This window comes from Desulfosarcina cetonica JCM 12296, from assembly GCF_001311845.1.
GTDB lineage: Bacteria > Desulfobacterota > Desulfobacteria > Desulfobacterales > Desulfosarcinaceae > Desulfosarcina > Desulfosarcina cetonica.
Genome location: NZ_BBCC01000011.1, coordinates 1 through 57,108, shown reverse-complemented (window position 1 = coordinate 57,108; position 57,108 = coordinate 1). Strand labels below are relative to the sequence as shown.

Below are 57,108 nucleotides of genomic sequence, written 5' to 3'. Positions count from 1 at the left end.
CGATTTTGTGTTTGACACGGATTATTATCAGGCGTGGTGCCGACGGTTTCCCTCGGCAGAGCACCATCTGTTCGATCATGCCGGACACTATCTGAATGAAGACTTACCCGAAATGGTGATTGAACGGGTACAGGATTTTTTGAAACGAAACCCGCGATAGGGGATGTTTGAGATGGATTTAACGCCGCAAGCCGCATCAACCGGATCCATCGTCAATGTGGCCACCTATCTCCACCAGATGGCACGGACCCAGCCCTACAAACGCGCGGTCGTTTGTCCGTGTGGCAGGGACCGCCAGGGACGCGTGGCCTATACGCATCTGACCTTCCGGCAGCTGGATATCGAATCGGACTGCATCGCCTGGGGATTGGACAAGATCGGAATCAGCCGGGGAATCCGTACGATTTTAATGGTCAAGCCCAGTCTCGATTTTTTGCCCTGGTATTCGCCCTGTTCAAAGTGGGGGCCGTACCGGTCATCGTCGATCCTGGCATGGGCATCGCCCGCATGCTGAACTGTCTGGCGGAAAGCAAGGCCCAGGCATTGGTCGGCATTCCTCAAGCGCATGTGCTGCGGGTTCTGGCGCCCCGCTTTTTCAAAAGCGTCAGCGTGGTGGTCACCGTGGGAAGCCGTTGGTTCTGGGGCGGCACGACCCTGCGCCAGGTGCGCCAAACGCAATGGGAGCCCTATCCCATGGCCGACACGCGAGCGGATGAGATCGCCGCGGTTCTTTTCACCACCGGTAGCACCGGACCGGCCAAGGGGGTGATCTACACCCATGGGATCTTCGATGCCCAAGTCCGAAATATTCAGGCCGAATTCGACATCAGCAGCGACGACATCGATCTGCCGACCTTTCCACTTTTTGCTCTCTTCGATCCGGCATTGGGCATGACCGCGATCATTCCGGACATGGACCCGACCCAACCGGCACGGGTCAACCCGGAAAAAATCATCGAGGCCATCGGCAACCATGGGGTCACTAACATGTTCGCCTCCCCGGCCCTGCTCAACCGGGTGGGACGCTATGGTCAGGAAAAAGGCATCAAACTGCCGACCCTGAAGCGGGTCATCACCGCCGGGGCGCGGCAAACCCGGCGATCGTCGAACGGTTTAGCAGCATGTTGACCGATGAAGCCCAGATCCATACCGGCTATGGTGCCACCGAGGCCATGCCGGTGAGTGCCTTTGGCAGCCATGAAATCCTCAATGAAACCCGCAAGCTCAGTGAGCAGGGATTCGGGATGTGTGTGGGGCGACCGATCAGCGGTGTGGACGTCCGGATCATCCGCATCAGTGATGGTCCGATCGCGTCCTGGACCGATGATTTGGCCGTGCCCGACGGGGAAACCGGCGAGATCGCGGTGCGCGGCGCCCAAGTCACCCGCGGGTACTATGAACGGCCCAAGGATAACACCCTATCGAAGATCAACGATGATGATACCGGTTTCTGGCACCGCATGGGCGATCTGGGCTGGATGGACAAAAAAGGACGCATCTGGTTCTGCGGACGTAAAAACCAACGCGTCGTGACCGAAAAACGTACCCTTTTCACCATTCCTTGCGAGGCCATTTTCAACAACCACCCCCGGGTGTTCCGCAGTGCCCTGGTCGGTGTGGGAACAGACGGCCGGCAGCATCCCGTGATCTGCATCGAGCTGGAGCCCAGGGACAACGGCAAAAACAAGACCCAGCTGAAAAATGAGCTTCTGGAATTGGCCAAAGGCAGCCCGATCACCGAAGACATCCAAACGATCTTGTTTCACCGCGCCTTTCCGGTGGACATCCGCCACAACTCGAAAATCTTCAGGGAAAAGCTGGCCGTGTGGGCCGCCAAGCAACTTCGAACCGAAACGGCTTCACCATGACCCGTATGCGAGCATTTCGTACACCCGGTACCGGTTCATCCAAAAACATCCTGGTGACCGGTGGCGGTGGTTTCCTCGGTAGCGCCATCATCCGTCAACTGGTTGCCCAAGGGCACCGCGTGACCAGTTTTTCGCGTCGCTCGCATCCGCATTTGGATGCCCTGGGCGTGCGCCAGTTGCGCGGTGATATCGTAAATGCCGGGGCGGTTAAAGACGCCGTGCGCGAAAAGGATGCGGTCTTCCATGTGGCCGCCAAGGCCGGCGTTTGGGGCCCGGCCGACGCCTATTACCCGGTGAACGTCACCGGCACGCGCCATGTGATCACCGCCTGCCGTTCCTGCCGGGTCCCCATGTTGATTTACACCAGCAGTCCCAGCGTGGTTTTCAATGGCAAGGACATGGCGGGGATTGACGAGTCGGTCCCCTACCCGACCCGCTACCATGCCCACTACCCACGGACCAAGGCCATGGCCGAACAGCTGGTGCGCGCTGCCGCCGATGACCAACTGCGCACGATCACGCTCAGGCCGCATCTGATCTGGGGTCCGGGAGACAATCATCTGGCACCGCGCATCATCGCCCGATCCCACCGTCTGCGACAGGTGGGCGACGGCCGCAACCGGGTGGATACCATTTATATCGACAACGCCGCCCACGCCCACCTGCTGGCCATGGAAGCCTTGCAGCATCATCCGGAATTGTCCGGCCGGGTTTATTTCATCAGTGACGATGCGCCCATTGCCTTGTGGGAGATGGTCAACCGGATTTTGGCCGCCGGCGGCAAAGGGCCGGTGACACGCACCCTTTCGCCCGCTATGGCCTATGCTATCGGAACGCTGCTGGAAGGGACCTATCATCTTTTCGGCATCCGTCATGAACCGATCATGACCCGCTTTGTGGCCCGCGAACTGGCCACGGCCCATTGGTTTGACATTTCGGCGGCCAAACGGGATCTGGGCTATACCGCCGGCATCTCCATCGATACCGGCATGCAGCGTCTCAAGGCCTGGCTGGCGGAAAGCCCTTTTCCCTCGTAGGGGATCAATGCTAACAAAGAAAGCCGTCCTGTCCGACGCCGAGCGACATCAACCCCAAGGAGTGACACCGTGGAACTGACCGATCTGCTGCCCCTCGAAAAATGGGTCGAACTGGAAAAGGAAATTCATGCCCGTTCGGGCCTGGAATCCAATGTATTCAACACCGACGGCATCCGCATTACCGACAACAAGGTATGGGTCAACCGCCTCTGCCCGGCCATCAAGGCCACGGACAAGGGGCAGGCCTTCATCTGCGCCGTGGCGCACATGAACTTGGCCCATCAAGCCAAGGAAGAAGGCAAACCGGTCATCGAGGCCTGCGATGCCGGCCTGATGAAAATCGTGGTTCCGATTATCATGGATGGCGAGTTTATCGGTGCCGTGGGGGCATGCGGTCTTCTGCCCGCGGATGGCGAGGTGGATGCCTTCCTGGTGAATAAAATAACAGAGATTGAAGAAGACACCGTAGAAGCCCTTTGCGAGGATCTGGCCGTGATCGAAACCACCTCGGCCGAAGAAGTGGCCCAGTTCATCTGGGAGAAAATCGAATCGGTTGTTGCCGCGGCTTGACGCCCGGCAACGGTTGAATATCGCGCGTTAATGCCAAATCCCGGTGACGATTGACATCATCGGACACCGGGATCTGGCATCTCCATCCACCAATCTGCGGATTCCCCACCTCAAGAACAATCCCCTTTCCGCCGATACTGACTCAAGGTTCACAACCGAATAATTTAACGAGCAGGCAAATGGGAACGCGCAAACGGATCTTTTTTGCGGTTGGGATTTTTTTCACCATTTTGTTGGGTGGGACGTTTGGCTACATGCTGCTGGAAAAATATACTTTTTTCCAGGGGCTCTACATGTCGGCGATCACCATCTCCACGGTCGGCTACGGTGAAGTGATACCGCTTTCGCCCAAAGGGCAGGCATTCTCGATTGCCTGATCTTCTGTAGTATCCTGGGGCTTGCGCTTGCCGGCCGGGCATTGGGGGAATCCCTGCTCGAAAATACCTGGAGTGGACGTGCGGAGAAAAGAAAAATGCAGCGTCAAATTCAATCGCTGAAAGGGCACCAGATCATCTGCGGCTTTGGCCGCGTGGGCCGCGCGGCAGCCGACCAATTCAACGCCGCACGGGCACCCTTCGTGGTCGTGGATCAGGTGCCTGCGGCCGATCTGGGAAAGGATCAGAAATATCTTTACCTGGAAGGAGACGCCACGCGGGAGCAGATCCTCCTGGATGCCGGCATCAAACAGGCCCGGGGGCTTCTGGCGCTGCTGGGTTCCGATCCTGAAAACGTCTTTCTGGTGCTCACCGCCCGCGAAATGAACCCCACCCTGCGTATTATCGCACGCGCCAATGATCCCCAGGTGGAAAGCAAACTCCATAAAGCCGGTGCGGACACGGTGATCTCACCTTTTACCACCGCAGGCACCCAGATTGCCCGGGAAATGCTTCTGGCCACCGGTCACCGGAATGACGTCTGCCTGACAACGAACCCGGTCAACGCGCCTCGCTGGATCCCGCTGAATGCGGGCAGTGCCTTGATCGGCGCCACGGTCGCCCAAGCCGCCGAACAGCTCTCGGGGCCGGTCCTGGGATTGCGCCGGCGAAACCACGACCGTCTCATGCCCGAAGCCCAGGAGATGCTCAAGTCCGGCGATGCGTTGCTGGTGATTCGTGCCACGGCTGACGCGGCGGATGCCGCCGAACAACCATCCGACGCCAACCGGCAGGTGGTCATCGTCGACGACAACCCGGTGATTGTCAAATTATATACCCGTTTGTTCCAGAAAGCGGGGTTTATTCCCCACACGGCTGCCGATGGCACCTCGGGGCTGGAACTGATCCACCGCCTCCGCCCGACAGTCGCCGTGATTGACTTTATGCTGCCGGTTCTCTCGGGGATCGACATCTGCACGCGGGTGCGCGAGAACCCTGAACTGAAGAATACACGACTGATTTTGTTTACCGCCGATGACAACAACGCCACCCGCCAGCGGGCGCTTTCCGCCGGCGCCGATGCCGTGGTGGTGAAAAGCCCGGATGCCCATGAGGTGATCAATACGGTCATCCGCATCATTTCGGAAGAGCCATCATGAAAGCCCATCTCCTCACCTTTTTGCTCAGTTTGGCAATCATCCTGACAACGTGGTCTTTGCGGGGCGCATCCTACTTCAGAACGACCGCCCATGGACGCTATTACTTCACCACCACCCTCTTAATCAGTACGATGCTTGCCCTGATCACGCTGTGGCGGTTGATTCGACGGCCTTGGTCCCGGACGGCCGATGGTGTCCATCGCCATGGGGACCTTGCCGCTGAAAACCGTCAGGCCTACCGAATCCACTATGAAACGCCCCCCACCCCTGTCTTCGTTCAGAAAATTGGCGATCCGCAGTCGGCGCCGGTGTTCACCTGCCCGGTGCTGGATGTGTCCGAGGATGGTATCTGCCTGGCCAGTTCCGGTGTTTATGGAAAGGGACAGTCCGTACTGGGAGAAATCATTTTCGACAGTGGCCGTAGTGCACCGATCAACGGCGTCGTCGTCCGGGAGACGACCGACGTGACGGTCCTTAAGCTCCATTGCGCCCTTTCCCCCTCCCTGCTGATGGCTGAGCAACGGGATTACATCGCCCTGCAAAAAATCAAGGGCCTCGACCGGCGATCAGTCCGATGCTGAAGGAAGAGATCGCCGGTTCATCACCGGGACACCCGATCAAGGGAAAATGCCGACTGAATCGGCCGTGACGCTTTTTCAGGTTTTTTACGAATCCGTCAAAATTAAATCCGACTTCGAACCTTGCTTTGAGTCCGCAGATGGCTATATTGCCCATTTAATCTTAAAGGATGAAACGAACCCGCATGTCTTTTTCAACCAACGACAAACTTCGCAATATTGCCATCATTGCCCATGTTGACCATGGCAAAACCACCCTGGTCGATGCCATGTTCCGCCAAAGCGGCCTTTTCCGCCAAGGCCAGCAAATGGATGAACGGGTCATGGACCGCATGGATCTGGAGCGCGAACGGGGCATCACCATTGCCGCGAAAAACTGTTCCGTGGTCTATCAAGGGGTAAAAATCAACATCGTCGACACTCCGGGTCACGCCGACTTCGGTGGGGAAGTGGAGCGCGCCCTCTCCATGGTCGATGGTGCCATCCTGCTGGTCGACGCCTCCGAGGGGCCGCTGCCGCAAACACGCTTCGTGCTGCAAAAGGCCCTTCAATCCAAGCTTAAAATCATCGTCGTGATCAACAAGATCGACCGCAAGGACGCCCGTGCAGCAGCGGTCCTGGACCAGGTGTATGATCTTTTGATCGATCTGGATGCCAACGAGGATCAGCTCGAGTTTCCGCTGTTCTATGCCATTGGCCGGGACGGGGTGGCGGGCCCGGCGCCGGATCGTTTGGCCGACGACCTGCATCATGTTTTTGACGCCATTTTGCGCGAAATCCCCCCTCCGCGCTTTGCCGCGGATGCGCCCTTTCAGATGCTGGTCTCCGATCTGGGGTACTCGGATTACCTGGGCCGCCTGGCGGTGGGCCGGGTCGTGGGCGGCGTGGCCGAATCCAGGCATCGCCTGATCTGCATCGATGCCGACGGCAACCACCGGCCGTTGAAGGTGACCCGCCTGCAGGTTTACGAAGGCATGGACATTACCCCCGTGGACCGGGTGGGCGCGGGTGAGATCGCCATTCTCTCGGGCATCGACGAGGTGACCATCGGGGATACCATCTGTACGGAAGACGCCCCACATGCCCTGGAGCGCATTACCGTCGATCCGCCCACCGTTTCCATGCTCTTCACCATCAACGACGGCCCCTTATCCGGCCGGGAAGGCCGCTATATCCAATCGGCCAAAATCCGTGAGCGCCTGAAAAAGGAGACGCTGCTCAACGTGGCCATCCAGGTGGACGCCACCGGTGACCGGGATTCGGTGGTGGTCAAGGGCCGCGGCGAATTTCAGCTGGCCATCCTTATCGAGACCATGCGTCGGGAGGGATTCGAGTTCTGCGTGGGTCGTCCGGAGGTGATTCTCAAGACCGAGGACGGGGTGGTCAAGGAGCCCATCGAGCGGCTTTTTGTGGATTGCGACGAGGCCTTCATGGGGGTGGTCACCGAGAAGCTCTCCGTACGCAAGGGAAAAATGATGAACCTCATCAATACCGGCACCGGCCGAGTACGGATCGAGTTTTCCATTCCCTCCCGGGCCTTGATCGGCTACCGCGACGAATTTCTCACCGATACCCGGGGGACCGGAATCATGAATTCCTACTTCCTGGGATACGAGGCCTATCGCGGTGATTTTCCCAGCCGCTTCACCGGTTCCATCGTGTCCGACCGCCAGGGCAGTGCCGTACCCTACGCCCTTTACAATCTGGAACCGCGGGGCCGGTTGTTCATCCTTCCCGGGGAGCCGGTCTACGAAGGCATGGTCATCGGCGAGCACAACCGTGAATCGGACATCAACGTCAATCCCACCAAAGAGAAAAAGCTGACCAATATGCGCGCCTCGGGAAAGGACGAGAACGTGGTCCTGGCACCGATCCGTCCCATGACCCTGGAGCAGGCCATCAATTTTATCCGCGATGACGAGCGCGTGGAAATAACCCCGAAATCGATCCGCTTGCGTAAAGTGACCTTGGGGGTCAAAGCCCGTTATGTGCAACGCGGCACCAAGAAATAAGCCGTTTCAGGTGCGCTTCCTCTCCTCCCCGGCGATGGGTTGCCGTCCCGTCGGGGAGGATATCTTGCCCTACTGGGGATTTTCAAAAAAGATGTAGTTGGTGGCGTAATCGGAGAACTCGAAGTAAACTTTCCGTTCGTTCGCATCCCGGACCATGTTCAGGTTGGCATCCAGGTACCCGTACCCATAACGGTAAGGCCGCGCGGTGTTATCCGAAGTGCCATAGGCCGTGGAAAGCTTGTCGATACCGATGAACCGGCGCACCAGCTTATCACCGGCATAGATTTCCAATACACCATTGGTTCCGGTCCAGTTCTGAATGGACCGGCCGATCTTGTTCTGCGATTCCTGCGTACACCCGGTCAGCAAGCAGAAAACAATCCCCACCCCGATCACCACGGCGCGCTTCACCGTTAGGCCCTCCCTGTTATGTGTGCATCTTCTCATTCGGATTCGCGACGGTCGCTTTAGAAAGGCTCCTGGCCACCGGAAACATTAAAAATGGCCTTCACCTGTCGGCAAAGGATATCGAACTGCTCCGGATAGAGACTTTGTGCGCCGTCACTCAAGGCTTTCTCAGGCTGGTGATGAACCTCCACCATCAGCCCATGGGCATTGGCCGCCACCGCCGCCCGGGACAGGGGCAGCACCTGGTCCCGTCGACCCGCCGCATGGCTGGGATCGACGATGATGGGTAGATGGCTCTCCTTTCTTACCACCGGAACGGCGGACAGATCCAGGGTGTTCCGGCTGTGATGCACGAACGTCCGCACACCGCGCTCGCACAAAACCACCTGATGGTTGCCCTGGGCCATGATGTATTCGGCGGCCATGAGCCATTCTTCGATGGTGGCGGCCAAGCCGCGTTTGAGCAGAATCGGTCGGAAAGATTCGCCGGCTCTTTTGAGCAGGCTGAAGTTCTGCATGTTGCGGGTTCCGATTTGGAGCATGTCGGCATAGTGCTCCACCAGATCAAAGGCCTGGGTGTCCATCACCTCCGTCACCACCGGCATGCCGGTGGTTTCGCGGACCTTGGCCAGGATCTTGAGCCCTGCCTCGCCAAGTCCCTGAAAGGTATACGGTGAGGTGCGCGGTTTGAAGGCCCCCCCGCGAAACATGTGGGCGCCGGATTTTTTAACATGACCGGCGATGGTCAGGGCCTGGTCTTCGCTTTCAATGGCACAGGGTCCGGCCATGAGGGTCAGGTTCCCATTACCGATGACGACGTCGCGACCTGAATCAAGGTGTCGTCCGCCTTGGTCTCCCGGCTGACCAGCTTGTACGGCTTGGTGATCGGCACCGCGTCCTTGACCCCGGGCAACCCAATAAACAGGGATGCGTCCAGGGACCCGCGTTGTTCAACACCCCGATGGATACCCGGTCACCGCCGGGAATCGGGCGGGCCGTGCAGCCCTTTGCCTCGATGACATTGACCACCTGCTCGATCTGTTCGGGCGTTGCGGAAACATCCATGACTACCAGCATCGTCTTCCTCCTTATGAAAATGGGAACCTTTCATGGCCTCGTCAGCGATACGATCATCAACGCCCCTGATCACTCACGGTCCTTCCAAACGAAAACGGACCGCCGGGGGCTTGCCCGAAGGTCCGTTAATGTGTTGTTGAAACCAAGCCGGTTTCATGCAAAGGGAACCCAACAGGCATGCCCATCGTGGGGATACCACCACCACCGCCAGTAGGTTGTAATGACTGAAATACGCATCGGTTTTACAAATTCCCGTTTTACTTGAATGACCCGGTTGTTCATGCATATCCCATCCATGCTCTGCCTTGTCAACTGCTTTTTGAATTTTCCAAAAGAATCCCGGATAATTGTGAGCCGCCGGAGAATCCCGGAATTTTAGGGACAAAAAACTTGACTTATTGATGGTGGCGGTTATTCTTTCGTCCACAAATCAAAGGAGCGTAAAAATGCCGATTTTTGAGTACCAATGCAAGGCTTGTTGTCACGTGTTTGAACGCCTGGTGTTCTCCTCGGAGGATGAACCGTTGGAATGTCCGGCGTGTCATTGCAAGGATGTTGAGAAACTCATGTCGGCCGGCGCCTTCCGGCCCAATGGGATTCCCACCGGCAAAGGCGGGTTTGCACCACCGGCCTGCAAGCCATCGGCAGGCGGTTGAAGCATTTGACGGATCTGTCCGGTCCGGATGGAAAATCAAACCACACGACGATGACGTTCAGGCCGCCGTTCCTATAGGGATGGGTTCCTATCCGGCGGCCAAGTCGATACCCATGGTTTTTAGTTCGCCTTCCACCAGCGATTCCCAATCGTGGTTGGCTTTGGGGTTGGCGGGGCTGGGATGGGTGATCCGGCCAATGGCGATCCCCATTCCGCTAAGCGCTGAGCAGGCTCGCTGCTCGGCGAATTTACCGATCCCCACGACCCATTTTGGCTGCAATAATAGGATTGATTGTCTCAGGGCGTGATCACAGATGCGGAACAGTGTTTTCTTCTCACCCGACGCCAGTTTATCCGGCGTTCGATTTCGCCCGCCCGCCTCCATGAAAACCAATGGACAGTAATTGAGCACGAAAAAACGGCTGAAAAAGGTTTCCGCCGTTCCAAAACGCCGATTCGCCCATCCCCACAAACGCCGACCGCTGACCTCTCCGCGCTGGCAGGCGAAGCCTGAAATCGGCCGTTTGGGGTGCGGTGTATCCGGTTGACCGATAACCGCTTGAATCTTCATCCATTGGGTCACCCTGTCGACATCGCCGAAGGGGACGCCGGTTTGCGCCATGCCGAAGGGACCGGGATTCATCCCCACCAACACGATCTCCTTGGTCGTTCCTGCAAAACGTTGCAAATAGCAATCGTAGCCCTTACGGGCATAGATCAACGGGTTGTAAATATGGGTCACCGGTGCGGAAAACCGCAATGGCCGTAAATGCGTGACCAATGCGTCGGTTACGCCGGCAAGGCCCGCTTTTTGATCCTGCTGGGATATCGTCAACGTTAATCTCTCTTCCGGACCGTTCTTTTTCTCACCTGCACGCGGGGTTTCAGCGGGCTTTTTTGATTCGGTTTCTTGCCAGCCCGCGCAATCCCCCTTACTTTAGGCCAACCGAAAAATCATTTCAACCAAGGAGGCGGGTCATGTCTCAAATCATATTGAACGTTCCCAACATTTCCTGCGGTCACTGCGTGTCGTCCATCGAATCCGAGCTTTCCGAAGTGGACGGCGTCACCTCGGTCAAGGGTGATGCCGAGTCAAAAACCGTGATGGTTCAATGGGAGGCTCCGGCATCCATTGAAAGCATCCGGGCCACCTTGCAGGAAATTAACTATCCGGCCGAGCCATAATGGAAAAGACACTGATCCTGCCCATCACCGGGATGACCTGCGCCAACTGCGCCATGAACATTTCCCGCAGGTTAAAAAAACTGCCCGGCGTCAGCGATGCCAATGTCAACTTTGCCGCCGAACGGGCGGCGGTGACCGTTGATCCCAAAACAGTCACCGTGGATGACGTGATTGGGCAGGTGGAGAAGCTGGGATTCAAGGTAACCACTGCCCGGGCCGACTTTGCCATCACGGGAATGACCTGCGCCAATTGTGCCATGAATGTGGAGCGTGCCTTGGGCAAGAAAACGCCGGGGGTTGTTTCCGCGGCAGTCAATTTTGCCGCCGAACGGGCGTCTGTCGAATACCTGCCGGCCATGCTCGGCACCGACGATCTGATCGCCGCCGTGGAAAAAGCCGGTTTCGGTGCCATCTCCCAACAGGCGGGCGAGCCCTCCGATGCCGAAGCCGAGGCACGTCAGCGGGAAATTGCCGATCAGACCCGCAAATTCCTGGTGGGCGCGGCTTTTACGCTGCCTTTGTTTCTGCTCAGTATGGCCAGGGATTTCGGCATCACCGGTCCATGGAGCCACCAGGCGTGGGTGAATTGGCTTTTTCTGGTTCTGGCGACACCGGTCCAGTTCTATACGGGTTGGGATTACTACGTTAGCGGGCTGAAAAGCCTGCGCAACAAAAGCGCCAACATGGACGTGCTGGTGGCCTTGGGCTCATCGACGGCCTATATTTACTCCCTGGCCGTTCTGCTGCTACCGGCGGTTGGCGACCATGTCTATTTCGAGACCTCGGCGGTCATCATCACCCTGATCAAAATGGGAAAACTGCTCGAAGCGCGGTCCAAGGGCAAGACGGGCATGGCTATCCGCAAACTGATGGGGCTGCGTCCCAAAACCGCCACCGTCATCCGGGACGACCGGGAAATGGAAGTCGCCATCGAACAGGTGCGCAAGGCGGATCAGGTCCGGGTCCGACCCGGCGAGCGGATTCCCGTCGATGGTGTTGTTGAGCGCGGCGAATCGACGGTGGATGAATCCATGCTTACTGGAGAATCCCTCCCCGTTGACAAACAGCCCGGCGACACGGTGACGGCCGGAACGATCAATGGCCAGGGGACGCTGGTTTTCACGGCCACCCGGGTGGGTCGCGAGACCGCCTTGGCCCAGATCATCCGGTTGGTCCAAGAGGCCCAGGGCAGCAAGGCCCCCATCCAGGCCCTGGCCGATCGGGTGGCCGCCGTATTCGTGCCGACCATCATTGTCATTGCACTGGTGGTATTCGCCATCTGGTGGTGGATCAGCGGCGATTTCGTCACGGCCATGATCCGCATGGTGGCCGTGCTGGTGATTGCCTGCCCGTGTGCCTTGGGGTTGGCCACGCCCACCGCCATCATGGCTGGCACCGGCAAGGGTGCCGAGCAGGGCATCCTGTTCAAAACCAGCCGAGCGCTTGAGACCGCCACGCATTTGTCAACCATCGTGCTGGATAAAACCGGAACCATTACCGAGGGCAAACCGGTGGTCACGGATCTTTTCCCCAATGAATCCGAGGGCGTGACCGAAGAGGAACTGCTCGGTCTGGCGGCATCGGTGGAAAAGGGCTCCGAACATCCCCTGGGACGGGCGATCGTCAACAAGGCCGAGGCCGCTGCCTTGGCGCTTCGGCCGGCCGACGCCTTCATGGCCCAAGGCGGCAACGGCGTAAGGGCAACCGTTGACGGTCGGGTCGTCAGGGTCGGCAAGCCGGGCTGGTTCGCCGATCAATCGGATTTGCTGCCCAAACAAATAAAAGCGGAAATCGATCGTTTTCAGGCCCAGGGAAAAACCGTCATGGTGGCCATTCAGGAAAAGCGGCTGCTGGGCTTGATTGGCGTTGCCGACCGGATCAAGACCGACTCTCCGGCGGCGATCCAAAAACTCAAGGCCATGGGCCTGAAGACGGTGATGCTCACCGGAGACAACCGTCAATCCGCCGAAACCATCGGACGGCAGGCCGGTGTGGACCGGGTCGAAGCCGAGGTGCGGCCGGAGGACAAGGCCGCCCAAGTCAAGGTCCTTCAGGCGGAAAAACGCGTGGCCATGGTGGGTGACGGCATCAACGATGCACCGGCCCTGGCCCAGGCCGATGTGGGATTTGCCATCGGCAGCGGCACCGACGTGGCCATTGAAACGGCCGATGTGATCCTGGCGGCCGGATCCCTGGCCGGGGTTCCGCGGGCCATCCGCCTGAGCCGCGCCACCATGGCGACGATTCGTCAGAACCTCTTCTGGGCTTTTTTCTACAACGCGGTGCTGATCCCCGTGGCCGCCGGAGCCCTCTATCCGGTGGAAAGCCTGCCCATGCTGCTGCGTCAGTTGCATCCCATGCTGGCGGCCCTGGCCATGGCCCTGTCCAGCATCACCGTGGTTTCCAACAGCCTGCGCCTGTATCGGGCAAAAATAACCACTGAATAACCGAATTCCCACGACCGGGTCCTATGCCTAAAAAATGCGTTCATTCCCGTGTGGAGAATGCATTTTTTGGACAGGGGGCGTGTTTTCTTATGCGCCTGTCATGGCCATGATCTCCTCGGCCAGTGCCTTGTAGTCCTTGGCGCCATAGCTGCTGCGGCGGTAAAAGACCACGGGCTTGCCGGCATCGACGCTCTCGGCAATGGTGGCGTTGCTGCGGATGGCGGTATTGAACAAAAGGTCGCGGTAACGGGCATCGCCTTTGAGCTGCCCCAGGATCACCTTGGCCACCCGGGTGCGCAAATCCACGATGGTCGGAACGATACCGCACATGGCGAGGTCCGGGTTGATTTCCTCACGCACGGCATCGATGGTATCGAACAGTTCGGCCAGTGCCCCGTAGGCATAGGGATGGGTCTGGCAGGGGACCAACACTTCCGTGGCACAGGTAAACACATTGACCGTCAGCAGGGAAAGACTGGGGGGCGTGTCCAGAAGGATGAAATCGTACGCGTCAAACAGGGGTGCCAAAGCCTCCTTCAATCGGTTCTCGCGTCCCTCGGCATCCACCAGCTCCACCTCGGCACCGGACAAATCAACATGCGCGGGAATCAGATGCAGCCGATCCCAGGCCGTGGGGACAACGGCACCGGCAGCCGGCGGCGAACCGTTGTCGACGATCAGATCGTATACTGATAAGGCATTATCATCGAGCGCGACTCCGAGGCCTTTGGTGGCGTTGGCCTGGGGGTCCATATCCACCACCAGTACCGATTGATCCGCCTGGCTGAACGCGGCTGCGAGATTGATGACCGTGGCTGTCTTACCGACGCCGCCCTTTTCGTTGGCAACGGCAATGGCTCTGGCCTTGTGCTGGACCATTTTGCCTCCCTTCCGTTGGATAATGAGTCGTCGATCACGCGCTCAATCGTTGAATTTCCGCCTTGAGTCGAGCAATCCGTGTCGTCAGTTCCCGGGCCACGGTTTCCATCTGTCCCAGAGAAGCGGTCACCTTCTCCTTGTCGAGGCGTTGTTCGGCGATGCGCTGCACCAACTGCGACAAATCGGCACCGTGGTGCTGAAAACGTTCCAACATCTGCCGCTGAAGGGCGCTTGTGACCGCATCGGCTAGTTTGAACAGGTATTGGTACTTGATATTCTCCTTGTGATCCATCAGGTGGAAACGGATCGACCGCTCCGTCTCCCGTTTCATCCGTTTGACCGCCGCGGTGAGCGCCAGGTAGGGCTCCGTCGTCTTCTCCGCCGGGCGTTTGAAAACCTGTCGAATCAAATTGACCAGTTTATGGAATCCCAGGTGCATGACTGCCTCGGTTTTCATCTGGGCCGAGTAGTGCATGGTTGCCGTGGCAGTAGGCGGAGACAAAGCGGCCTGCTTGCGGATGGCGGAAAGTTCGCTGCCGATGTGGATGGCCGGCGCTTGACCCCAGTGGGCCATCTTGACCCCTTCAATGGCACCGGCATACTGAGCCAGAGCATCGTCGATAATACTGCCATAAGGCCCGGCAATCTCATCCATGTAATCCACGAGATATTTTTCCTGCTCCCGCAGAAATCGGATCACCTTGGGATTGACCGATTCCGCCATATGCGTATCCACTGCCTGTTTGAATTCCTGGAACACCCGGTACAGGGTCCGGGCGAAACCGGCGGTACGCAGGCTTTCGGCATAATGCGGTGTTTCCACCTGATAGGTGTGCACGAACTGGATCAGAGCGGCAACGACACCGTCGCCATAAGCATCGAAAAAATGATCCACAGCCCGCCGCATATCGTTTTTCACCTGATTGAGCGCACCCTCCAAGGTGTTCTTGACCGTAAGCTTCAGGCGGTCCAGCCGTCCGCGCTGATGGTGCAGCCGATCGGCCAGCGCCTGGGCGCCACCGGTGTCCTGGGTCAACAGGGCTTGGTGAAAACCGATCCAGTTGGTGATGCCGGCCGAAACGATTTCCATTCGTTCCAGGTGGTTTTTTAGAAGCAGGGCACTGCGCTCACGATTGATTTTACGATCAGAAATTCCTGGAATTCGGTCCATTGACGGTCAAAGAAGTCGACCATGGCGGTTTCACGGCGCCATTGCGCCAAGCGATCGCGATCTCGTGAAGAAAGCTGGTCCGCCATCCGGTCCAGCAGCAGATACAGCGCTGAAAATGAAAAGATCAGGGGATCGGAGCATATCAACCGTAAATCCGCCGCAATTCGGCCAAGCCCCTCCTGAAGGGCGTCCAGGGATTCATGCTCGCCCAAATCGCAATTCACCACGAATACCACCGTTTCCAGAATGCCCATATTGCGGATCATCGACAGGAAACGGATATCGGCCTGACGGACGCCGGTACGGCTGCTGATCACATAGACGGTCAGGTGGGCCATGCTCAAATAATCCTGGATCATGGCCAGATGCAATGGATTGGGGGAGTCGCTGCCCTGGCAGTCGGCGATTTCCACACCGTCGCCGAACCCCTCGCCATCGATCTCGAGAAGCACGTCGTTCAGATAAACGGCCATTCGGTCATCACCAACAAACGCGCGGTGATCGGGGAACCGTTCCGCCTCAAAGACAGCCGTGGCGTGACCCTCGTCAATATAGGGCCGAACGCGGTCGTAGCCCTGAAGGTAAGAGGAAAGCAGCACGCTGCCGGGACTGCGGGTATCATTGCTGATCAATTGGTCGGTGGCCAGTTCACCCAGCGCCCGTTCGAGAATTCGCCGATCCCCTTCCTCACGAAGGTCGAAGCCGGCCTCATCCCCCGACCGGTTCTGCGCAGGTAAAAGCATGGCCGCCTGGGCGATTTCACCGTTGATCGCCGCCCAATTCTTGAAAAAAAGCTCGGCCCGCAACCGGGTGCCGGCCCTGACGCGGGTTACGATGGAGGTCACCACCCCGGCGCCGCGCTTCAGGTAATCACCTCCGAACAAGGTATTGACGAACGTGCTCTTGCCGGACTTGATGGTACCGACCACGGCGATGCGCATGGTCTCTTCGCCGATCTGTGCGCCAAGCGTTTCGCAGGTCGTCTTCCAATGCGAAAGCTCTTCATCGTGTTTCTCGGCAATCGTGGCGGCATCATCAAGCAAGATCGCCGTATCTTGGCCCAGCTGGACGAGCTGGTCTCTCAGCGTTTCATTTAAAGCCATGTCGGTCGCTTTTCATCCCACGCAGCAGCTGTCGAGTCCGCAAGGTTCATCGATCAAGATTGACGGATTCGTAAAAAGTCCCCGAACGCCGGGATGGGGTTACACGCCCGGGAGCGGGCGGTTGGTGTTTGTGGGGAGGCTATTACCTTTAAATGGATCGATTGTCAAAGGCTTCGCGGCCATCGCAAATGGCCTCGAATGGTGACGGGTATGAACACAATGGCTTGTAAATCTTATGATTTAGTGTTATAGGTCAAGGCGGAAGCAATAGAACCTGGGGCGACTCGTCGGCGCTAAATCACCCAGAAGGAATAGCAGAGCCATGTCAGATAAGCATCCGGAATGCCCGTTGTACAACCCGCTGAACTGCAAGGAGTACTACAACCCCAAGCTCTGTGCCTTCGTCAGAAAAGACAAGGTTTGCCTAAAAAAAAAGAAACCCAAGCAAAAGCCCAAACCGGAGAATGACAACGCATAACGCGTTGCCCCACCCTTCCCGACGCTTCCACGCAATCCTACCTACCCCTCTTTTTCTTCAGCATGAAGTTCGCGTTAACGAATGTCGCATCCCCAACGGATTTGTAACAAGCCCGAGATAAAGGTCGTCGTTCCCCGTCAGGCATGACCGGCAGTATCGGAAAGCAGGGCCAGATCGATACCGATATTCTTCATGGCCGCCTCCCAGCGCTGCTCCATGGCCAGCCGAAAGGTGATCTCCGGGGAAAAGGGGCCGGTAATCCAGGCATTGCCACGGATTTCACTCTCCAGTTGTCCGGGCCCCCAGCCGGCGCAGCCCAGGGCAATGAGATAATCCCGGGGTGGACGCCCGGCCGCGACGGCTTCAAGGATGTCACGGGAATTGCTCAGTCCCACCGCCGAGGTGATCATCATGCTGCCCTCCCAGGTAAAAGGCGCCGCATGCAGCACGAAAATTTCGTTCGCGTGTACCGGCCCGCCCACATGAATGGGAATTTGCTCGGCATCAATCATGGCCGGGATTTTTAATTCGTCGAAAATCATCTTGGCGTTGATCTCCGGATGGACACGATTGATCACGATTCCCATGGCCCCCTTGGCATTGTGCTCGGCCATGCAGGTCACGGACTGGTAAAAGTTCGGATCGTTCAAGCTGGGCATGGCCATGAGAAATTGCCCTTTTAACGATTGCCAGGTATCATCCATTTGCGCTGTTTCTCCTTCTTCCCGCCTAGGGTGAGCTTCCGATCATCCAAGCTTACCGGCCTCCCCGTCTAAAGGCAAGAAAAAGCTTGACTTAACAGAAACAGGCTGTTAGGGGTGAACAAAATTAACGAATAGCTGAAATTCATGCAAAGCCTACGCGTCCTCATTAGCCTTATTGGTCTTATTCTTATCCTCGTAGTGGAGGTCCTCCTTCACGACGAGGAGACAGGGGCGATAATGGCCTAAGCACAGCCGGCACAGCAAAGCGCAAAATCCGTTATCAGCCCCAAGGCGATAACGGATTTTTTTTGGGATTATTTCAGAAAGGAAACCACGGGAATGAAAAGCAACGCCGCCAAACAGGGGATCGAACGGGCGCCACACAGGGCACTATTCAAAGCCATTGGCTATACGGACACGGAAATCAAGCGTCCACTGATCGGCATCGCCAATGCGGTCAACACGGCCATCCCCGGACATGTCCACCTGAACACCATTGCCGAGGCCGTCAAGGCCGGCATCTACATGGCTGGCGGTACACCGGTGGAATTTGGCACGATCGGTGTCTGCGACGGCATCGCCATGAATCACACCGGCATGAAATATTCCCTGGCCAGTCGGGAACTGATCGCCGATTCCGTCGAGGTGATGGCCACGGGCCATGCGCTGGATGCCCTGGTGATGATTCCCAACTGCGACAAAATCGTTCCCGGCATGCTGATGGCCGCGGCCCGCCTGGACCTGCCGACCCTTTTCGTCAGTGGGGGTCCCATGCTGGCCGGGGAACATCCGGAGGCTCCGGGCAAGCGGATTGACCTGATCTCGGTTTTCGAGGCCGTGGGAGCGGTCAAGGCCGGCAGGATGGATGCGGATCAGCTCACCGCCTTCGAAGATGCCGCCTGCCCCACCTGCGGATCCTGTTCGGGCATGTTTACGGCCAACTCCATGAACTGCCTGACCGAGGTGATCGGCATGGGGCTGCCGGGAAACGGCACCATCCCGGCGGTTTTTTCAGCGCGGGTGCGCCTGGCCAAACAGGCCGGCATGCAGATCCTCGATCTGTGGCAGCGACAGATCACGCCCAGCCAAATCATGACCCCGGCGGCTTTCCAGAATGCCCTGACCGTGGACATGGCCCTGGGGTGCTCGACCAACACGGTCCTGCACCTGCCGGCCATCGCCAACGAGGCCGGCGTCCCCCTGGATTTGGGAATGATCAATCAAATTAGTGAAAAAACACCGCATATCTGCTCCTTGAGTCCCGGTGGCGTCCACCATATCCAGGACCTGAACCGGGCCGGCGGCATTCCTGCCGTGATCAAGGAACTGGCTGATGCGGGGTTGATCCATACCGATTGCCTGACCGTCACCGGCAAGACCGTTGCCGAAAACATCACCGGGACGACAACCCGCGATCCCGAGGTGATCCGGCCCTTGGACCGCCCTTACCACCGGCAGGGTGGCCTGGCCGTGCTCTACGGCAACCTCGCGCCAGAAGGCTGCGTGGTCAAGCAATCGGCCGTGCTCGACGAAATGATGCAGCATGAAGGCCCGGCACGGGTTTTCGATTCCGAGGAGGCGGCCACGGCCGCCATCATGGACGCCCGCATCAATTCAGGGGATGTCATCGTCGTGCGCTATGAAGGCCCCATGGGGGGACCCGGCATGCGTGAAATGCTCACGCCCACCTCGGCCATCGCCGGCATGGGCCTGGACGCCACGGTGGCCCTGATCACCGATGGTCGCTTCTCGGGCGGATCACGGGGGGCGGCCATTGGCCACGTCTCTCCCGAGGCGGCCCAGGGCGGCCCCATCGCCATCATCAACGAGGGTGACCGGATCGCCATCGACATTCCCGGAAAAACCATCACCCTGAAAATCCCGGATGCGGAAATCGAGCAACGTCTCGCCCAGTGGCAGGCCCCGGAGCCGAAAATCCGAACCGGTTACATGGCCCGGTATGCCCGTCAGGTATCCTCGGCCAGCCAAGGGGCGGTGGTCAAGTAAACGTTCATTTAAAAAAGGAGCACAACCCATGAAACTCACTGGAGCGCAGATTTTGATGGAAGTCCTCAAGGAAGAAGGCGTGGACTCCATTTTCGGGTTTCCCGGCGGCGCCACCATCGATATTCACGATAATGTTGTCAAAACAGGAATCCGCCATTACCTGGTACGCCATGAACAGGGTGCTGTGCATGCGGCCGACGGCTATGCCCGCGTCAGCGGCAAGGTCGGCGTCTGCATCGTCACGTCGGGCCCCGGGGCCACCAATGCCGTCACGGGCATCGCCACGGCCTACATGGACTCGATTCCCCTGGTGATCATCTGCGGTCAGGTCCCGACGCACCTGATCGGCAACGACGCCTTCCAGGAAGTGGACATCGTCGGGATCACCCGGCCCTGCACCAAACACAATTATCTCGTCCCGTCGGTGGAGGAGCTGCCCCGGATTCTCAAGGAAGCCTTTTACATTGCCCGTTCCGGTCGTCCGGGGCCGGTTCTGGTGGATATCCCCAAGAATGTCCAGCAGGCCGTCACCACCTTCAAACCGAACCAGAAGGTACGGCTCAAGTCCTACAACCCGACCTATAAGCCCAATGCCAAGCAGCTTCACAAGGTGGTGGAGTTGATCAAGGCGGCCGAGCGGCCGGTCATCTTTGCCGGTGGCGGCGTGATTCTCTCCCACAGCGCGGAAGATCTGACCCGCCTGGCGCGTAGCGCCCAGATTCCGGTGACCATGTCCCTCATGGGATTGGGTGCTTTTCCCGGAACCGATCCGCTCTCCCTGGGCATGATCGGCATGCACGGTACCTACCGGGCCAATATGAGCACCGCCGAGTGCGACCTGCTCATCGGCATCGGCGTCCGCTTCGATGACCGCGTGACCGGCAAGACCGACTGCTTCGCCGCCCAAGCCAAGATCGTGCATATCGACATCGACCCCACCTCCATCCGCAAGAACGTGCCGGTCAGCGTTCCGGTGGTGGGGGATTGCAAGAGTTGCCTGGAAATTCTCAACACCCTGCTGGCCGAAGAGGATCTGGAGGCGATCAAGGCCAGCCGCGGCCCCTGGCTGGAACAGGTCGACCAATGGAAGCAGCAGTACAAGCTGGCCTATGCCCAGGAGGAGGAGATCAAGCCGCAGTTCGTGGTCGAGAAACTCTACGAATTGACTCGCGGCGAGGCCATCATCACCACGGAAGTGGGGCAGAACCAGATGTGGACGGCACAGTACTACCACTTCGATCGCCCGGGGCACTTCGTCACCTCCGGTGGTTTGGGGACCATGGGATTCGGTCTGCCGGCGGCCATCGGCGCGCAAGTGGCCTTCCCCGACGCCTGGTGGTGGATGTGGCCGGCGATGGCAGCATTCAGATGAACATTCAGGAAATGGCAACGGCCATGCAATACAAGCTGCCGGTCAAGGTGGTCATCCTGAACAACTGTTACCTGGGCATGGTCCGCCAATGGCAGGAGCTGTTCTACGACAAGCGCTATGCTTGTACCTGCCTGGAACATGGGCCCGATTTCGTCAAACTGGCCGAGGCCTACGGTGCCACCGGTTTCAGGGCGACTCGCCCGGATGAAGTGGAGGACACCTTGCGCCAGGGGCTGGCAACGCCAGGTCCGGTGATCATGGATTTTCGGGTATGCCAGGAGGAGGGTGTCTATCCCATGGTTCCGGCCGGTGCCCCCATCACCGAGATGCTGCTGGTGTGACTCTTATCCCCCTATCAAAAGGACGGATCATGACTGAAGAGAAACATATTCTAACCATGCTGGTGGATAACGAACCCGGGGTGCTGTCGCGCATCGTGGGGTTGTTCAGCGGGCGTGGATTCAATATTGAAAGCCTTTGCGTGGCTGAAACCATCGATCCCAAGGTTTCCCGGATCACCATTGTCACCAAAGCCAACGAACCACTGGTTGAACAGATCGAGAAGCAGCTTCGAAAACTCATCAACGTCATCAAGCTCAGGGACCTTACCGGGTCCGGATCGGTTCAGCGGGAAATGGCACTGATCTGTGTACGCGCCAAACCGGAAAACCGCGATGAAATCCTGCGGATCGTGGACATTTTCAGATGCAAAGTCGTCGATGTCGGGGTGGAGTATTACATCATCGAGGCCACCGGATCGGAAGAGAAGATGAGGCCCTGGTGAACCTGCTCAAACCCATGGGGATCAAAAAAATTGCCCGCACGGGAACCATCGCCCTGTTCCGGGAACCCCATTGAAAGGCCGCTGCCATGCCATTGGGGCATGGTCTGCCGGCATCTCATCCAATCCAGCCTTAGTTAACGATTAACAGGCTGATATTTTAAGAATTTTATTCAAGGAGTCATAGATGGCGAATATTGATTTTGGCGGAACCGTCGAGGAAGTGGTCACATCCGAGGAGTTCACCCTGCAGCAGGCCCGTGAAGTGCTGGAAAAAGAGGTCGTTGCCGTTCTGGGATACGGGGTGCAGGGGCCGGGCCAGGCACTGAACATGCGCGACAACGGCATCGAGGTGATCGTCGGCCAGCGTGAGGGCACCGCCTCCTGGGACAAGGCCGTGGCCGACGGATTCGTTCCGGGAAAGACCCTTTTGCCCATCGAGGAGGCCGCCCGCAAGGCCACGGTGATCCAGTACCTGCTCTCCGATGCCGGTCAGGTGGCCATGTGGCCGACCATCAAGGCATGCCTGAACGAAGGCGATGCGCTCTATTTTTCCCACGGCTTCGGCATCGTCTACCGCGATCAGACCAGCATCGTTCCACCGGAAAACGTGGATGTGATTCTGGTGGCACCCAAGGGATCCGGAACCACGGTACGGACCAACTTCCTGGACGGCAGCGGCATCAACTCCAGCTTCGCCATTCACCAGGATTACACGGGCCGAGCCCGAACGCGGACCATCGCCCTGGGCATCGTCATCGGCTCCGGCTATCTTTTCCCCACCACCTTCGAGAAAGAGGTCTACAGCGATCTTACCGGTGAACGCGGCGTGCTCATGGGTTGCCTGGCCGGGGTCATGGAAGCGCAGTACGCCGTCTTGCGCAAAAACGGCCACAGCCCCAGCGAGGCATTCAACGAAACCGTCGAGGAGTTGACCCAAAGCCTGATCCGCCTGGTGGCCCAGAACGGCATGGACTGGATGTACGCCAACTGCAGCACCACCGCCCAACGGGGCGCACTGGACTGGGCACCGCGTTTCCGTGATGCCGTGGCCCCGGTTTTCGAGAAGCTTTATGACAGCGTGATTACCGGTGAGGAGACCCGCCGCACGCTGACATGTAACAGTGCACCGGATTACCGTGAAAAGCTGAACGAGGAATTGGCGGTAATCCATAACTCGGAAATGTGGCAGGCCGGTGCCGCGGTACGCGCGCTTCGGCCGGAAAACCGACGCAAATAAGGGCTCGGGGGGACGTATCCGTCCGGCGGATCGTCCCCCGCCCCGATCGTTGCGCCAGGGAGAAGCAATCATGCAACCAATCCTGATTTACGACACCACATTACGAGACGGCACCCAGGGGGAAAACATCACCTTCACGGCCGATGAGAAGCTCAAGATCGCCAAACGCCTGGATGAAATCGGCATTCAATATATCGAGGGCGGATGGCCCGGCTCCAACCCCAAGGACATGCGCTTTTTCGAGCTGGCCAAAAGGGAATGCTTCACCACGGCCCGGATCACGGCCTTCGGCTCGACACGCAAGCCCGGCATCGCCGCCGCCGATGACCCCAACCTCAAGGCCATCCTGGACAGCGATACACCGGCAACGGCCATCTTCGGCAAATCCTGGCCCCTGCACGTCACCGCCGTCATGGAAAACACCCTGGCGGAAAACCTGGCCATGATCGCCGACAGCGTCGCTTTCCTGAAGGCGCATGACCGGGAGGTGATCTACGATGCCGAACATTTTTTCGACGGGTACCGGGATGATCCGGAATACGCGCTCAACACCCTGGTGGCGGCCATCGATGCCGGGGCGGACTTCATCGTCCTGTGCGACACCAATGGCGGCACCCTGCCCTTTGATCTGGAGACGATCATCCGCGCGGTGGACGCCTCGCTGAAATCCCGCATCGGTGATTCACGGCCGCTGAGACTGGGCATTCATACCCACAATGACTGCGGCATGGCCGAAGCCAATGCCATCGCGGCGGTCAATTGCGGGGCCGTGATGGTTCATGGAACGATCAACGGTTACGGCGAACGTTGCGGCAATGCGGATCTGACGACCATCATCCCGGTCCTGTGCGCCAAGATGAACCGTCGGTGCATCCCGCCGGAGAAGTTGGACGGGCTGAAAAATCTTTCCCGTTTCGTCAGTGAAACCGCCAATATCGTTCCGCTCAACAGCCGTCCGTTTGTGGGACGCAGCGCCTTCACCCATAAGGGGGGCATCCACGTCAGTGCCATTATCAAGGAACCGCGGGCCTATGAACACATGGAGCCCGAACAGGTGGGCAACCAGCGGCGTGTGCTGATGTCCGATTTGGCCGGCAAGAGCAACGTGGAGTACAAGGCCAAGGAGATGGGCGTCGATCTGTGCGCCAACGGCTGTGACAGCAAGGCCATCGTCGCCGCCATCAAGCAGATGGAGGACGAGGGGTATCAGTTCGACGTGGCCGACGGTTCGTTTCAGATCATGCTAGAAAAATTTACCGAACAGTTCAAGCCCCTGTTCGACCTGGAATCGTTTCGGGTGACCATCGAGAAAGACAAGCAGTTCCCCTGCTCGGCCCATGCGACGATCAAGATTTCCGTAGGCGACAGCCATGAGATCACCGCCGCCGAGGGAGACGGTCCCGTGAGCGCCCTGGACAACGCCCTGAGAAAGGCGCTGGGGAATTTCTATCCCGACCTGGACACCATGAAGCTGGTCGATTTCAAGGTCCGCGTGGTGGACGGCCGCGATGGAACCGCCGCCAAGGTACGGGTCTTCATCGAGTCCCGCGATCAGGATCAGATCTGGAGCACCATCGGCGTATCCGAGGATATCATCGAGGCCAGTTGGCATGCCCTGGCGGACAGCTTTCAGTTCAAGCTGGCCAAGGAGGCCACCCGGCAAGCCCAAACGACAACATCAGCGGACATGTGCACCGGCAAGGCCAAGCCGGCGGTCTCCATGTCATGCAATTTGTGATAAGGAATCAAAAACCTTATGGACTTCATCAAGGCAGGGATTAACGCCGCGGGAGCAGACGACAGCTACATCCCGCGGCCCATGCTCGGCAAGGTCTGACCCTCCAAACGAATTTTGACAGACATTCAAGGACGATCGGAACAGACACGCCATCCAAAGGAGACAAACCATGACCGAGCAGGTCAAAATATTCGATACCACGTTACGGGACGGTGAACAGAGTCCCGGTGCCAGCATGAACACCAACGAGAAGATGCGGCTGGCCGTCCAGCTTGAAAAACTGGGCGTCGACATCATCGAGGCCGGCTTTCCCGCCGCCTCCGAAGGCGATTTCGAAGCGGTTTCAGAAATTGCCAAGCGCGTCAAGAAGAGCGAAATCGCCGGGTTGGCACGGGCCAACAAAGATGACATCGATCAGGCCTGGGGGGCCATTCAGCACGCCGCCAAGCCGCGGATCCACACCTTCATCGCCACTTCGGACATCCACCTGGAATACAAGTTGAAAATGTCCCGTGAAGAGGTGATCAATGCCGCCGTGGAGGCCGTTAAATACGCCAAGAGCTTGACCGACAATGTGGAATTTTCCGCCGAAGACGGCTCCCGCAGCGACCGCGACTACCTGTGCCAGGTATTCGGTGCGGCCATCGAGGCCGGTGCGACGGTCGTCAACCTGCCCGATACGGTCGGATACGCCATTCCCCAGGAATTCGCCGAGCTGGTCAAGTATGTGATGGCCAATACCCCCAACATGCACAAGGCCACACTCAGCGTGCATTGCCACAACGACCTGGGGCTGGCCACGGCCAACACCATCGCCGCCATCCAGGCCGGCGCCCGTCAGGCCGAGGTCACCATCAACGGCATCGGTGAACGCGCCGGCAACACCAGCCTGGAAGAGGTGGTCATGGCGCTGCAGACCCGCCAGAACCTGATGCCTTTCGGTACGGGCATCCAGGCCGAACACATCTACCCCACCAGCCGCCTGGTGAGCATGATCACCGGCATCATGGTCCAACCCAACAAGCTATCGTGGGAGCCAATGCCTTCGCCCACGAGGCCGGTATCCATCAGGACGGGATGCTGAAGAATCCCATGACCTACGAGATCATGCGACCGGAGGCCATCGGCCTGAGCCGCAACCAGCTGGTGCTGGGCAAGCACTCGGGCCGCCATGCCCTGCATACCCATCTGCAAGGTTTGGGCTACGATCTGTCGGAAGAAGAACTCAAGATCGTTTTCAAGCAGTTCAAGGCCCTGGCCGACAAGAAGAAACATGTCATGGACGAGGACCTGGAAGCCCTGGTCACCGAAGGCGTCCTGCGTTCGGCGGAAGTCTTTTCCCTGGAGTATCTGCATGTGACCTGCGGCACCACGGTCTTGCCCATGGCCAGTGTCCAGCTCTCCATCAACGGACGCTCCGTCAAGGGCGCGAGTTATGGCAACGGCCCCATTGATTCGGCCTATAACACCATCGCGCAGTTGACCGATGCCAAGCCGAACTGCTGCGGTTCACGGTCAGCGCCCTGACCGGCGGCACCGATGCCCAGGGCGAAGTGACCGTCCGCCTGCGGGAAAACGGTTTCGTGGCCCTGGGTCGCGGCTCCGACCCGGACATCATCACGGCCAGCGCCAAGGCTTACATCAACGGACTGAACCGACTGGAATACCTCAAGGCCCATCCGGTGAAGGCTTCGCAGACCTTCTAAAAGCAACACAAATAAGCCTATCCAAAAGGCGGGCACGGCTAACCCCCCTGCCCGCCTTTTTCATGCCAGCAGCCCCTTCATTAAAACGGTGTTTCACACCGGCGTAAAATCGGATATTGACTTATCCCCTGTAATTGCAATAAGCTCACGCGGTTGTTCGGCAAAGATCACCTTGACCGCATCCACCCAACTTCCTTATTAACAATCGATTAGGGATCCTTAACCCCCGTCAGGTCGCCATGCTCTGCCGCAATCATCTTCGGCAACACGGCCAACCGGCCTGAAAGGAAGCGTATGAACCTGTTTCTGCTCGCCGTCCTGATCATCACCGCCGGAGGCATTCTGGCCATCTTGCTCGCCCGGCAATTTACCCTGATGCGACTTGTCGCCGTTCTGGGAATCGCCGGCGGCGCTGGCCTGGGAATGCTCGATGCCTTTTCCCGGCTGCTTTACGATACCCCGCTCACCTTCAGTGCCGCCAGACTGGGTCCCTTTCCACTTGAATTCAGTATTGACGCGTTGGCGGCCTTTTTTCTGATCGCCATCTTCGGCATCTGTCTGCTGGCCGCCATATACAGCTTTGATTATTTACGCCATGCGCCCAAGGGGTTGGGAACCGCCGCCAGCTATCTCTTTTTCAGCCTGCTGGCCGTTTCCATGGCCCTGGTGGTCACCGCCGCCAACCTGATCACCTTCATGCTGGCCTGGGAGCTCATGTCCCTGACCTCCTTTTTCCTGGTCATTCTGGATTACAAGGCCCCCCAAAACCGCAAGGCCGGCCTGCTCTACTTTATTTTCTCCCAGGTGGGCGCCATGTTCATTCTGGTGGCCTTCGCTTTGATGTACCGCTACACGGGGAGTTTCGCCTTGGATGCCAACGGGCTCGACACGACGGCAAAATGGCTGGTCTTTGTTTTTGCCTTCATCGGCTTTGGCTCCAAGGCCGGGGTCTTCCCCTTCCACGTGTGGCTGCCCCACGCCCACCCGGCGGCGCCCTCGCACATCTCCGCGGTCATGTCCGGGGTGATGATCAAGACCGGTATCTACGGGATCTTACGGATTTACGGCGTCCTGAACCTGCATTCGCCGGCCGTGGGTGGCATGGTGCTGGTTTTCGGTGTTTTCGCCGGCGTGCTCGGCGTGGTCTATGCCTTGGGCCAGCACGACCTGAAACGCCTCCTGGCCTATCACAGCGTGGAGAACATCGGCATCATCCTGATCGGCATGGGCATCGGCATGATCGGCGTGGAGGCCCAGAACCCCATCATGGCCGTCCTCGGCTTTGCCGGCGCCTCTTGCACGTGCTCAATCACGCCATCTTCAAGTCCCTTCTTTTCATGGGCGCGGGCATGGTCTTGCATAAAACCGGAACCGCTTCCATCGACGCCTTGGGCGGTTTGTTGAAACGGATGAAAATCACCGGCGTGACCTTTCTCATCGGGTCCCTGGCCATCTCCGGCCTGCCCCCCCTCAATGGATTCGTCAGCGAATTTTTCATTTACCTGGGAGGCTTCCGCGGGGTTGCCGCCGGTTCGACGGTATTTGCCTATAGTCTGTTGGCCATCGTCGGCCTGGCCGTGATCGGCGGCCTGGCCCTGGCTTGTTTTACCAAGGTCGTGGGCGTGGTCTTCCAGGGCGAGCCCAGACGTGAAACAACCCGACCGGTGGATGAAAAGGGCCCGACCATGCTCCTGCCCATGGTGGTCCTGGCGGCCGCCTGTGCGGTCATCGGCATCTATCCCGGCGCTTCATGTTCCTGGCGATCAAGGCCGTGGCGGCCCTGGGTCTGGATTATGGCCGGATTCCGTTCGAGCCCTTTGCCCACTACTCCGCCGCCATCACCCTGGGCGCGACCCTTTTTCTGGCGGCCACGCTGCTGCTGCTGGCCTTGCGGCGGATGTTTTACCAGGGAAAGCCCATCGGCCATGGCGGGACCTGGGGTTGCGGGTTCACCCAACCGACGGCCCGCATGCAGTACACCGGGTCCTCCTATGCCGCATCGATTCTGGCGTTCTTCCGGCCGGCAGCCCCCCTGGAAGAGATCCACCCGCCGGTGGCCGGCCTCTTTCCCCGGGAGACGCATTATCACAGCCACGTTCATGACATCGTCGAACGCCATCTGAACTGTTTGGTCGTGGTGCCGATCGTGCGCCTGTTCGATCGCCTGCGCTGGATTCAGCATGGCGATATTCATCTGTATATCGGCTACATCCTGCTCGCTATCGTGGTGCTGCTCTTTTTCGTCTGATCAATTTTGTCTGGTCGGTGACGGTCTGCGGGAAACCGGGTCCCGATGGCGCTTTTGGATGGGTTGCATAGGAAGGAATTATGATCGAATCTGTAATGCTCTGGGTGTTTGCCCTGGTTTCGGCCCCCCTGTTCGCCGGGATCATTTTCAAGGTCAAGGCCTTTTTCGGCGGACGCCGGGGATCGCCCCTGTTGATCAACTACTACACCCTGATCAAGCTGATCAAAAAAGGCTCGGTGTACAGCTCCAGCACGACGTTTGTCTTCAAGCTGGGTCCCGTCGTCAACCTGGGGACGATCGTCACCGCCCTCTTCTTTTTGCCCATTGCTGGTCATGCCCCGGTCTTGTCCTTCAACGGCGATGCGATTTTCGTTCTTTATCTATTGGGCCTGGCGCGTTTTTTCACCATCGCCGCGGCCATGGATACGGCCTCGCCTTTCGAAGGCATGGGCGCCGCCCGGGAGGCCTATTTCCCGATCATCTGCGAAGCCAGTATCTTCATGATCCTGATTCTGTTCTACCGCCTGACCGGCGACCTGACACTGGGCGCCTTTCTGTCCGGCGGCCAGCCCTTCGGGTTATGGCAGACGGCCGGTCCGCCGCTGCTCTTCGTGGTGATCGCCCTGTTCATCATCCTGTTGACCGAAAACGCCCGGGTCCCGGTGGACGACCCGGCCACCCACCTGGAGCTGACCATGATTCACGAGGTCATGGTGCTGGATCACAGCGGGCCTGATTTGGCCTTCATCGAGATGGGCGCCTTTCTCAAACTCTTCTTTTACAGCGCCTGGATCGCCCGGCTGATCCTGCCCTTCGAACTGGCCCATCCGCTGTTGAACCTGCTGCTTTTCTCCGCCGGATGGTGATCGTGGTCGTGACGGTCGGCATCACTGAATCGGTCATGGCCCGCTATCGCATGGATCGGGTTCCCAAATTCGTGCTCACCGCCTTTGCCCTGGCCTTTTTTGCAACCATCGTCACCCTGGAGTTCATCTGATGATTCACCCGGTTGATACCATTTTATCCTTGGTGCTGCTCTCGATTCTGTTCTCCTTCGGTTCGAGCCGTTTGTCGCCGCTGATCAAGATGCTGGCCTTCCAAGGAATCGTCGTATGCGTGGTGCCGCTGTTCGTCGGCCAGGTCATGTCCGGCGGCAACATCGCCTTCACCCTTGTCACCCTGGCCATCCGCGGGATCATCATTCCCGGCTGGATCTACCTGGCCATTCGCAAGGTCGCCATCCAAAGGGCCGTCGAACCCATCGTCGGATTTCACGCGTCGATCTTCTGCGGTCTCCTGCTGATCGTCGGCGCGACCCTGGCCGGCAACTACTTCGAGACCGCCTACCGCGAAGTCAGCGATCTTCTCCTGCCGACGGCCATCGCCCTTCTGGGCGGCGGCATGTTCCTGCTCATGGCCCGCCGGAACGCCATCGCCATGGTGCTGGGGTATATGATGATGGAAAACGGCATCTACCTGGCCGGCACCACCTTCTCCCTGCGCGCCCGGCATATCGTGGAGTTCGGCATTCTGCTGGATATTTTGGCCGGCGTCATGATCATGGCCGTTATCCTGCAAAACATGAAGCAGACCTTTGACGATGTGGACACGGCCCGCTTGCGGACCCTCAAGGAATAGGTGATCATTTCATGCTTGAAATCGTCTTTCTGATACCCCTGGTGGCCGGTGCCATGGCCTTCCTGCTTCCATCCGCGGGCCGTATCCTGCTGGTTTTGACCGGTGTCGTGCACCTTGCCTATTCGCTGTTCATCTGGATCGCTGAACCGACGCCCCATTTCCCTGATTTTTTTGCCCTGACCCCCGAGGGGTGCTTGTCGCTGCTGGTCATTTCACTGCTCTTTTTTCTCATTTCCATCTACACCAGCACCTATCTCAAGGCCGCGTCCATCCAGCGTGAGAATATCTTCACCGGTTCCATGCTGCTTTTTCTGGCCACCATGACCATGGTCACCCTGTCGGATCACATCATCATCATGTGGATCGCCATCGAAGCCACCACCCTGGCCAGCGCGCCGTTGATCTACACCCACCGCGACGCAGCGGCGCTGGAGGCGACCTGGAAATACGTGCTGATCTGTTCGGTCGGCATCGCCATGGCCCTTCTGGGATCCGTTTTGGTCACGGTCGCCATGGACGCGGGCCATGTTCAGGCGCCGATCTCCTTTTCCGCGCTGACCAGCGTGGCGGATAAACTGGATCCCCGCTGGCTCAAGGCCGGCTTCGTGTTCATCCTGGTCGGCTATGGGACCAAAATGGGGCTGGCCCCCATGCACACCTGGCTGCCCGATGCCCACAGCGAGGCCCCCAGCCCGGCCTCGGCCCTGCTCTCCGGCGTCCTGCTCAATTGCGCCTACCTGGGCATTTTCAAGACCAACAAGATCATGCATGCCGCCGGCCTGTCCGGGTTTTCCGGTCCCATCCTGATCGTCTTCGGTCTGGCCTCCATCCTGGCGGCGGCGACCTTCATCCTCAAGCAGACCGAGTACAAACGCATGCTGGCCTACTCCAGCATCGAAAACATGGGCATCATCGCGCTGGGAACCGGCATCGGCGGGATGGCCGCCTATGGGGCCATCATCTGCCTGATCCACCACAGCCTGATCAAATCCAGTCTCTTTCTCACCTCCGGCAATATCCTCATGGGGTTCGGCAGCCGGCTGATCGAAAAAACGGGCGACCTGGCCGCGCGCATGCCCCGGACCTTCGTGGCCTTTTTCGGCGGTTTTGCCGCCATCGCCGGCTTCCCGCCCTTCGGCATTTTTATCGGTGAGGTGCTGATCGTGATCGCCGCCTTCCGCACGGGTCACCTGATCAGCGGCGGCATCTTTATCTTCACCCTGTGCGTGATCTTCGCCGGCCTGGCCAACAATATCATGCGCATCTCGTTCAACCCGTCGGGCGCCACCGAGCGAATCGACGAGCACGCCAATCTGGTCTGGCCGCAATATGTCCTGCTGACGACGTCCGTGGTGCTCTGCTTCTGGATGCCCGAGTCCCTCCAGCAGACCATTGTGCATGCGGTCAACGCCATTGGCGGAGGTTTATGATGACAACTGGCTTCGCTCCCATCCCCAACGGACAGGCCATCGCCCTTTCGGCGGTGCCGCGGCTTTCCTTTGACGGTTTTGCCGCCCAGGCCCTCGATATCATTGACGGCGGCGGCAAGGTAGTTCAGTTTTTTGCTATCCGCAAAACGACACGACTCGCCTGATGGCCGTGCTGCGCACCACACAGCTTCTCGCGGCCACCTGTGACGCGCCGGCGAGCTACCCGTCCCTGACGGCCCAGGCCGCCGTTTTCCACCTGTTCGAGCGTGAGATCGCCGAGCAGTACGGCATCCGTCCCGAAGGCCATCCATGGCTCAAGATGGTCCGCTATCACGCCAACGCTCGTGGGGTGCCGGACGTTTTCGGCAATGACTACACCGAGGACATTCCCGGCCGCTACGACTACTACCGGGTTGCCGGTGAGGAGATCCACGAAGTCGCCGTGGGTCCGGTGCACGCCGGTGTCATCGAACCGGGGCATTTTCGCTTCAACTGCATCGGCGAACGGGTGCTCAACCTGGAAATTCAGTTGGGCTACCAACACCGCGGCATTGAAGACCTGCTGCTCACGGCTGCCCCCCAGCGACTGCCCGTGATCGCCGAAAGCATTGCCGGCGACACGGCCATCGGTCACAGCCTGTGTCACGCCCAGGCCATGGAAGCCTGGCGGGCCTAAACGTCGATGCCGGCGCACGGCCATTCGCGCAATGGCCCTGGAGCTTGAACGCATTGCCAATCACGTGGGTGACCTGGGCGCCCTGAGCGGCGACGTCGCCTTTCTCCCACCGGCCAACTATTGCGGTCGCATGCGCGGCGATTTTCTCAACATGACCCTTCTTTTGTGCGGCAATCGTTTCGGCAAGGGGCTCGTCCGGCCGGGCGGCGTCCGTTTTGCCCTTGACGACGAGATTCGGCAGGATCTGGCAGGACGCATCGCCGAGCTCGCCCCCCAGGTCGAGCACGTCCTGGCCCTTTTGTTGAACACCCCCGGCGTCCGCGCCCGTTTTGAAGGCTGCGGGCGGGTCAGCCGCGGTGATGCGGATCAACTGGGCCTGGTAGGGCCGGCCGGCAGGGCCTGCGGTCTTCCCTACGATGCGCGGCGGGTGTTTCCGACCGAAATCTACGGCCAGCTCGAGATTCCCGAAAACGCCGAATCCACGGGCGATGTCTGGGCCCGGGCCAAGGTCCGACGGGATGAGGTGATGCAGTCCATTGACATCATCCATTCGCTCTTGGATGACCGCCCCGAAACCACCTGCGTCGAGCAGCCGCCGCTGCGCCTTGCACCGGATGCCCTTGCCGTCACGGTTAACGAAGCCTGGCGCGGTGAGGTATCGCACTGTGTGCTGACCGATGCAAACGGCGGGATTTTGCGCTATAAGATCAAGGACCCCTCTTTCCACAACTGGAACGGGCTTTCCATGTCCTTGCGCGACACGGGAATTTCGGATTTCCCGCTGAATAACAAGAGCTACAATCTCTCCTATTGCGGCTTCGATCTTTAAGGAAGTTTATCCATATGTTGAGTGTGCTGAAAAACCGATTCGAACAGGGGTGCCGGACCTCGCGCTATCCCAAGGTGAATGTCCAATTGCCGTCGCGCTACCGGGGTCGGCCGGTGGTCAATGCGGATGTGCCGGCCGATCTGGCCGAGGCCTGTGCGGCCGCCTGCCCCCAGGAGGCCATCGATGCCAAGGCAAGAACCCTTCACCTGGGCCGCTGTGTGTTTTGCGGCAATTGCGAGCGCATATCCGGCGGTCAATTCGTGCGTTTCACGCAGAACTTTGAAAACGGTGTGGCCGAAAAGGCGCATTTGGTGACCCAGGGCGATCTGCCGGATCTGGCGGCCCACGCCCGGCAGCACTTCAAGGGGCTCTTTGGCCGTTCCCTGCAGCTCCGCCAGGTATCGGCGGCGGGTTGTAACGCCTGCGAGGCGGATCTGAACGTTCTGGCTACCCCCTTTTTCGATCTGGCACGCTTCGGGATCAACTTCGTGGCCTCCCCGCGTCATGCCGACGGCATCGTCGTCACCGGTCCGATCTCCCGCAACATGAAGACCGCCTTGATGCAAACCTACGAAGCCACGCCGCAACCGCGCGTGGTGATTGCCGTGGGCAGTTGCGCCCTGTCGGGCGGCCCCTTCCGGGGAAGCAACGAAATCACCGAAGGACTGGACAGCCTCCTGCCGGTGGATCTCTTCATCCCGGGGTGCCCGCCCCATCCCATGACCAACCTGCACGCCCTGCTCACCTTTTTCAAATAGCCGTTTAGGGCTGGATGATGATGGTCGGGTACAAGCCCTCCTGGTCCCCGCCCTTGGGATAGGGTTGAAGGGTGTTGATCGAGATATTCTGATTGCGCTGGGCATGCCTCGATTGTTGTTGCTGCTGTAAAAGGCGCCGTTGGCCTCGAGGATGTGGTGAATGCGCTCCTGAAAGGCGGAAACGAAACTGCCACCGCTGCCCTCGAAGAGCATGCGTCCCTGGCAAAAACGCGTGTTGATCTGGGAAAAGGCCTTGAGGGACATGCTGTTGAATTCCAGGTCGCGGGCATCGCGAATCATCCCCCAGGCGATATGACCCGGCGGAAGGGTCAGCGGCTGGCGGCTATCGATGATCGTATGGGGCATGATGATGCTGTCCGCTCCGATGGTCAAGCGGGCGTTGGGGCGGCCACGCAGGAAACTGTTGAATCCCACGAAGACATTCTTGCCCAGATTCGCCTCGATGATCTTGGCCCCATGGGCGGTAATATCGTTGCCTCGAGGGTGGCGTTGATAATGTAACAGTTTTCCTGGGCGTTGGCGCCCTTGCCCAGGGTGGCGTTCTGCAAAAAGGCCCGCTGGGCCACCAGAACATTCTCGCCGATGCTGGTTTTGGGCTTGATCACGGCAAAGCGGTCCAGGGAGGCATTGGGCGGCACATCCACCGGCACGTCGATATTGACCACGTTATAGATATTCTGAAAGGCCTCCTTGCGATCCTCGACGAAATCCATGAAGATCCCCTGCGGGGGGCTGCCACCGACAAAGTAGATGTAACTGTTCAACAGATCCGTCGGATAGCGGTACATGAAATTGAAGTCGCCGGGTTTGCGGACCCACACCGTTCCCGGATCGACCTCCAGGTGGCTGATCTCGCCAGCCTGCACGTATGAATAGGCGCCGATGACGCAATCCCGGATGGTAGTCAGGTCCACGGTGGAGAAGGGCCCCAGGAAACACCCGTCCGAGGGGGAACCGTGGATATTGGCGTAGTGGGTCGAGACGGTGTCCTTGATAAAAAAGGTTTCCAGGGTTTCCGGGTCGTGGGAGTAATTGTGCACCAGGGTTTTGATCAAAAAGCTGTCCTCGATGCTGATCTCCTCATCCTGGTCCACGGGGATATTGAACTCTTGGTATTGGAACAGGTCCCCGCTTTGTTTCAATTCATCGCCGCGGATATCGCTCTTATAAAGCAGTGAGTTGGTAACCCGCACCCTGCCCAGGAAGTAGCTGCCCGACAGGTTGCTGTGCCGGAAAACAAGGTTGAGGGGATGATGCGGCGTGATGCCGTAAAAGGCATAGAATTTGGTCATCTGGGAGGTGGGAACCAGTTTGTTCATCAGGGGATGGACGTCGAATTCCAACTCCCGCAGGTTGATGTTCACGCGTTGGACAATCCGGTCGAAGAGTTTCTCTAGTTCTTTCATCCTGTCGCTCCATCGGCTTTTCGCAGTTCAGTCTCTTTCATGGAATGATAGACAGCGGCAAACACGTCGGACAGTCGCAGCACACCGACAATATCCTTTCCGCGGGTAACCAAAAGGGAAAGGTTGGAACCCGCCGTCAGTTGATGCAGGGCCATATCCAGGGAACTGTTCTCATCCACATATTCCCCATCGGTGAGCCGCTGCATGAATTCGGTGGCTTTCCTGCGCGCCGTGATGGCGTGAACATCCAGAACCGGCGCCGAATCCTTGAGGTAGGATTCCTGCATCAGCGCCACGGCCTTGCGGGAAAAGCCGAATTGAACGACCTCCCGGATCTGTTCGAGATTCTCATCTTGGGGTTCGAGGGCCCGCAAGAAGTCCATCTGGCTGATCTTGCCGATCACTTTCTTGTTTTTATCCATGATCAACACGGCCCGATGGGAGTATGTGTTCTGCTGGTATTGCTCCTGGGCTTTTTCCAAGGCCAACACCGCCTCGAAAAGGGTTGCCTCTTCCGGGACGGTGGCATATTCCGAAATCGGTACCATGAGGTCTTTGACGATATGGTTCTTCACTGAAAATCCTCCCCGCTGAACAGTTTGAGGCTTGTTTGAAAAGTCCGGATCAGGTCCGCTAACCAGGCGTTAAAGCGATAGCGTTCAGGCCGCTGCGGTGGATATTGGTATTTTGGGTTTGGCTGTCGGGCAATTTTGGTTTTCCTAACATGAATCAGCAATCAAATCAATTGGAACTGTTTGAGAATTGGACTGATCCATGGCAGGGGTGACAAAATTCGCAACAGCATTGCGCCCCCTATCGAACAGCCCACCGTAACATTGTCAAACGTATCGAAATCGAACACCATTCTCTTGATATTCACCCCCCCCTATGGTAGATCACTTGTTCGACTTCATGGTCATCTTTCCCCACGCAACAAAAAAATCCATATCCAGGCAACAGGCCCTATCGAAATGATTTTAGAGAGGAGGTTTGTGATGAAAGCGTACAAAATTGAAGACCTGATGGTACCGCTGTCGGAATACGCCACGGTCACCATCGGCGCGACGCTTTTTGAGGCGGTGTTGGCCCTGGAAAAGGCTCAGTTGGAGTTCGACAAGACCAAATACCTTCATCGCGCCGTTCTGGTTCTGGACAAAAAGGGCGAGGTCGTCGGCAAAATCAGCCAGCATACCGCCCTGAAAGCCCTCGAACCCCAGTACCTGAAAATGGCCGATAGCGCGTCGGTCTCGCATTACGGGTTCAGCGTCGATTTCCTGAAGGGCCTTCAGGATCAGTACAGCCTGCTGGACGGCGCCCTGGAAAATATCTGCCAGAAAGCCGCCCAGACCAAGGTTGAATCGTTCATGTCCAAACTGACCGAAGGTGAATACATCGAGATCGATGACTCCCTGGACAAAGCCATCCACATGCTGGTCATGGGGCATTATCAATCCCTGCTGGTCCGAAAAGCCGGCAAGGTGGTCGGTGTGTTGCGGCTGACCGACGTTTTTGCCGCAGTGTTCCACGTGATGAAAAGCTGCTGTCGTTGATCGATCACCTACCGCCAATCACGGTTTTGGCCGCATGATCGGTTACAACGGGCAATAGAGGAGGTTGTTGCATGGCAAGTAATGTCGATACCGCTGGTACGGGAATCAATTATAGAAAATTCATGTGGCTTTTCTTGGGTGTCGCCTTGTTCGTGGTGACCTATTACTCACCCATGTGGCCGGATGCCATTGACCCCACGGGCAAGCACTTCGCCCTTTCCAAGGAGGGCAAGGGGGCCATCGCCGTTTTCCTTTTGGCCGGCACCTGGTGGGTATTTGAAGTCGTCCCCATCGGCATCACCAGCCTGGCCATCGGCGTGCTCCAGGCGCTCTTTTTGATCCGTCCCGCCAAAGTGGCCTTCAAGGATTTCATGGACCCCTCGGTGATGTTCATCTTCGGCTCGATCGTCATCGGTCTGGTCTTCACCAAAACCGGCCTGACCCGTCGTCTGGCCTACAAGATGCTCGCCATCGTTGGTGAGAAGACCAGCATGATCTACCTGGGCTGCTTCATCGTCACCTCGGCCCTGACCCACATCATGGCCCACACGGCCGTGGCCGCCACGATCTATCCCCTGTTGGTGGCCATTTATGCCCTTTACGGAGAGGGTGACAAGCCGACCAAGTTCGGCAAGGGACTTTTCATGGGCATGGCCTACGTGGCGGGTGCCGGCAGTATCGTCACCCTTCTGGGAGCCGCCCGCGGTGCCGTGGCCATCGGCTTTTTCAAGGACATCATGCACAAGGATGTCGGCTTTTTCGAACTGACCTACTACATGTTTCCCGTCGGCTGGCTGATGACCTTCCTTTTATGGGGCTTCTTCATGATCGTCTGCAAGCCGGAAAAAAGACCATCCCCGGATTGAGGGATCGGGCCAAGCGCCTTTACACCGAACTGGGCGGAATCACGCGCAAGGAAGTCACCGCTGCCACCATCGTCGGCCTCTGTATCCTGGCATTGGCCGCCTCGGCGATTCTGAAAGCCATGATTCCCGGATTCGTGCCGCCGAACAAGACCGCCCTGATTCTGATCTCCACGATCCTCTTTTTCATCACCGGCATTCTGGATATCAACGATCTGGAATCGGTTCCCTGGAACATCATCCTGCTTTTCGCCGGAGCCATGAGCATCGGCTTCTGCCTTTGGGATACCGGGGCGGCCGAATGGATGGCCATCAACTGGCTGGTCATGTTCCAGAATGCCAACTGGTTCGTTTTCGTTCTGGGGATCGCCTTCTTCGTCCTGGTGATGACCAACTTCATCATGAACGTGGCCGCCATCGCCATCTCCCTGCCCGTGGCACTGGTCATCGCCCCCTACCTGAATGTGGCCGGTGAGGTGATTCTCTTCGCTTCCCTGGTTACCGCCGGCATGCCCTTCCTGCTGCTGGTGGGCGCGGCCCCCAACGCCATTGCCTACGATTCCAAACAGTTCACGACCGGTGAGTTTTTTCTCTACGGCATCCCGGCCTCGGTGCTGTTGATGGTCGTCACCGGTTTTTGTGTTTACATCCTATGGCCCATGATGGGGATGCCGATTTTGCTGAAATAAGCATCATCCCATTGCCCTCCTCCTGCGTGGGCGCGGTCGGTCGCCGACCCGCCGCCCACGCAGGATTTACCTTGCCTGCCGTCCCTCCGCGTCCACCTGCCCATCACGGATACACTTTGCGCCCCTCCTTTTTTACACCCTGTTAAAAGGTCCGACACCATGGGATTGCGCCATCACGGCACGCATTCTCCAGTAGTACAATAACATTCCGGTTTTATTTTATATTTTTCATATCCGACCATCTTTTTCAAGTGGCATACCGATTGCTCAAGCCATCGTTAGGGGAACCCTTCAAAATTTCCAAAAAAAGCCTAACGACCCGTGAAAAAAGGAGTCTGCCATGACAGAGAAGAATAAAATCCTTGCCGCGATCGACCTGTCGGATTTCTCGGCAATGACCGTCCATTATGCCGCTTGGATGGCCGAGAAAACCGGCTCGGAGTTGATCCTCATCAATGTGATCAACCAGCGTGACCTGGACATGGTGAGGCGCGCCATGATCGGCTACGACACTTTCTCTTTCCCCGATTACCTCGATGAACAGATCAAGGACCGACAGTTGAAAATGAAGGAACTTTTCGAGGGGATCCCCCCCAAGGGAACCAACTGCCGCTACCTGGTCAAGGACGGCATTCCCTATTACGAGATCCTCGAGGCGATCAAGGCCGAGGCACCCATGCTTCTGATTTTGAGCACCAAGGGGCGCAGCAATCTGGCCGATGTGGTTGTCGGCTCGACGGCCAGAAAACTGTTCCGGCGCTGTCCCATTCCGCTGATCACGATCCCCAGCGGGTACACGCAAATTCCCTGATCCAGCGGGACGCGGATGGGGAGATACCCGCCCTTGAGGGCGATATCCGTCAAAGGAGAAATCATCATGCTGATCAGATACTGGATGAGTAAACCAGCCATCACCATCGAGAAAGACCAAAGCATGCAGCAGGCCCTTGCCCTGATCAAAGAGAAACGCATCCGTCTGTTGCCCGTAACCGACGCCGGAAAGTTATGCGGCGTTGTCAGCGACCGCGATTTGAAGCGCGCATCCGCCTCGGATGCCACCAGCCTGGATGTTCACGAATTGCTCTTCCTGATCTCGAAAATCAAGGTCTCGGAGATCATGACACGTGAGGTGATCACGGTCCATCAGGACTGGTCCATAGAAGAGGCCGCCGACCTCATGCTGCATCATAAGATTTCCGGCGCACCGGTCATCGACGACGATGGCGCCATCGTCGGGTGATCACCCAATCGGATATGTTCAGGGCCACCCTGTATCTCACCGGTCTGAAGAAAAGGGGCTTTCAGATCGCCCTCGTGCTTGAGGACACACCGGGGTCGATCATGGAGATCGTCAACGTGATCCGGCAATTCGGCGGCCGCATGGCCAGCATCCTCTCCACCTACGAACGGGCCCCCAACGGCTACCGCAACGTCTATCTGCGGTTCTATGAGGTTTCGCGCGACCGGATTGAAGAGATGCTCGACGTCCTCAGACAAAAGGCCAAATTGCGCTACCTGGTGGATCATCGCGAAAACCGACGGATCGTTTTTGACAAACTTTAACCCGGTCCTTGGGACCGGCAACAGGAGGAAAGCCCATGTCAACCACTCCCAAACGCCTGCTCTTGGCCGTCGACGGATCCCCGCGGTCCATGCAAACGGTCCGTTATGCGGCCTCGGAAAACGCGTTCGACGGCATGCAGCTGGTCCTGTTCCACGTCTTTAACAGCATTCCGGATACCTACTACGACCTGGAGCGAGAGCCGAAAAGTGTCAAGATCGTCAGTCAGGTGCGCGGCTGGGAAGCCCAACAGCGCAAGGCCATCACGGCCTATATGGCGGAGGCGAAAAAAATCCTCTTGGATGCCGGTCATGCCGAGGCAGCGGTGGAAACCCGCATCGTCAACCGCAAAAAGGGTGCCGCCCGGGATATCATCGCCGAGGCCCAGAAAGGCTATCACGCCGTTCTGGCCTGCCGGCGGGGCGCCACGGCGCTGGAGACCATCCTCATCGGCAGCGTGACCCAAAAATTGCTGGAAAAAATTTCCATCCCCATCCTGATTGCGGGGCAGACGCCAGCCAATGGGAAGCTGCTCCTGGCCGTGGATGGTTCCGAGGGCGCCAAACGGGCGGTTCAATTCGTTGCCGATACCCGCGGTCCCCGGCAAGACGATCGGTTCCTGCTGGTCCACGTACTGCGCAACGTTCCGACCTTCGACATCGAAGCCTTTTTCGAGGAGGAACTGGTGGACAATCAATCGGTCTTCGATGGCGCCAGGGATATCCTGGTCCGCGGGGGATGCAAACCGGAACATCTAGCAACCCGCACCATCACCGGTGTCGCCAGCCGCGCCGGTGCGATCATCGAGACCGCCGCGGCCGAAGGGTGCGGCACCATTGTGGTGGGACGCCGCGGATTGTCCCGGATGGCCGAATTCTTCATGGGCCGGGTGGGCAACAAAGTCGTCCAGGCCAGCGACGCCCAAACGGTATGGGTGGTACCGTAACGTCAAACCCGATCCGAATGCAGACCGGTCCCGGGCAGGCAACCGGGCCGGAGAAGAAAGACGCAGCCCGTCATACCGGAATTGTGACCCAGTTGGAGAAAGACATGCCCATTGAGCGGTTGGAAAAGCTTTTTAATCCCCGGCGCATTGCCGTCGTCGGCGCCTCGGAAGGAACCGCCACCATGGGAGAAGCGGTCATGCGGCATCTTGTGCAAGGGGGATTTGCGGGCGAGATCTACCCGGTCAATGAAGACGGCGCCAATAAAAACGCTGCCCGCATCATGGGGCTCCCGGCATTTCCAGCCTTGACGGCCATCGGAACAACGGTGGACTTGGTTGCCATCGCCGCCCCCATGGCGGCGGTTCCCGCCATCGTCAGTCAATGCAGTGAGATTCAAGCTGCCGGCGCGGTGATTCTCTCCACCGGCTGGACCAAAGGCAGCAAGGCCCATCGTCAGGCAGAACGCCGGGTTCAAGCGATCAGCCGTGAAACCGGCCTGCGCATCATCGGTCCCTGTGCGCTGGGCATGATCTGTACGGCCGCACGGCTCAACGCCAGTCTCACCCCCCACTTGCCCGCCGCCGGCCGTTTGGCCTTTGTCTCCCAAAGTGGGGCCATCGGTGCCGCGATCCTCGATTTCGCCCTCCGGGAACGCATCGGATTCAGCCATTTTGTCAGTCTGGGCGCCATGCTGGACGTGGATTTCGGCGATATGATCGACTACCTGGGATCGGATCCGCATGTCGGCAGTATCGTCATGTACGTGGAGAATCTTGTGCGCCATCACAATTTCATGAGTGCCGCCCGTTCCGTCAGCCGGATCAAGCCCATCATCGCCTTGAAGGCCGGTCGCAGTCGGGCCGGCGCCATTGCCGCGGCGTCGCATACCGGCAGCCTGGCCGGCGAGGACGCGGTTTACGAGGCGGCCTTTCAACGCGCCGGCATCGTTCGGGTGAAGACTTTCGAAGAGCTCTTCGATACCGCTGAAATTCTTTCACGCAAGTGCCGGTTCAGGGGATCCGGACTGGCCGTGGTCACCAACGCGGGCGGACCGGGGGTCATGGCCGCCGATGCACTGTCCGATTACGGTCTGGAGCCCGTGCTTTTATCCCCGGACACGATTCGCGCGCTGGACGAAGTTCTGCCCGACGATTGGAACCGCGGCAACCCCATCGACATGCTGGGGGATGCCACGCCCGAACGGTACCGGTGCGTCATCACGACGCTTTCCCAGGCCAGGGAAGTCCAGGCCCTGTTGATCATGCTGGCCCCACAGACCCTGGTGGATGGTGAGGCGGTCGCGCGAACCATTGCCGACCAATGCCATGAACACGGCAAACCGGTAATCGCTTCCTGGCTGGGCGGCAGGGATGCCGATCAGGGCCGCGAAATCCTCAACCAGGCCGGCATCGCCACCTTCGATACCCCCGAGCGGGCCGTACGGGCCTTCATGAACCTGTACCGCCACAGCCGGGGGATCGAGATGCTTCAGCAACTCCCCTCGCGTTCGTCAGCGCGTATCCAGGTGGATCCACAGATCGCCGGGCATTGGATCGAGGCGGCATTGCATACGCCAAGCGGTCGAATGACCCTGGATGAAGCCAACGCGCTTTTAGCCGCCTATGGCATTCCGGTGATTCCCACGCGCATCGCCCGATCGGCGGACGCGGCCGCCGCCCTTGCCCAAGAAATCGGTTATCCCGTGGTCATGAAAATTCTATCCCGGGACATTCTGCATAAAAGCGATGTCGGCGGCGTGCAGCGCGACCTCGGAAGCGAGGCAGCGGTGCGCGACGGTTTTACGTCCATGCTGGACCGGGCCGCCATGGCCGCACCCCATGCCAGGATCGATGGCGTGGCCCTCCAGCCGATGATCACGGCGCCGGAATGTGAATTGATCATGGGCGCGAAAATGGATCCGGACTTCGGGCCGGTGATCCTTTTCGGCATGGGGGGCATTCTGGCCGAGCTGTTGAACGACCGTGCCATCGCCCTGCCACCGCTCAACCGGCTGCTGGCCGGGCAACTCATGGAAGGAACCCGTGTCGATCGTTTTCTGAAGGGCTACCGCGGTCAGCTACCGGCCGATCGGGATCAGATCGCCGAAATTCTCATCCGTATCTCGCAGCTGGTCACCGATTTTCCCCAGATCGCGGAACTGGACATCAACCCGTTGATGGTGAAAAACGGTCGGCCGCTGGCCGTGGATGCCCGGATCATCGTCAAACCGACCAGCCAGAAAGCGCCGCTGCACCTGTCGGTCAGCCCTTATCCGGCCCAATATGAATCCCGCCTGGAACTGCCCGAGCTGGGTGAATTGCGCATCCGCCCGATTCGGCCGGAAGACGCCGAATTGCTGCTGGAACTGTTCAAGACACTTTCACCACGAAGCGTCTACTACCGGTTCTTCTCTCCGATGAAAGAGATGTCCACCGCGATGCTGGCACGCTTCACCCAAATCGACTACGACCGCGAAATCGCTCTGGCGGCGATTCACGAAGTGGAATCCCATGAGAAGATCGTTGGCGTGGCGCGGGTCATCCTGCAGCACAATCTCAGGGATTCGGAATTTTCCGTGCTGATCGGAGACCCCTGGCACGGCATGGGCATTGGCGCGCATCTGTTGGCAACCTGTATCGACATCGCCAGGGATCGGGGATTCGGCAGCATTTGGGGAATGGTCCTGGCGGAAAACAGGGGCATGCTGGCCATGGGACGCAAACTGAATTTTAAAATCAAAGGTTCCGCCCACAGCGGAGAATTTGAACTTCGCCTGGATCTTACGACCTCCCGGCAGCCCCGGTCTCAGCTGGCCACCCCAGCATGACCGGGGCTATCCGGTGATGTCCTTCAAACAGGTAAAAGGCAGTCCGATGAAGGAGCAATATCGACTTCTCATTGCAGATCGCAACCCCCGTATCCGTGACTACCTCAAAAGGGAATTCACCACTGCGGGGTATATCGTCTACCTGGCGGAAAATGGCAAGCAGCTCATTAAACTTCTGTATGGACCGACCCACTTGGACCTGTTGATCGTAGACCCGGACTTTCCGGATGCCGAAGCGACCGTGTTGAGCAAAAAGCTTCAAGACCGGGTGCCGCAACTGCCGGTTGTGCTGCACACCCTGGATACCGAACTGGAGACGGGCTTTCCACACCTGCGACGGGCCAAGCTGATCGAGAAGAAGGGGTGCAGCGTGGAAAGCCTGAAAAAAGCGGTGGTCATGCTGTTGGCCGCGCAGAAAACGCCACCTGGCGGATAAACGAAACCGAGCGCAAGCCTGGATTCTCGCCCATCGCGGATAATGGCACAAATGGCACCATCGTGAAGCATATATAAAACATCGACGGGGAAAACCATGACCACATCCACGCCTCATCAACGTTCCCAGGACCTTTACGCCAGGGTCAAGCGGTTCGTGCTGATCAACATGATCGTCGTTCCGTTCATTCCCTTGCTGCTGGCTCTGATCATCGGCAACCATTCCTTTTCCCGCTCCATCAAAGACGGCACCATCAATTCGATGAAGCGGATCGCCGCCGACCATCGGCAGATGATCGAGTCCTTTCTGTTGGAGCGCAAGAACGATCTGGTCATGATCGTGAATACGATCAGCTTCGAGGAGATCACCCAGCCCGGACGTCTGATGTCGGTTTTCTCCAATTTGCAGCGCACGGCATCCGCATTCGCGGATTTGGGAATTTTTGATGAAAATGGCGTTCATGTGGCCTATCACGGCCCGTTCGATCTGACCGGCAAGAACTACCATGATGCCGAGTGGTTTCAGCATACCCTCGAAAATGGCGTTTACATCAGCGATGTCTTTCTGGGGGTCCGCAACATCCCGCATTTCGTCATCGCCGTGATGAAAAAGGAAGTCGGCCGCAAATGGGTAATCCGCGCGACGGTCGACTCCCAGCGCTTCAACAACCTGGTACGGCAGATTCGCATCGGCAAAACCGGCGAGGCCTACCTGATCAACCGTCAGGGGGTGCTGCAGACCGACCGCCGTAGCGGCGGCAACCTCATGGAAACGCCTGCCGAAAAAATCCCCCTGCCGGCCCCGGGCAGGGAGATCGATACCTTCATCCACAACAGCGCGGGCACCGACCCCCTGCTTAAGGGGATCGATACCTTCATGCACAATGACGCCGGCGCGGACCCCTTCCTTTATGCGACCTGCTGGCTCAAGGACAACAGCTGGATTTTGGTGATTCGCCAGGAAAAATCCGATGCCTTCATGGCGCTGGAAAGCACGCGTTTGCCGATCCTGTTCATCTGCGTCATCGGCGGCCTCTGTATTGTGGCCGCCGCATTCACCCTGACCGGGGCGATCGTGCGCAAAATGGAGCAGTCCGATACGGAAAAAGCCCTCCTCAACCAGCAGCTCATCGGGGCTTCACGATTGGCTGAACTTGGCGAGATGGCTGCCGGATTCGCCCACGAAATCAACAACCCGCTACAAATCATCAGCAGCGAACGGTCCATGATCCAGGTTCTTTTGGACGAGATGGTCGAAGCCGGCCAGTTGACCCCCGGCGAATCCCTCGATCAGGTCAACGAGAGCGTCAACCAGATCATCACCCAACTGGAACGTTGCTCCCGAATTACCGCATCGATCCTCAAATTCGGTCGTCAGAGCGAATCCCGGGAAGAGGAGTTGGACCTTGCCGTCCTCATTCCCGAAATCACCCAGATGGTCCAGAAAAAAGCCGAAGTCAACGGGATTTCCCTGTTGCGCGACATCCCCCAGGTTCCCTTGCGCGTGCGTGCCGACGCCTCTCGACTCCAACAGGTGATCTTGAATCTGTTGAACAATGCCACGGATGCCATCATCGAGCAACAGGGCAGTACCGGCGGGTTCATCCGGGTGTCACTGCTCCATAACGATAACGGCTCGGCCACGATCCGCGTTCGGGATAACGGCTCGGGCATCAAGCAGGAAGACATGGAGAAGATCTTTTCTCCCTTTTTCACCACCAAACCGGTGGGTAAAGGTACCGGTCTGGGGCTGTCGGTCTGTTACGGGATTGTCCAGCAGATGGGCGGCCAAATGGAGGTGGAAAGCCGGGTGGGCAAAGGCACCACGTTCTCCATTACCCTGCCGATCTTGAAGGCGGGTGAATGAAGCCGGGTTTCATCAACGACAATGGATGGCTGCTTTGCAAATGACGTTTGTTCTTTCCCAAGGTTCAAGGCCCATGGGAATCATCCTTAACGGTGCAATCGCTGGGTCGGCGGGTGTGCCTTGTCATTTAGAAGGTGTGCCTTGTCATCTAGAACAGGAGTAAATCGATGGAATTGATGAAAATGATGTTGGTCGATGATGAGGAACGCTTTCTCTCCACGACAAAAAAGTTGTTGGAGCGAAAGGGTTTCGAAGTTCAAACGGCTTCCAGCGGCAAGGAGGCGCTGGATCTCTTACGAACCCACCCGGTTCACGTGGTGATCCTGGATGTCAAAATGCCGGGGATGGACGGTGTGGCCACACTGCGTGAAATCAAGCGTCAGTACCCCATGGTGGAGGTTATCATGCTCACCGGTCATGCCACGATGGAATCGGCTATGGATGGTCTTAAATCCGGTGCCGTCGACTACCTGATGAAGCCGGCCAATCTGGAGGAAATCATCGAAAAGGCTGTTGGCGCCTATAACCGCCGGGCAGACATCGAGGAAAAAATCGAAGCTGCCCGCATGCAGGGATCGAAGGAACCACCTCCTGAAATGCTCGAGCAGGCTTGAGGTGAAGGCGTTTGCCGCAATTGCCAATACGTGAAAAATAGAGGGGTTTATAAATGGCCAAGAAAGAGAAGAAAGTCACCGGATACGATAAATATGTCGACTGGAAGATCTTCAGCATCCCCGTGATCTTGCTGTTCCTTTTACTGCTGATGCCCACTCTACGGGATGAAGGACGTGGGAACCGAATATCGCATCGGTCCCAAGGCGGTGATTGGATATGTTATCCAATCCTATTTCAACACCTCCACCAGCGATGCCGCGCAGTGGCAACTGTTGGCCGCCCAGATCATGGAAAAGAACATGAACATGGGCGCCTTGACCCGCGATCGTTACCTCAAGCGGGATCTCAAGTGGTGCAAGCAGAACAAGATCAAGGCCGATAAATCGAATTTCGAGAAGGCTTACACGTTTATCGACACCCAAACGGATGACGAGAACTATCTCAAGGTGATGCAGGCCGCGCTCTCCCTGCGCAAGGATGGCCTCAAATACGAGGAGTTGTCGGACAAGGATCGGGCCGAAGCCGACAAGGGCGCCTGGTTCATCAAGGTATCGGTGGCCATGGGCGTCTTCGTGGTGCTCTGTTTTCTCACCGAGTGCATCCCGTTGCCCGGCGTCTCCTTCTGTATCGGCCTGATCCTCGTGTTCACCGGGGTTACCTCCCGCAAGCAAGTGGCCATGCTCTATTGGGATGACGCCTGCTGGTTCATCATGGGCAGCCTGATGTTTGCCGCCGCCTTTGTGAAAACCGGGGTGGACAAACGTGCCTGCCTGATGATGTTCAAAAAACTGGCCGTTCCCAACGTACGCTGGATCACGCTGATTTTCATTGTGATCATCGCGCCCCTGGCGGCCTTTATTTCCGACCACGCCCTGGCGGCCATGTTCCTGCCCATCGGCATGCTGCTTTACCAGAACAGCCTTACCCGGGATACGCCCAGCGATCCCGAATTGGGTAAGATGCTGATGATTTCCATTGCCATGGCCTGTAACATCGGCGGCCCCGGCGCCCCGTCGGGCGGCGCCCGCAACGTCATCATGATGACCTACCTGGCCGACATGTTCGGCATGGACATCGGCTATTTCCAGTGGATCACCTACTGTTTCCCCTATCTGTTCCTCATGATCCCGGTCACCTGGCTCATGATCAACTGGCGCTTCAAGCCACCATCACCTCCCTGGCCCCGGCCATGAACCACCTGCAGACCGAGATCAACCGCATGGGCAAGTGGAATCGCCAGCAGATCGTGGCATGATCATCTTCCTGGTAATGGTGTTCGGCTGGTTCACGGAAAAAGAATTCTACAACATGGGCATCTACCCGGTTCGCCTGGGGATCGGCGTCATCGCCATCGCCGGTGCGGTCGCCTATCTCTTGGCCGGCATCGTCAACTGGCGTGACTACCAGGAAAAGGTCGACTGGGGCGTGGTCTGGCTCTATGCCGGCGCCATCATCTTTGGCCGGACCCTGGACGAGACTGGCGCGGCCTACTGGCTGGCCCGTAGCGCCATCGACGCCCTGGCGCCCCTGGGAATGGATTCCGGGTTGCCCTGATGGTCACCAGCAACGGTCTGACCGCCATTTTGACCAACCTCATGGCCGACGGACCGGCCGCCGCCGCAGTAGGCCCGATCGCCCTCAACATGGCCGGCTTGGTGCATCCGGGCACGACCTTCTTGCCTTTCATGGCCATGAGCACGGCCATGGCCTCGTCCTTTGCCTACTGCCTGATCATTGGCACGCCGCCCAACGCCATCGTTTACGCCAGCGGCTACCTCGAGCCCAAGGATTACCTGCGGGTTGGTGTGCCGCTTTGGTTCATGGGTAATATTGTCCTGCTGCTTCTGTCGGCGGGGTACTGGGTGTTCCGTGGCTTTGGCGGACTGCCGGGCTTCTAAAGGAAGGAGCGAACATGAAAACAACCATCGAGAATTCATCGTCCAGAAAACCGATGGTGTGCTTCCGGGACGGCCGCTTCTGGTTCACCCGTGAGGCGGAACGGCGCTTTTACTTCATCCTGACCCTGCTCATGCTGGGCTTCGGCATTCTCTACAAAGCAGGAGTATTGTAAAATGCAGAATCGATGGCCAACCCTGTATGTTCAGACCCTGATGGCGCTGTTGACCCGCCCACGGGTATTTTTCGCCACCGGATTCGGGGCCATTTCCAGCCCCCAGGCGTCGAGCATCCTTTTGGTGTCGGCACTTTTCAGCGCGGCCAGTGGCATGTTGCTGAATCATAACGGTGCCCCCCTGGGCGTGGGGCTCATCTGCCTGATCAATGCCATCGGCATGGCCGCCATCGGCGCCGTCATCGGTTTCATCGCCGCGACCGTTACCACGACGGCCGGCCGGCGCTATTCCTTCGCCCATTTTTGGCGGATCTTTTCGCTCAGCTCGGGAACGGTTCTGCTCATCGCCTGGGTACCGTCGGCGTTCTTGTTTACCGAGCCTTGGAAATGGTGGCTGATCGGGATCGGGTTGGTCAGAGGATTGGGCATGAGCACAACACGGGCGGTCATCACGGTGCTGTTTACCTTCGGTACCACGGTAATGTTCATCTATGCATTATTGCCCGTGGTTCAATTTTGCAGAAGCCTTGTGGGATAATCCCAAACGCGGCGATCATCCAGCCGTGCACGCGACAAAAATGACAATCGACCTAACGCCTTAAAGGAGGCAGGCAACATGACCCATAAAACCAAAGTGTTGATGGTAGACGATGAGGCCCAGTTCCGCGAAACCTCCCGGAAACTGTTGGAGAAGAAAGGTTTCAAAACCCTTATGGCCGCCAACGGCCGCGAAGCCCTGGATCAGCTGGCCAATCATCCGGACGTGGTGGTGCTGGATATCCGCATGCCGGACATGGACGGCAACGAAACCCTGGCGGAAATCCAAAAACGGGTTCCCGGTTTGCCGGTGATCATGCTCACCGGTCACGGCGCCGACGATAGCGCCAGGGATGCCCTGACTCACGGTGCCGTGGACTACCTGTCCAAACCGTGCGATATCGACCTTTTGGCTTCACGCATCGCCGACGCCATGCGCCACAGGCAAGCCGAGCCGCCGGATGCATCACACGAACGCCTCGTCGAGGAAGTGATGATCCCCATCGCCGAATACACGACCCTAAACGAAAACAAAACCGTGGCCGAAGGGATTCAGGAGCTGAAAAAATCCTTCGCCCCCCAGATCCACACCAGCCGGATCATGGAGACCGGTCATCGCAGCCTGCTGGTTTTCGATAATGCCGGTCAGCTGAAAGGCATCCTGTCGATCATGGATCTTTTGGAAGGCATCATGCCCGGGTACCTCAGCGCCCCCAAGCCCTCCATGGCCGACAGCCTGCAATACTCGCCCATGTTCTGGACCGGCCTGTTCACCGTTGAGGCGCGTCGCCTGGCCGATACCATCGTCGGTGACCTCATGTCGCCCACGCCGCCGAGCATCGATGCCATGGCCAACCTCATGGAAGCCGCCTACATGATGGTGCATCACCACTGCCGCCGCATGGTGGTGTTCAAGGACGGCGAAGTGGTCGGCGTGATTCGCGAGCAGGATCTTTTCTTCGAATTGGAACGGGTCTTGCGTTAAGAGTCCCAACCTCCCCCAGGCCCGGAGACGGCACCGCACCCAGACACGACCGCCGTCTCCGGGCCTTTTTTCGGTGCACAGACATCAAACTTCTGCGTCCCCGTTTTGCTGCTCAAGCCGGCAATGACGTGTCACCCCTCTTTACAACCTGTAAAAAAGTCTGACGTTTTTCTTTGCCACAAGGTGTCAGCTCGCTTTTTATTTATTATGTTTATCGATTAATATCAATCTCTTCAACATAAGTCGAGGCTCGCTTCCGACTGGCATATGCATTGCTCTGGCAATCACGAACGGGAAAACCGGCTCCCTACCCTTCCGTTGGTAGGCAACCATGGGGCATGGGGGGCGCCGGTTAAATTATGATATGGGGAGGTTTTGGATGCCGTATCCAACCGCAGTGGACCCACGTTTCGAGTCATTTTTGACCGATAGCGTCATTGGGCGCCATTGCACCTGGAAAAACAGGCCGGGCTATAAGCCCATCTTTTTTATTCTGGCCGCCGTGATCTTTACCTTTGCCGTCTTGATGCCGCCCACCCAGGGCATGCTCGACATGGTAAAAAGGGAGGCACCCGCGGGCTATGAATTAGCCCCTGGGACGAAAAGCATCACCGATACGGTCAACCAAAAACTTCGTCCCCAAGCCTTTGCCGCCGGTCAGGCCGCTGACAAGCAGACGGCCCAGGCGGCCATGAAACCGCTGTTAAGCAACTACCAGGTTGCCCAGATGGCCAAAATGACCATCTGCATTCTCTTTTTGGCCGTTTTCCTGTGGGGCACCGAAGCGCTTCCCCTGGGGGCCACCGATATCATGGTGGGCGTCATGCTCTACCTCTTTTCCATTTTGCCGATCGATGAAATTTCCAAGGCCTACATGACCGACGCGGTCGTCTTCATCTTCGGGATCCTCGCCGTGGCCGTGGGTGTGGCCAAGACCGGCCTGGACAGGCGCATCGGCCTGATTTTGCTCGGTCGTATCAAAAGCGCCCGATCCTTCGCCCTGGTCTTTTTGCCCATGCTGGCCCTGTCGGCCGGGTTTCTTTCCGGACATGCCCTGGTGGCCCTACTGATCCCCGTGCTGATGGGGATCTACAAAGTGACTTGCAGAATCAACGGGGTCAAGCGCGACCGGGCGCTGGCGATCTTCCTGTTCCTGGGGGTCTGCTTCGCCGCCAACCACGGCGGCCTGGGATCACCGGCGGCCGCCGGCCGCAACGCCATCATGGTCGGCTACCTGACCGACTACGGCATCCCCATCACCTTCCTCGCGTGGATGAAAGCCGGCATTCCCTTTGTGCCGGTCATGTCCTGGGCCATCGGCCTCTACATGTACCTGCGCCTCAAACCCAAATTCCAGGTCAAGGGGATCAATCCCAGCCAGGCGATCCGCGCTGAAATGGCGGGCATGCCCAAGTTTGGCGGGCGCGAAGCGATCATGGCGGTTATCCTGGTGCTCCTGGTGCTTGCCTGGGTGCTGTTCGGCGCCCATGTCGGCCTGGGCGGCATCACCCTTTACGCGGTGATGGCCATGTTCCTGCTGCACATCATCACCTGGAAAGATGTTCAAGACGGCGTGGCCTTCGACGTGGTCGGGCTTTACGCCGCCGCCTGCGCCATGGGTGCGGCCCTCAAGTTCACCGGCGGCGCCTGTGGCTGGCGTCGGCCTTCGTCAGTATCCTGCCCGACATGCTCACCCAGGGCGATGGCCTGGTGATCGGAGTCAGCCTATTGGCCGGGACCCTGACCAACTTCATGAGCGACGGCGCCACCCTGGCGGCCCTGGGCCCCATCGTGCTGCCCATGGCGAGCCTGGCCGAGGTCAGCGTCTGGAAAGTGGGGCTGGTCACCTCGTTCTCCGCCGCTTTCGCCAATATCCTGGTTATCGGCACGCCCAACAACGCCATCTGCTTCGGCATGGGCAAGGATCCGGAAACCGGTGAACGTCTTTTAAATGTCATGGATTTCGTCATCTTCGGACTGCCCATCACCCTCCTGGCCTGGCTGATCCTCTGGTTATGGACGATCCATGGGTATTGGCATTTCCTGCCCTGGAAATAACCTTGCCGGAGCCAATCGAAGATTGCCCGAAGGGATGCATCGCGGCGTGACGGATGGAAAATGAATCGGATGAGCCTTATTGCGGGAGCCCGAAATGAAAGAAATCCTTTATCGAAACCTGCGCTTGAAGTTGATCGCCATTACCCTGGCCGTCTCCATCGGTCCCCTGATCCTGCTGGGCATGGCCATCTACTACCAATTCGGAAACCTCTACAAGGACCGCATCGAGGACCAAATTCGCACCCTGGCACGCTCGCAAAGCAATGCCGTGGATGTTTTTCTGCGCGAACGGACCACCATTTTAGCCATGATCGTCGAAACCCAGCCCTTCGAGACGCTCAGCAAGCAGGACAATCTCGCACGGCTGTTCACGCAGATCAACCAGCGCGCCGACGACCTGGGGTTGGTGGATATCGGCGTGATCGACAAGCACGGCTACCAACTGGCCTATTCCGGCCCGTATAACCTCAAGGGGCTCAATTACTACCAACAGCCCTGGTTCGACGAAGTCTTGCGCCGGGGAAAATTCATCAGCAACGTCTTCATGGGATTCCGCCAGGTGCCCCATGTCATTATTGCCGTCAAGGGCATCACCGGGAACGATCCCTGGATCCTGCGGGCCACCATCGATTCGGAAGTCTTCAACCGGATGGTCCGAAACGCCCAGGTCGGCACCACCGGTGACGCCTTCATCGTCAATCGGGAAGGTGTTTTCCAGACCACACCGCGATTTGACGGCGTGATTCTGGGCAATTCGGGAATTCAGACCCAGCGCTTCGGCGAAGACTCGACCGTCATCGCCAAACGGGATGAAACCGGCGACACCCGCTATATCGGCGGTGTCTGGCTCAAAAACCGGGAGTGGATGCTGGTGATCAGCCAGATCGCCGGTCAGGAGCATGGCTGGATGAGCAATGCCCGCAATACGGAGATCATGATCATTGCCATCGGCTGTCTGGTCATCGTGATCGCCATCGTGATGATTTCAAACACCCTGGTGCGCCACCTGGAGCAAACCGATCGGGAAATCAACGAACTCAACAGCCAACTGATGCAGCAGGACAAGTTGGCCGCTTTAGGTAAAATGGCCGCCGGCATCGCCCATGAAATCAACAACCCGCTGGCGGTCATCGGCGAAAAGGCCGGCTGGATGGAAGACCTTCTGGACGAAGAGGAGTTTCAGAACAGCGAGAACTACAAGGAGTTTTTCTCATCCATCACCAAAATCCAGGAGCATGTGGACCGGGCCAGGAAGATCACCCACAATATGCTGGGCTTTGCCCGTCGCATGGAACCTCACCTGGACGACGTGGATGTCAACCGCGTGCTGGATCAGACCATCGATATCCTGTCCAACCATGCGCGCATCAACGACATCGAGATCCTCAAGCACTTCACCGATCACCTGCCGGTCATCGCCAACGACCAGTCGCAGCTGCAGCAGATCTTCATGAACCTGATCAACAATGCCATCGACGCCATCGGCAACAACGGCACGATCGATATTTCCACCCAATTGGAAAAAGATCACATTACCGTCAGCGTCCATGACAACGGCCCGGGGATCCCCGAAGCGATTCAAAAAAAGATATTCGATCCGTTCTTCACCACCAAAATGAACGGCAAGGGAACCGGCCTGGGACTTTCCATCAGCTATACCATTATCGAGAAACTGGGGGGGCACATCACCCTGGAGAGCCACGAGGGTGAAGGAACCACCTTCGTTGTCCACCTCCCGCTGGTGCTACCCGAAAAAAAATAGGGAGAAGATACGTTATGCAACCGTTCAGAATCCTGGTTGTGGACGACGAGACCGATTTTCTGGAGACCATCGTCAATCGCCTCAACAGACGCAAGCTGGACGCCAGGGGGGCCGCCAGCGGAGAGGCCGCCATCGATATCCTCAAGCAGGAACTCTACGATGTGGTGCTTTTGGACATCAAGATGCCCGGCGGCATGGACGGCATCGAGACCCTAAGGGAAATCAAACGCATCCAGCCCCGCGTGGAGGTGATTCTGCTGACGGGCCATGCCTCGGTGGAGACCAGCATCGAGGGCATGAAGCAGGGTGCCTTCGATTATCTGCTAAAACCCATGAAATTCGACGAACTGCTGACCAAGATGGCCCAGGCCTTTGAGAAAAAAACGCCCACGACAAAAAGATCCGTGACGCCAAGGTCCAGGAATTGATCCGCTATCCCAGCCGCGTCTTCGAGCAGGAAAAATAAGGGTAGCCTGCACCGGTTACCCGCTTCAAGGGCGTTCTGGTATATAGGAATCCGGGCTTCCATTGAACTCTCGTTGACACTCTGCGCCACTACGGTGTTACCGACCGGCAAATTGACGATATCGCCGGTTACTGATCGGAACGATCCATGGTTTCCGAGCACCCTCCCAGGCCAACGCAGTTTGGGCCGGGGTAGCGTTCCTGCCTGCAGCGATTTCCTTTATCAGGTCGACCAAGACCTGAACTTCATGCCCACTTTTTCCTACATGAAAAAGTTTCGATGGCTGTCCCAGTTTTGCCAATGCGGTTATCTACAAAGCTCAAGTTATGGGGGGCTTGAACGCGTCCAAAAACATTTCAAGATAGTGTTAAGTTTTAAGTTTTAAGTATTAAGCGGTGGATCGGATCCGTTTGGTTAACAAATTGGCAGTATTCCTTTCCTTAACACTTTAAACTTTACACTTAACACTAATCCTCCGACGATTTGGTTTATGCGATACTTGCTTAATCAAAAATCACTGGAGCTTTCTGGAGAACCGAATTTGCCAAAACGCATAGCGAGTAAAATCTACACAGCTATATCCCTCCGTTTTATTAAAAAGCGTAACATCTTTTCACAGTCAGAATTGAACCGCTGCGCATCGTCATTCTTAACCAACTGTTAATTCATATGGTTTCGTCGGAATGAGTATAATATAGAATATGGTATTATATTTGCTTAAGTGTTCTAAATTTTTGGCACGCTTTTATCACCAACGGACGTTGAGATGGATGGAATTATTAGAGGGTCAGGCCTTTACTAAAAACGAAAATCTTCAAAGAGATACTGTTGGAGAACAAGGAAACTGAGCGGAAACATGGGTTGGGTGGGCGCCTACTGAGATCTGAACGGGAGCGCGTTAAAAAAAAGACAGAGAAAAAGAACCAAACAAACGGGAAAGAAGTGACGCTTTTTTCATGTTGACGATCCATCCCAACTTTCCCACTTCCTTGCCTTCCTCCCATGGGTTCGTCTCGGTATTTTTTTGCTGAATAACGATAAGCCCAAGATTGATGAACTCGTAAAAAGTTGCATTTCCGACGAATTCGTAAAAAAGCCCGAGATCAAGGCTTGCGAATCCTTAAGGAAGGAGGCGTACTTGGCGTACGCCGCAGTGACGATTGTCGAAAAATCTTAGTTCATCGTTTCCTTCGCACCGTTGCTGGTGCTTCGTTTGAAAAGGCTATAAGTGAACACTTGTTCATGTGATACCCCGCTTTTTACGAAAGATCAATTTGTTATTGGCCTCATGAGGCCAATAACACCGGAAATAAGGGGTATTATTTATTATTGGACTCATCAGGCCAATAATACGATTTCGTCCGCTAAAGAGACGTATTATAAGGCGACTGTTCGGTCGTCTAATCCATGATGGCAAAGATGTGATTTCATATGAAGAAAAACAATTTACAAAACATTCTAAAAGAATTGTCCAAAACAGATGACATGAAAAAGTCATGGCCGAAATATGACATTCTTTTTTCTCTTGGATTTACGGAAACTATAAGGAACAGCATATGTGAATGGTACTGGGGGGATAAAGAAACCGTGACTTTGGAAGATGTATTCGAGGTTGTTATATCGAGTGAAAAGGACCCACGCACTGGATACCTAATAACCAAAATGCTTGATTTACGATGTGTCGGAATAAAGACTTTTCTAAAGGTTGTAAACTCATTTTCAGAAATTGATTTTGGGAAAAAATGCAATATAGCATGGAGAAAAAAACAAGAAATGTTCATGAGTGCCCATAGGGTAAAAGGAAGCAGAGAACATAGTTGGTCATCTCCAATAACTGAAGAAGGCAAGGGATTAGCAAAATTTAGAAATGGCACTCCATATGTGCCTCGGCGCAGGAAAATTGCCAACAATAAACTTAACTCAGACGGCTAAATGCGGGGCGGTCTGAAAACCTGAAGTTGTCAACATTTTCAGCAAGTTTCCGTCAGGTCGTGGGTGTCTAACCGCCGCTGGTTAGTTTGGGTTTTCGGCTAATACACAACCGTTGCTGAAATTATCAAACGAGGGAACCAAAAATGAAGCTCAAATGGGTTCACATTAAGAATTACCGTTCTTGCAAAGACGTACGAATAGACATCGGCCCAATTCAAGCACTCGTTGGGGCTAATAATGCTGGTAAATCTTCGATTATTAGAGCCTTGGATTTTTTGTTTAACCCTTCAACGACAAAAGTTGATGAGGAAACGTTTTGGAATGGTAATGCTGAGTTGCAGATTTGGGTTGAGGCTCTTTTTACGGAATTATCCGAAACTGAACCAG

55 protein-coding genes and 7 pseudogenes (1 of these 62 only partly in view) are annotated in these 57,108 nt (G+C 57.5%); 51 read left to right on the top strand and 11 right to left on the bottom strand.

Annotated features, from left to right (window positions below):
* The 9 genes and pseudogenes from JCM12296_RS04300 to typA form a co-directional block, all read left to right on the top strand.
* Positions 1-160 carry the 3' end of an alpha/beta fold hydrolase gene (locus JCM12296_RS04300; protein ID WP_054690289.1) on the top strand. The gene continues 752 nt to the left of window position 1, outside the view, so the window shows 160 of its 912 coding nt (coding positions 753-912); its start codon lies off the left edge, out of view; the stop codon is at positions 158-160.
* Positions 161-172: 12 nt separating this feature from the next.
* Positions 173-514: a hypothetical protein gene (locus tag JCM12296_RS48860; protein WP_306303953.1), complete on the top strand. Its 342-nt coding sequence runs from the start codon at positions 173-175 to the stop codon at positions 512-514.
* Positions 460-1,868: pseudogene (locus JCM12296_RS50135) on the top strand (fatty acid CoA ligase family protein). The gene JCM12296_RS48860 and the pseudogene JCM12296_RS50135 overlap by 55 nt, the downstream one beginning before the upstream one ends.
* A complete protein-coding gene (locus JCM12296_RS04290) occupies positions 1,865-2,905 on the top strand; it encodes an NAD-dependent epimerase/dehydratase family protein (RefSeq protein ID WP_246803971.1) in 1,041 nt (346 codons plus the stop codon). Before JCM12296_RS50135 ends, JCM12296_RS04290 begins: the two are co-directional and overlap by 4 nt.
* A 69-nt stretch (positions 2,906-2,974) precedes the next feature.
* Entirely contained in the window at positions 2,975-3,475 is a 501-nt protein-coding gene (locus tag JCM12296_RS04285) for a PocR ligand-binding domain-containing protein (protein WP_054690285.1), read from the top strand.
* Between the two features lie 179 nt (positions 3,476-3,654).
* Entirely contained in the window at positions 3,655-3,852 is a 198-nt protein-coding gene (locus JCM12296_RS04280; RefSeq protein WP_054690282.1) for a potassium channel family protein, read from the top strand.
* A gap of 95 nt (positions 3,853-3,947) precedes the next feature.
* The gene (locus tag JCM12296_RS04275; RefSeq protein WP_054690280.1) at positions 3,948-5,009 is read left to right on the top strand and encodes an NAD-binding protein; all 1,062 of its coding nucleotides are present in this window, start codon (positions 3,948-3,950) and stop codon (positions 5,007-5,009) included.
* A complete protein-coding gene (locus JCM12296_RS04270) occupies positions 5,006-5,590 on the top strand; it encodes a PilZ domain-containing protein (RefSeq protein WP_054690277.1) in 585 nt (194 codons plus the stop codon). Before JCM12296_RS04275 ends, JCM12296_RS04270 begins: the two co-directional genes overlap by 4 nt.
* 182 nt (positions 5,591-5,772) lie before the next feature.
* On the top strand, positions 5,773-7,599 hold the full coding sequence (gene typA / locus JCM12296_RS04265; protein WP_213181897.1) for a translational GTPase TypA: 1,827 nt from the start codon (positions 5,773-5,775) through the stop codon (positions 7,597-7,599).
* 69 nt (positions 7,600-7,668) lie between these two features.
* Here typA and JCM12296_RS04260 read toward each other — a convergent pair whose 3' ends face one another.
* From JCM12296_RS04260 to JCM12296_RS43455, 3 genes are read right to left on the bottom strand one after another with little or no spacing between them, the layout of a single operon-like run.
* Positions 7,669-8,010 (bottom strand): hypothetical protein, encoded by a 342-nt coding sequence (locus JCM12296_RS04260; protein ID WP_054690270.1) that lies wholly within the window; start codon positions 8,008-8,010, stop codon positions 7,669-7,671.
* Positions 8,011-8,066: 56 nt separating this feature from the next.
* On the bottom strand, positions 8,067-8,795 hold the full coding sequence (gene aroF / locus JCM12296_RS04255) for a 3-deoxy-7-phosphoheptulonate synthase (protein ID WP_246803970.1): 729 nt from the start codon (positions 8,793-8,795) through the stop codon (positions 8,067-8,069).
* A 43-nt stretch (positions 8,796-8,838) separates the two neighbouring features.
* Positions 8,839-9,084 (bottom strand): hypothetical protein, encoded by a 246-nt coding sequence (locus JCM12296_RS43455; RefSeq protein ID WP_246803969.1) that lies wholly within the window; start codon positions 9,082-9,084, stop codon positions 8,839-8,841.
* A 446-nt stretch (positions 9,085-9,530) separates the two neighbouring features.
* Between JCM12296_RS43455 and JCM12296_RS04250 the strand changes: the two genes are divergently transcribed.
* A complete protein-coding gene (locus JCM12296_RS04250; protein WP_054690266.1) occupies positions 9,531-9,740 on the top strand; it encodes an FmdB family zinc ribbon protein in 210 nt (69 codons plus the stop codon).
* An 87-nt stretch (positions 9,741-9,827) separates the two neighbouring features.
* Here JCM12296_RS04250 and JCM12296_RS04245 read toward each other — a convergent pair whose 3' ends face one another.
* A complete protein-coding gene (locus JCM12296_RS04245; protein ID WP_246803968.1) occupies positions 9,828-10,574 on the bottom strand; it encodes a uracil-DNA glycosylase family protein in 747 nt (248 codons plus the stop codon).
* Between the two features lie 143 nt (positions 10,575-10,717).
* Between JCM12296_RS04245 and JCM12296_RS04240 the strand changes: the two genes are divergently transcribed.
* Both JCM12296_RS04240 and JCM12296_RS04235 read left to right on the top strand, forming a co-directional pair.
* Positions 10,718-10,924 carry a heavy-metal-associated domain-containing protein gene (locus tag JCM12296_RS04240; RefSeq protein WP_054690263.1) on the top strand — a complete coding sequence of 69 codons (207 nt, stop codon included), beginning with the start codon at positions 10,718-10,720 and terminating at the stop codon, positions 10,922-10,924.
* Positions 10,924-13,371, top strand: coding sequence for a heavy metal translocating P-type ATPase (locus tag JCM12296_RS04235; RefSeq protein WP_157067366.1), 2,448 nt, complete (start codon positions 10,924-10,926; stop codon positions 13,369-13,371). Before JCM12296_RS04240 ends, JCM12296_RS04235 begins: the two co-directional genes overlap by 1 nt.
* An 87-nt stretch (positions 13,372-13,458) precedes the next feature.
* Here the strand turns inward: JCM12296_RS04235 and JCM12296_RS04230 are convergent, their stop codons facing one another.
* The 3 genes from JCM12296_RS04230 to JCM12296_RS04220 are packed head-to-tail and all read right to left on the bottom strand — an operon-like array spanning position 13,459 to position 16,524.
* On the bottom strand, positions 13,459-14,250 hold the full coding sequence (locus JCM12296_RS04230; RefSeq protein ID WP_054690255.1) for a ParA family protein: 792 nt from the start codon (positions 14,248-14,250) through the stop codon (positions 13,459-13,461).
* Between the two features lie 34 nt (positions 14,251-14,284).
* A complete protein-coding gene (locus tag JCM12296_RS04225) occupies positions 14,285-15,340 on the bottom strand; it encodes a hypothetical protein (protein ID WP_054690252.1) in 1,056 nt (351 codons plus the stop codon).
* 17 nt (positions 15,341-15,357) lie between these two features.
* Positions 15,358-16,524: a dynamin family protein gene (locus JCM12296_RS04220; RefSeq protein WP_054690250.1), complete on the bottom strand. Its 1,167-nt coding sequence runs from the start codon at positions 16,522-16,524 to the stop codon at positions 15,358-15,360.
* A gap of 322 nt (positions 16,525-16,846) precedes the next feature.
* On the opposite strand from JCM12296_RS04220, the gene JCM12296_RS39625 reads away from it, so the two are divergent.
* Complete coding sequence (locus JCM12296_RS39625) at positions 16,847-17,002, top strand: hypothetical protein (protein WP_172683764.1); 156 nt, start codon at positions 16,847-16,849, stop codon at positions 17,000-17,002.
* 137 nt (positions 17,003-17,139) lie between these two features.
* Here JCM12296_RS39625 and JCM12296_RS04215 read toward each other — a convergent pair whose 3' ends face one another.
* Positions 17,140-17,706 carry a YqgE/AlgH family protein gene (locus JCM12296_RS04215; RefSeq protein ID WP_054690247.1) on the bottom strand — a complete coding sequence of 189 codons (567 nt, stop codon included), beginning with the start codon at positions 17,704-17,706 and terminating at the stop codon, positions 17,140-17,142.
* Positions 17,707-18,045: 339 nt separating this feature from the next.
* On the opposite strand from JCM12296_RS04215, the gene ilvD reads away from it, so the two are divergent.
* The 9 genes and pseudogenes from ilvD to JCM12296_RS50130 form a co-directional block, all read left to right on the top strand.
* Complete coding sequence (gene ilvD / locus JCM12296_RS04210) at positions 18,046-19,713, top strand: dihydroxy-acid dehydratase (RefSeq protein WP_054690244.1); 1,668 nt, start codon at positions 18,046-18,048, stop codon at positions 19,711-19,713.
* Positions 19,667-21,426: pseudogene (gene ilvB, locus JCM12296_RS04205) on the top strand (biosynthetic-type acetolactate synthase large subunit). Before ilvD ends, ilvB begins: the two are co-directional and overlap by 47 nt.
* A pseudogene (gene ilvN / locus JCM12296_RS04200) lies at positions 21,357-21,943 on the top strand (acetolactate synthase small subunit). Before ilvB ends, ilvN begins: the two co-directional pseudogenes overlap by 70 nt.
* A gap of 110 nt (positions 21,944-22,053) precedes the next feature.
* A complete protein-coding gene (gene ilvC / locus JCM12296_RS04195; protein WP_054690241.1) occupies positions 22,054-23,106 on the top strand; it encodes a ketol-acid reductoisomerase in 1,053 nt (350 codons plus the stop codon).
* Between the two features lie 70 nt (positions 23,107-23,176).
* A complete protein-coding gene (gene cimA, locus JCM12296_RS04190) occupies positions 23,177-24,844 on the top strand; it encodes a citramalate synthase (protein WP_083455813.1) in 1,668 nt (555 codons plus the stop codon).
* 169 nt (positions 24,845-25,013) lie between these two features.
* Positions 25,014-25,928: a 2-isopropylmalate synthase gene (locus JCM12296_RS47035; protein WP_281491921.1), complete on the top strand. Its 915-nt coding sequence runs from the start codon at positions 25,014-25,016 to the stop codon at positions 25,926-25,928.
* Positions 25,922-26,550: pseudogene (locus JCM12296_RS47030) on the top strand (alpha-isopropylmalate synthase regulatory domain-containing protein). The gene JCM12296_RS47035 and the pseudogene JCM12296_RS47030 overlap by 7 nt, the downstream one beginning before the upstream one ends.
* 294 nt (positions 26,551-26,844) lie before the next feature.
* Complete coding sequence (locus tag JCM12296_RS48840) at positions 26,845-27,954, top strand: proton-conducting transporter transmembrane domain-containing protein (protein WP_422698535.1); 1,110 nt, start codon at positions 26,845-26,847, stop codon at positions 27,952-27,954.
* Positions 27,930-28,004 (top strand): annotated as a pseudogene (locus JCM12296_RS50130) (hypothetical protein); the annotation flags it as partial. The gene JCM12296_RS48840 and the pseudogene JCM12296_RS50130, both read left to right, overlap by 25 nt.
* 92 nt (positions 28,005-28,096) lie before the next feature.
* Here JCM12296_RS50130 and JCM12296_RS43440 read toward each other — a convergent pair.
* Positions 28,097-28,279, bottom strand: a complete 183-nt coding sequence (locus JCM12296_RS43440) for a hypothetical protein (protein ID WP_246803977.1) — start codon at positions 28,277-28,279, stop codon at positions 28,097-28,099.
* A gap of 21 nt (positions 28,280-28,300) precedes the next feature.
* Here JCM12296_RS43440 and JCM12296_RS43435 point away from each other — a divergent pair, with 21 nt between their 5' ends.
* The 9 genes from JCM12296_RS43435 (at position 28,301) to JCM12296_RS04155 (ending at position 34,129) form a co-directional block, all read left to right on the top strand.
* Positions 28,301-28,798 (top strand): hypothetical protein, encoded by a 498-nt coding sequence (locus tag JCM12296_RS43435; protein WP_246803976.1) that lies wholly within the window; start codon positions 28,301-28,303, stop codon positions 28,796-28,798.
* Positions 28,799-28,878: 80 nt separating this feature from the next.
* Positions 28,879-29,664: a respiratory chain complex I subunit 1 family protein gene (locus JCM12296_RS04175; protein WP_246803967.1), complete on the top strand. Its 786-nt coding sequence runs from the start codon at positions 28,879-28,881 to the stop codon at positions 29,662-29,664.
* A 2-nt stretch (positions 29,665-29,666) separates the two neighbouring features.
* Positions 29,667-29,795 carry a hypothetical protein gene (locus tag JCM12296_RS47020; protein WP_281491919.1) on the top strand — a complete coding sequence of 43 codons (129 nt, stop codon included), beginning with the start codon at positions 29,667-29,669 and terminating at the stop codon, positions 29,793-29,795.
* Positions 29,795-30,436: an NADH-quinone oxidoreductase subunit K gene (locus tag JCM12296_RS04170; protein ID WP_083455812.1), complete on the top strand. Its 642-nt coding sequence runs from the start codon at positions 29,795-29,797 to the stop codon at positions 30,434-30,436. Before JCM12296_RS47020 ends, JCM12296_RS04170 begins: the two co-directional genes overlap by 1 nt.
* Before the next feature lie 11 nt (positions 30,437-30,447).
* The gene (locus JCM12296_RS04165) at positions 30,448-31,866 is read left to right on the top strand and encodes a proton-conducting transporter transmembrane domain-containing protein (RefSeq protein ID WP_054690230.1); all 1,419 of its coding nucleotides are present in this window, start codon (positions 30,448-30,450) and stop codon (positions 31,864-31,866) included.
* Positions 31,863-32,030 carry a hypothetical protein gene (locus JCM12296_RS43430; RefSeq protein WP_246803966.1) on the top strand — a complete coding sequence of 56 codons (168 nt, stop codon included), beginning with the start codon at positions 31,863-31,865 and terminating at the stop codon, positions 32,028-32,030. The genes JCM12296_RS04165 and JCM12296_RS43430 overlap by 4 nt, the downstream gene beginning before the upstream one ends.
* The gene (locus JCM12296_RS43425; RefSeq protein ID WP_246803965.1) at positions 32,030-32,542 is read left to right on the top strand and encodes an NADH-quinone oxidoreductase subunit C; all 513 of its coding nucleotides are present in this window, start codon (positions 32,030-32,032) and stop codon (positions 32,540-32,542) included. Before JCM12296_RS43430 ends, JCM12296_RS43425 begins: the two co-directional genes overlap by 1 nt.
* 31 nt (positions 32,543-32,573) lie before the next feature.
* Complete coding sequence (locus JCM12296_RS43420) at positions 32,574-33,371, top strand: hydrogenase large subunit (RefSeq protein ID WP_246803964.1); 798 nt, start codon at positions 32,574-32,576, stop codon at positions 33,369-33,371.
* 14 nt (positions 33,372-33,385) lie between these two features.
* Complete coding sequence (locus JCM12296_RS04155; RefSeq protein WP_054690228.1) at positions 33,386-34,129, top strand: NADH-quinone oxidoreductase subunit B family protein; 744 nt, start codon at positions 33,386-33,388, stop codon at positions 34,127-34,129.
* Positions 34,130-34,518: 389 nt separating this feature from the next.
* On the opposite strand, the gene JCM12296_RS04150 is transcribed toward JCM12296_RS04155, so the two are convergent.
* Together JCM12296_RS04150 and JCM12296_RS04145 are read right to left on the bottom strand one after the other, a co-directional pair.
* Positions 34,519-35,556, bottom strand: coding sequence for a hypothetical protein (locus tag JCM12296_RS04150; protein WP_281491918.1), 1,038 nt, complete (start codon positions 35,554-35,556; stop codon positions 34,519-34,521).
* Positions 35,553-36,131: a CBS domain-containing protein gene (locus JCM12296_RS04145; protein WP_157067365.1), complete on the bottom strand. Its 579-nt coding sequence runs from the start codon at positions 36,129-36,131 to the stop codon at positions 35,553-35,555. The genes JCM12296_RS04150 and JCM12296_RS04145 overlap by 4 nt, the downstream gene beginning before the upstream one ends.
* A gap of 420 nt (positions 36,132-36,551) precedes the next feature.
* Between JCM12296_RS04145 and JCM12296_RS04140 the strand changes: the two genes are divergently transcribed.
* The 20 genes and pseudogenes from JCM12296_RS04140 to JCM12296_RS04055 form a co-directional block, all read left to right on the top strand.
* The gene (locus JCM12296_RS04140) at positions 36,552-37,106 is read left to right on the top strand and encodes a CBS domain-containing protein (RefSeq protein WP_054690226.1); all 555 of its coding nucleotides are present in this window, start codon (positions 36,552-36,554) and stop codon (positions 37,104-37,106) included.
* Between the two features lie 122 nt (positions 37,107-37,228).
* A pseudogene (locus tag JCM12296_RS04135) lies at positions 37,229-38,658 on the top strand (SLC13 family permease).
* Positions 38,659-38,998: 340 nt separating this feature from the next.
* On the top strand, positions 38,999-39,469 hold the full coding sequence (locus JCM12296_RS04130) for a universal stress protein (RefSeq protein ID WP_054690222.1): 471 nt from the start codon (positions 38,999-39,001) through the stop codon (positions 39,467-39,469).
* Positions 39,470-39,535: 66 nt separating this feature from the next.
* Complete coding sequence (locus JCM12296_RS41345) at positions 39,536-39,898, top strand: CBS domain-containing protein (protein ID WP_218187963.1); 363 nt, start codon at positions 39,536-39,538, stop codon at positions 39,896-39,898.
* Positions 39,895-40,221, top strand: a complete 327-nt coding sequence (locus JCM12296_RS41340) for an ACT domain-containing protein (protein WP_218187962.1) — start codon at positions 39,895-39,897, stop codon at positions 40,219-40,221. Before JCM12296_RS41345 ends, JCM12296_RS41340 begins: the two co-directional genes overlap by 4 nt.
* A 35-nt stretch (positions 40,222-40,256) precedes the next feature.
* Complete coding sequence (locus tag JCM12296_RS04120) at positions 40,257-41,165, top strand: universal stress protein (protein WP_054690218.1); 909 nt, start codon at positions 40,257-40,259, stop codon at positions 41,163-41,165.
* Between the two features lie 17 nt (positions 41,166-41,182).
* Positions 41,183-43,993 (top strand): bifunctional acetate--CoA ligase family protein/GNAT family N-acetyltransferase, encoded by a 2,811-nt coding sequence (locus tag JCM12296_RS04115; RefSeq protein ID WP_246803963.1) that lies wholly within the window; start codon positions 41,183-41,185, stop codon positions 43,991-43,993.
* A 16-nt stretch (positions 43,994-44,009) separates the two neighbouring features.
* Complete coding sequence (locus JCM12296_RS04110) at positions 44,010-44,429, top strand: response regulator (RefSeq protein ID WP_083455811.1); 420 nt, start codon at positions 44,010-44,012, stop codon at positions 44,427-44,429.
* Positions 44,430-44,525: 96 nt separating this feature from the next.
* Positions 44,526-46,295, top strand: coding sequence for a sensor histidine kinase (locus tag JCM12296_RS04105; protein WP_083455810.1), 1,770 nt, complete (start codon positions 44,526-44,528; stop codon positions 46,293-46,295).
* Positions 46,296-46,462: 167 nt separating this feature from the next.
* A complete protein-coding gene (locus JCM12296_RS04100; RefSeq protein ID WP_054690213.1) occupies positions 46,463-46,909 on the top strand; it encodes a response regulator in 447 nt (148 codons plus the stop codon).
* 53 nt (positions 46,910-46,962) lie between these two features.
* Positions 46,963-48,808 (top strand): annotated as a pseudogene (locus JCM12296_RS04095) (SLC13 family permease).
* Between the two features lie 14 nt (positions 48,809-48,822).
* Positions 48,823-48,981 carry a hypothetical protein gene (locus JCM12296_RS37835; protein ID WP_157067363.1) on the top strand — a complete coding sequence of 53 codons (159 nt, stop codon included), beginning with the start codon at positions 48,823-48,825 and terminating at the stop codon, positions 48,979-48,981.
* A 1-nt stretch (position 48,982) separates the two neighbouring features.
* Positions 48,983-49,519: a hypothetical protein gene (locus JCM12296_RS04090; protein WP_054690210.1), complete on the top strand. Its 537-nt coding sequence runs from the start codon at positions 48,983-48,985 to the stop codon at positions 49,517-49,519.
* A gap of 78 nt (positions 49,520-49,597) precedes the next feature.
* Positions 49,598-50,503: a CBS domain-containing protein gene (locus JCM12296_RS04085; protein ID WP_054690208.1), complete on the top strand. Its 906-nt coding sequence runs from the start codon at positions 49,598-49,600 to the stop codon at positions 50,501-50,503.
* A gap of 379 nt (positions 50,504-50,882) precedes the next feature.
* The gene (locus tag JCM12296_RS04080) at positions 50,883-52,217 is read left to right on the top strand and encodes an SLC13 family permease (RefSeq protein WP_054690204.1); all 1,335 of its coding nucleotides are present in this window, start codon (positions 50,883-50,885) and stop codon (positions 52,215-52,217) included.
* Positions 52,214-52,561: a transporter permease gene (locus JCM12296_RS04075; protein ID WP_157067362.1), complete on the top strand. Its 348-nt coding sequence runs from the start codon at positions 52,214-52,216 to the stop codon at positions 52,559-52,561. Before JCM12296_RS04080 ends, JCM12296_RS04075 begins: the two co-directional genes overlap by 4 nt.
* Before the next feature lie 94 nt (positions 52,562-52,655).
* Positions 52,656-54,323: a sensor histidine kinase gene (locus JCM12296_RS04070; protein ID WP_157067361.1), complete on the top strand. Its 1,668-nt coding sequence runs from the start codon at positions 52,656-52,658 to the stop codon at positions 54,321-54,323.
* A 14-nt stretch (positions 54,324-54,337) separates the two neighbouring features.
* A complete protein-coding gene (locus JCM12296_RS04065; protein ID WP_054690197.1) occupies positions 54,338-54,751 on the top strand; it encodes a response regulator in 414 nt (137 codons plus the stop codon).
* 1,469 nt (positions 54,752-56,220) lie between these two features.
* On the top strand, positions 56,221-56,721 hold the full coding sequence (locus JCM12296_RS04060) for a hypothetical protein (protein ID WP_054690192.1): 501 nt from the start codon (positions 56,221-56,223) through the stop codon (positions 56,719-56,721).
* A gap of 143 nt (positions 56,722-56,864) precedes the next feature.
* The coding region (locus JCM12296_RS04055; protein ID WP_054690189.1) for an ATP-dependent nuclease at positions 56,865-57,108 on the top strand (244 nt) is incomplete at its 3' end.

Bases quoted from the DNA above. Each gene is read 5' to 3' on its own strand.
- JCM12296_RS48860 (WP_306303953.1), top strand. From the start codon at position 173: ATGGATTTAACGCCGCAAGCCGCATCAACCGGATCCATCGTCAATGTG.
- JCM12296_RS04290 (WP_246803971.1), top strand. From the start codon at position 1,865: ATGACCCGTATGCGAGCATTTCGTACACCCGGTACCGGTTCATCCAAA.
- JCM12296_RS04280 (WP_054690282.1), top strand. From the start codon at position 3,655: ATGGGAACGCGCAAACGGATCTTTTTTGCGGTTGGGATTTTTTTCACC.
- JCM12296_RS04275 (WP_054690280.1), top strand. From the start codon at position 3,948: ATGCAGCGTCAAATTCAATCGCTGAAAGGGCACCAGATCATCTGCGGC.
- JCM12296_RS04270 (WP_054690277.1), top strand. From the start codon at position 5,006: ATGAAAGCCCATCTCCTCACCTTTTTGCTCAGTTTGGCAATCATCCTG.
- typA (WP_213181897.1), top strand. From the start codon at position 5,773: ATGTCTTTTTCAACCAACGACAAACTTCGCAATATTGCCATCATTGCC.
- aroF (WP_246803970.1), bottom strand. From the start codon at position 8,795: ATGGCCGGACCCTGTGCCATTGAAAGCGAAGACCAGGCCCTGACCATC.
- JCM12296_RS43455 (WP_246803969.1), bottom strand. From the start codon at position 9,084: ATGCTGGTAGTCATGGATGTTTCCGCAACGCCCGAACAGATCGAGCAG.
- JCM12296_RS04250 (WP_054690266.1), top strand. From the start codon at position 9,531: ATGCCGATTTTTGAGTACCAATGCAAGGCTTGTTGTCACGTGTTTGAA.
- JCM12296_RS04240 (WP_054690263.1), top strand. From the start codon at position 10,718: ATGTCTCAAATCATATTGAACGTTCCCAACATTTCCTGCGGTCACTGC.
- JCM12296_RS04235 (WP_157067366.1), top strand. From the start codon at position 10,924: ATGGAAAAGACACTGATCCTGCCCATCACCGGGATGACCTGCGCCAAC.
- JCM12296_RS04230 (WP_054690255.1), bottom strand. From the start codon at position 14,250: ATGGTCCAGCACAAGGCCAGAGCCATTGCCGTTGCCAACGAAAAGGGC.
- JCM12296_RS04225 (WP_054690252.1), bottom strand. From the start codon at position 15,340: ATGGAAATCGTTTCGGCCGGCATCACCAACTGGATCGGTTTTCACCAA.
- JCM12296_RS04220 (WP_054690250.1), bottom strand. From the start codon at position 16,524: ATGGCTTTAAATGAAACGCTGAGAGACCAGCTCGTCCAGCTGGGCCAA.
- JCM12296_RS39625 (WP_172683764.1), top strand. From the start codon at position 16,847: ATGTCAGATAAGCATCCGGAATGCCCGTTGTACAACCCGCTGAACTGC.
- JCM12296_RS04215 (WP_054690247.1), bottom strand. From the start codon at position 17,706: ATGGATGATACCTGGCAATCGTTAAAAGGGCAATTTCTCATGGCCATG.
- ilvD (WP_054690244.1), top strand. From the start codon at position 18,046: ATGAAAAGCAACGCCGCCAAACAGGGGATCGAACGGGCGCCACACAGG.
- ilvC (WP_054690241.1), top strand. From the start codon at position 22,054: ATGGCGAATATTGATTTTGGCGGAACCGTCGAGGAAGTGGTCACATCC.
- cimA (WP_083455813.1), top strand. From the start codon at position 23,177: ATGCAACCAATCCTGATTTACGACACCACATTACGAGACGGCACCCAG.
- JCM12296_RS47035 (WP_281491921.1), top strand. From the start codon at position 25,014: ATGACCGAGCAGGTCAAAATATTCGATACCACGTTACGGGACGGTGAA.
- JCM12296_RS48840 (WP_422698535.1), top strand. From the start codon at position 26,845: ATGAACCTGTTTCTGCTCGCCGTCCTGATCATCACCGCCGGAGGCATT.
- JCM12296_RS43440 (WP_246803977.1), bottom strand. From the start codon at position 28,279: ATGACCGCACAGGCGGCCGCCAGGACCACCATGGGCAGGAGCATGGTC.
- JCM12296_RS43435 (WP_246803976.1), top strand. From the start codon at position 28,301: ATGTTCCTGGCGATCAAGGCCGTGGCGGCCCTGGGTCTGGATTATGGC.
- JCM12296_RS04175 (WP_246803967.1), top strand. From the start codon at position 28,879: ATGATCGAATCTGTAATGCTCTGGGTGTTTGCCCTGGTTTCGGCCCCC.
- JCM12296_RS04170 (WP_083455812.1), top strand. From the start codon at position 29,795: ATGATTCACCCGGTTGATACCATTTTATCCTTGGTGCTGCTCTCGATT.
- JCM12296_RS04165 (WP_054690230.1), top strand. From the start codon at position 30,448: ATGCTTGAAATCGTCTTTCTGATACCCCTGGTGGCCGGTGCCATGGCC.
- JCM12296_RS43430 (WP_246803966.1), top strand. From the start codon at position 31,863: ATGATGACAACTGGCTTCGCTCCCATCCCCAACGGACAGGCCATCGCC.
- JCM12296_RS43425 (WP_246803965.1), top strand. From the start codon at position 32,030: ATGGCCGTGCTGCGCACCACACAGCTTCTCGCGGCCACCTGTGACGCG.
- JCM12296_RS43420 (WP_246803964.1), top strand. From the start codon at position 32,574: ATGGCCCTGGAGCTTGAACGCATTGCCAATCACGTGGGTGACCTGGGC.
- JCM12296_RS04155 (WP_054690228.1), top strand. From the start codon at position 33,386: ATGTTGAGTGTGCTGAAAAACCGATTCGAACAGGGGTGCCGGACCTCG.
- JCM12296_RS04150 (WP_281491918.1), bottom strand. From the start codon at position 35,556: ATGAAAGAACTAGAGAAACTCTTCGACCGGATTGTCCAACGCGTGAAC.
- JCM12296_RS04140 (WP_054690226.1), top strand. From the start codon at position 36,552: ATGAAAGCGTACAAAATTGAAGACCTGATGGTACCGCTGTCGGAATAC.
- JCM12296_RS04130 (WP_054690222.1), top strand. From the start codon at position 38,999: ATGACAGAGAAGAATAAAATCCTTGCCGCGATCGACCTGTCGGATTTC.
- JCM12296_RS41345 (WP_218187963.1), top strand. From the start codon at position 39,536: ATGCTGATCAGATACTGGATGAGTAAACCAGCCATCACCATCGAGAAA.
- JCM12296_RS04120 (WP_054690218.1), top strand. From the start codon at position 40,257: ATGTCAACCACTCCCAAACGCCTGCTCTTGGCCGTCGACGGATCCCCG.
- JCM12296_RS04115 (WP_246803963.1), top strand. From the start codon at position 41,183: ATGCAGACCGGTCCCGGGCAGGCAACCGGGCCGGAGAAGAAAGACGCA.
- JCM12296_RS04110 (WP_083455811.1), top strand. From the start codon at position 44,010: ATGTCCTTCAAACAGGTAAAAGGCAGTCCGATGAAGGAGCAATATCGA.
- JCM12296_RS04105 (WP_083455810.1), top strand. From the start codon at position 44,526: ATGACCACATCCACGCCTCATCAACGTTCCCAGGACCTTTACGCCAGG.
- JCM12296_RS04100 (WP_054690213.1), top strand. From the start codon at position 46,463: ATGGAATTGATGAAAATGATGTTGGTCGATGATGAGGAACGCTTTCTC.
- JCM12296_RS37835 (WP_157067363.1), top strand. From the start codon at position 48,823: ATGAAAACAACCATCGAGAATTCATCGTCCAGAAAACCGATGGTGTGC.
- JCM12296_RS04090 (WP_054690210.1), top strand. From the start codon at position 48,983: ATGCAGAATCGATGGCCAACCCTGTATGTTCAGACCCTGATGGCGCTG.
- JCM12296_RS04085 (WP_054690208.1), top strand. From the start codon at position 49,598: ATGACCCATAAAACCAAAGTGTTGATGGTAGACGATGAGGCCCAGTTC.
- JCM12296_RS04080 (WP_054690204.1), top strand. From the start codon at position 50,883: ATGCCGTATCCAACCGCAGTGGACCCACGTTTCGAGTCATTTTTGACC.
- JCM12296_RS04070 (WP_157067361.1), top strand. From the start codon at position 52,656: ATGAAAGAAATCCTTTATCGAAACCTGCGCTTGAAGTTGATCGCCATT.
- JCM12296_RS04065 (WP_054690197.1), top strand. From the start codon at position 54,338: ATGCAACCGTTCAGAATCCTGGTTGTGGACGACGAGACCGATTTTCTG.
- JCM12296_RS04060 (WP_054690192.1), top strand. From the start codon at position 56,221: ATGAAGAAAAACAATTTACAAAACATTCTAAAAGAATTGTCCAAAACA.